Annotated in this window: 48 protein-coding genes (2 of these 48 cut by a window edge); 20 read left to right on the forward strand and 28 right to left on the reverse strand. The window is 66.8% G+C overall.

Going from position 1 to position 57,671, the window contains the following annotated elements:
* Positions 1 to 2,604: the 5' portion of a helix-turn-helix transcriptional regulator gene (locus tag A5760_RS06875; RefSeq protein ID WP_155764232.1), read on the reverse strand. Its footprint begins 693 nt before the window's first position; 2,604 of the gene's 3,297 nt are visible here — the first part of the coding sequence; its start codon is at positions 2,602 to 2,604; its stop codon lies off the left edge, out of view.
* Between the two features lie 171 nt (positions 2,605 to 2,775).
* Here A5760_RS06875 and A5760_RS06880 point away from each other — a divergent pair, with 171 nt between their 5' ends.
* From A5760_RS06880 to pth, 4 genes are all read left to right on the forward strand, one after another.
* Positions 2,776 to 4,020, forward strand: coding sequence for a cytochrome P450 (locus A5760_RS06880; RefSeq protein WP_064879008.1), 1,245 nt, complete (start codon positions 2,776 to 2,778; stop codon positions 4,018 to 4,020).
* Positions 4,017 to 4,886: an oxidoreductase gene (locus A5760_RS06885; protein WP_064879011.1), complete on the forward strand. Its 870-nt coding sequence runs from the start codon at positions 4,017 to 4,019 to the stop codon at positions 4,884 to 4,886. The genes A5760_RS06880 and A5760_RS06885 overlap by 4 nt, the downstream gene beginning before the upstream one ends.
* A gap of 182 nt (positions 4,887 to 5,068) precedes the next feature.
* Complete coding sequence (locus tag A5760_RS06890; RefSeq protein WP_064879014.1) at positions 5,069 to 5,737, forward strand: 50S ribosomal protein L25/general stress protein Ctc; 669 nt, start codon at positions 5,069 to 5,071, stop codon at positions 5,735 to 5,737.
* Positions 5,738 to 5,749: 12 nt separating this feature from the next.
* On the forward strand, positions 5,750 to 6,325 hold the full coding sequence (gene pth / locus A5760_RS06895; RefSeq protein ID WP_064879017.1) for an aminoacyl-tRNA hydrolase: 576 nt from the start codon (positions 5,750 to 5,752) through the stop codon (positions 6,323 to 6,325).
* Positions 6,326 to 6,340: 15 nt separating this feature from the next.
* Here the strand turns inward: pth and A5760_RS06900 are convergent, their stop codons facing one another.
* The 5 genes from A5760_RS06900 to A5760_RS06920 all read right to left on the reverse strand — a co-directional run bounded on the left by A5760_RS06900 (position 6,341) and on the right by A5760_RS06920 (position 12,392).
* The gene (locus A5760_RS06900) at positions 6,341 to 7,975 is read right to left on the reverse strand and encodes a fatty acyl-AMP ligase (protein ID WP_064879020.1); all 1,635 of its coding nucleotides are present in this window, start codon (positions 7,973 to 7,975) and stop codon (positions 6,341 to 6,343) included.
* Positions 7,976 to 8,329: 354 nt separating this feature from the next.
* Positions 8,330 to 9,286: a 4-(cytidine 5'-diphospho)-2-C-methyl-D-erythritol kinase gene (locus tag A5760_RS06905; RefSeq protein ID WP_064879023.1), complete on the reverse strand. Its 957-nt coding sequence runs from the start codon at positions 9,284 to 9,286 to the stop codon at positions 8,330 to 8,332.
* Between the two features lie 60 nt (positions 9,287 to 9,346).
* Complete coding sequence (rsmA, locus tag A5760_RS06910) at positions 9,347 to 10,300, reverse strand: 16S rRNA (adenine(1518)-N(6)/adenine(1519)-N(6))-dimethyltransferase RsmA (protein WP_064879025.1); 954 nt, start codon at positions 10,298 to 10,300, stop codon at positions 9,347 to 9,349.
* Complete coding sequence (locus A5760_RS06915) at positions 10,264 to 11,391, reverse strand: resuscitation-promoting factor (protein ID WP_196772011.1); 1,128 nt, start codon at positions 11,389 to 11,391, stop codon at positions 10,264 to 10,266. Before A5760_RS06915 ends, rsmA begins: the two co-directional genes overlap by 37 nt.
* Positions 11,392 to 11,549: 158 nt before the next feature.
* Entirely contained in the window at positions 11,550 to 12,392 is an 843-nt protein-coding gene (locus A5760_RS06920) for a TatD family hydrolase (protein WP_064879031.1), read from the reverse strand.
* A gap of 33 nt (positions 12,393 to 12,425) precedes the next feature.
* Here A5760_RS06920 and metG point away from each other — a divergent pair, with 33 nt between their 5' ends.
* Positions 12,426 to 13,982: a methionine--tRNA ligase gene (gene metG, locus A5760_RS06925; RefSeq protein ID WP_064879033.1), complete on the forward strand. Its 1,557-nt coding sequence runs from the start codon at positions 12,426 to 12,428 to the stop codon at positions 13,980 to 13,982.
* Between the two features lie 188 nt (positions 13,983 to 14,170).
* The gene (locus A5760_RS06930) at positions 14,171 to 14,533 is read left to right on the forward strand and encodes a PAS domain S-box protein (RefSeq protein ID WP_064879040.1); all 363 of its coding nucleotides are present in this window, start codon (positions 14,171 to 14,173) and stop codon (positions 14,531 to 14,533) included.
* A 10-nt stretch (positions 14,534 to 14,543) separates the two neighbouring features.
* On the opposite strand, the gene A5760_RS06935 is transcribed toward A5760_RS06930, so the two are convergent.
* The 4 genes from A5760_RS06935 to A5760_RS06950 all read right to left on the reverse strand — a co-directional run bounded on the left by A5760_RS06935 (position 14,544) and on the right by A5760_RS06950 (position 19,231).
* The gene (locus A5760_RS06935; RefSeq protein ID WP_082279372.1) at positions 14,544 to 15,596 is read right to left on the reverse strand and encodes a polysaccharide deacetylase family protein; all 1,053 of its coding nucleotides are present in this window, start codon (positions 15,594 to 15,596) and stop codon (positions 14,544 to 14,546) included.
* 13 nt (positions 15,597 to 15,609) lie between these two features.
* Positions 15,610 to 17,616, reverse strand: a complete 2,007-nt coding sequence (locus tag A5760_RS06940) for a hypothetical protein (protein ID WP_064879046.1) — start codon at positions 17,614 to 17,616, stop codon at positions 15,610 to 15,612.
* 103 nt (positions 17,617 to 17,719) lie between these two features.
* Entirely contained in the window at positions 17,720 to 18,430 is a 711-nt protein-coding gene (locus tag A5760_RS06945; RefSeq protein ID WP_064879049.1) for a TetR/AcrR family transcriptional regulator, read from the reverse strand.
* Positions 18,431 to 18,559: 129 nt separating this feature from the next.
* Positions 18,560 to 19,231 (reverse strand): TetR/AcrR family transcriptional regulator, encoded by a 672-nt coding sequence (locus A5760_RS06950; RefSeq protein WP_064879052.1) that lies wholly within the window; start codon positions 19,229 to 19,231, stop codon positions 18,560 to 18,562.
* Positions 19,232 to 19,743: 512 nt separating this feature from the next.
* Here A5760_RS06950 and A5760_RS06955 point away from each other — a divergent pair.
* The 6 genes from A5760_RS06955 to A5760_RS06980 are packed head-to-tail and all read left to right on the forward strand — an operon-like array spanning position 19,744 to position 27,549.
* Positions 19,744 to 20,967, forward strand: a complete 1,224-nt coding sequence (locus A5760_RS06955) for a PPE family protein (protein WP_064879054.1) — start codon at positions 19,744 to 19,746, stop codon at positions 20,965 to 20,967.
* A gap of 55 nt (positions 20,968 to 21,022) precedes the next feature.
* Positions 21,023 to 21,598, forward strand: a complete 576-nt coding sequence (locus tag A5760_RS06960) for a dTDP-4-dehydrorhamnose 3,5-epimerase family protein (protein ID WP_064879055.1) — start codon at positions 21,023 to 21,025, stop codon at positions 21,596 to 21,598.
* Entirely contained in the window at positions 21,583 to 23,163 is a 1,581-nt protein-coding gene (locus tag A5760_RS06965; RefSeq protein ID WP_064879058.1) for a sugar transferase, read from the forward strand. Before A5760_RS06960 ends, A5760_RS06965 begins: the two co-directional genes overlap by 16 nt.
* An 11-nt stretch (positions 23,164 to 23,174) precedes the next feature.
* The gene (locus tag A5760_RS06970) at positions 23,175 to 24,638 is read left to right on the forward strand and encodes an oligosaccharide flippase family protein (protein ID WP_064879060.1); all 1,464 of its coding nucleotides are present in this window, start codon (positions 23,175 to 23,177) and stop codon (positions 24,636 to 24,638) included.
* Entirely contained in the window at positions 24,635 to 26,494 is a 1,860-nt protein-coding gene (locus tag A5760_RS06975) for a glycosyltransferase (RefSeq protein ID WP_064879062.1), read from the forward strand. Before A5760_RS06970 ends, A5760_RS06975 begins: the two co-directional genes overlap by 4 nt.
* The gene (locus A5760_RS06980) at positions 26,491 to 27,549 is read left to right on the forward strand and encodes a glycosyltransferase (RefSeq protein WP_064879064.1); all 1,059 of its coding nucleotides are present in this window, start codon (positions 26,491 to 26,493) and stop codon (positions 27,547 to 27,549) included. The genes A5760_RS06975 and A5760_RS06980 overlap by 4 nt, the downstream gene beginning before the upstream one ends.
* A gap of 11 nt (positions 27,550 to 27,560) precedes the next feature.
* On the opposite strand, the gene A5760_RS06985 is transcribed toward A5760_RS06980, so the two are convergent.
* Together A5760_RS06985 and A5760_RS06990 are read right to left on the reverse strand one after the other, a co-directional pair.
* Complete coding sequence (locus A5760_RS06985) at positions 27,561 to 28,046, reverse strand: glycosyltransferase (RefSeq protein ID WP_064879066.1); 486 nt, start codon at positions 28,044 to 28,046, stop codon at positions 27,561 to 27,563.
* Positions 28,043 to 28,498 carry a polysaccharide biosynthesis protein gene (locus A5760_RS06990; RefSeq protein WP_064879068.1) on the reverse strand — a complete coding sequence of 152 codons (456 nt, stop codon included), beginning with the start codon at positions 28,496 to 28,498 and terminating at the stop codon, positions 28,043 to 28,045. The genes A5760_RS06985 and A5760_RS06990 overlap by 4 nt, the downstream gene beginning before the upstream one ends.
* A 477-nt stretch (positions 28,499 to 28,975) precedes the next feature.
* On the opposite strand from A5760_RS06990, the gene A5760_RS06995 reads away from it, so the two are divergent.
* Entirely contained in the window at positions 28,976 to 30,100 is a 1,125-nt protein-coding gene (locus A5760_RS06995; RefSeq protein WP_064879070.1) for a Gfo/Idh/MocA family protein, read from the forward strand.
* Complete coding sequence (locus A5760_RS07000) at positions 30,097 to 30,972, forward strand: hypothetical protein (RefSeq protein WP_064879071.1); 876 nt, start codon at positions 30,097 to 30,099, stop codon at positions 30,970 to 30,972. Before A5760_RS06995 ends, A5760_RS07000 begins: the two co-directional genes overlap by 4 nt.
* Before the next feature lie 29 nt (positions 30,973 to 31,001).
* On the opposite strand, the gene A5760_RS07005 is transcribed toward A5760_RS07000, so the two are convergent.
* The 6 genes from A5760_RS07005 to A5760_RS07030 all read right to left on the reverse strand — a co-directional run bounded on the left by A5760_RS07005 (position 31,002) and on the right by A5760_RS07030 (position 39,542).
* Positions 31,002 to 32,717 (reverse strand): GMC oxidoreductase, encoded by a 1,716-nt coding sequence (locus A5760_RS07005; protein WP_064879073.1) that lies wholly within the window; start codon positions 32,715 to 32,717, stop codon positions 31,002 to 31,004.
* The gene (locus tag A5760_RS07010) at positions 32,714 to 33,640 is read right to left on the reverse strand and encodes an aldo/keto reductase (protein ID WP_064879294.1); all 927 of its coding nucleotides are present in this window, start codon (positions 33,638 to 33,640) and stop codon (positions 32,714 to 32,716) included. The genes A5760_RS07005 and A5760_RS07010 overlap by 4 nt, the downstream gene beginning before the upstream one ends.
* A gap of 16 nt (positions 33,641 to 33,656) precedes the next feature.
* Entirely contained in the window at positions 33,657 to 34,673 is a 1,017-nt protein-coding gene (locus A5760_RS07015; protein WP_064879075.1) for a glycosyltransferase family 4 protein, read from the reverse strand.
* Between the two features lie 76 nt (positions 34,674 to 34,749).
* The gene (locus A5760_RS07020; protein WP_064879077.1) at positions 34,750 to 36,252 is read right to left on the reverse strand and encodes an O-antigen ligase family protein; all 1,503 of its coding nucleotides are present in this window, start codon (positions 36,250 to 36,252) and stop codon (positions 34,750 to 34,752) included.
* Positions 36,249 to 37,712: a polysaccharide biosynthesis tyrosine autokinase gene (locus A5760_RS07025; protein ID WP_064879079.1), complete on the reverse strand. Its 1,464-nt coding sequence runs from the start codon at positions 37,710 to 37,712 to the stop codon at positions 36,249 to 36,251. The genes A5760_RS07020 and A5760_RS07025 overlap by 4 nt, the downstream gene beginning before the upstream one ends.
* A 195-nt stretch (positions 37,713 to 37,907) precedes the next feature.
* A complete protein-coding gene (locus tag A5760_RS07030; protein ID WP_064879081.1) occupies positions 37,908 to 39,542 on the reverse strand; it encodes a hypothetical protein in 1,635 nt (544 codons plus the stop codon).
* A 387-nt stretch (positions 39,543 to 39,929) separates the two neighbouring features.
* Here A5760_RS07030 and A5760_RS07035 point away from each other — a divergent pair, with 387 nt between their 5' ends.
* On the forward strand, positions 39,930 to 40,724 hold the full coding sequence (locus A5760_RS07035) for an FkbM family methyltransferase (protein ID WP_064879083.1): 795 nt from the start codon (positions 39,930 to 39,932) through the stop codon (positions 40,722 to 40,724).
* Between the two features lie 7 nt (positions 40,725 to 40,731).
* Here A5760_RS07035 and A5760_RS07040 read toward each other — a convergent pair whose 3' ends face one another.
* Together A5760_RS07040 and A5760_RS07045 are read right to left on the reverse strand one after the other, a co-directional pair.
* Complete coding sequence (locus A5760_RS07040; protein ID WP_064879085.1) at positions 40,732 to 42,597, reverse strand: putative bifunctional diguanylate cyclase/phosphodiesterase; 1,866 nt, start codon at positions 42,595 to 42,597, stop codon at positions 40,732 to 40,734.
* A gap of 197 nt (positions 42,598 to 42,794) precedes the next feature.
* Positions 42,795 to 44,468 carry a hypothetical protein gene (locus A5760_RS07045; RefSeq protein WP_064879296.1) on the reverse strand — a complete coding sequence of 558 codons (1,674 nt, stop codon included), beginning with the start codon at positions 44,466 to 44,468 and terminating at the stop codon, positions 42,795 to 42,797.
* 393 nt (positions 44,469 to 44,861) lie between these two features.
* On the opposite strand from A5760_RS07045, the gene A5760_RS07050 reads away from it, so the two are divergent.
* From A5760_RS07050 to A5760_RS07060, 3 genes are all read left to right on the forward strand, one after another.
* Positions 44,862 to 46,043: an NAD(P)/FAD-dependent oxidoreductase gene (locus tag A5760_RS07050; protein WP_064879087.1), complete on the forward strand. Its 1,182-nt coding sequence runs from the start codon at positions 44,862 to 44,864 to the stop codon at positions 46,041 to 46,043.
* The gene (locus A5760_RS07055) at positions 46,040 to 46,951 is read left to right on the forward strand and encodes an RNA polymerase sigma-70 factor (protein ID WP_064879089.1); all 912 of its coding nucleotides are present in this window, start codon (positions 46,040 to 46,042) and stop codon (positions 46,949 to 46,951) included. Before A5760_RS07050 ends, A5760_RS07055 begins: the two co-directional genes overlap by 4 nt.
* Before the next feature lie 74 nt (positions 46,952 to 47,025).
* Positions 47,026 to 48,276 (forward strand): aminodeoxychorismate synthase component I, encoded by a 1,251-nt coding sequence (locus A5760_RS07060; RefSeq protein WP_064879091.1) that lies wholly within the window; start codon positions 47,026 to 47,028, stop codon positions 48,274 to 48,276.
* Between the two features lie 14 nt (positions 48,277 to 48,290).
* Here the strand turns inward: A5760_RS07060 and rsmI are convergent, their stop codons facing one another.
* Positions 48,291 to 49,127, reverse strand: coding sequence for a 16S rRNA (cytidine(1402)-2'-O)-methyltransferase (gene rsmI, locus A5760_RS07065; RefSeq protein WP_064879094.1), 837 nt, complete (start codon positions 49,125 to 49,127; stop codon positions 48,291 to 48,293).
* Positions 49,128 to 49,196: 69 nt separating this feature from the next.
* Here rsmI and A5760_RS07070 point away from each other — a divergent pair, with 69 nt between their 5' ends.
* A complete protein-coding gene (locus A5760_RS07070) occupies positions 49,197 to 50,741 on the forward strand; it encodes a dolichyl-phosphate-mannose--protein mannosyltransferase (protein WP_196772017.1) in 1,545 nt (514 codons plus the stop codon).
* A 4-nt stretch (positions 50,742 to 50,745) separates the two neighbouring features.
* On the opposite strand, the gene arcA is transcribed toward A5760_RS07070, so the two are convergent.
* Positions 50,746 to 51,912: an arginine deiminase gene (gene arcA, locus A5760_RS07075; protein WP_419538227.1), complete on the reverse strand. Its 1,167-nt coding sequence runs from the start codon at positions 51,910 to 51,912 to the stop codon at positions 50,746 to 50,748.
* A gap of 140 nt (positions 51,913 to 52,052) precedes the next feature.
* Here arcA and A5760_RS07080 point away from each other — a divergent pair, with 140 nt between their 5' ends.
* Positions 52,053 to 52,649 carry an alpha-ketoglutarate-dependent dioxygenase AlkB gene (locus A5760_RS07080; RefSeq protein ID WP_196772012.1) on the forward strand — a complete coding sequence of 199 codons (597 nt, stop codon included), beginning with the start codon at positions 52,053 to 52,055 and terminating at the stop codon, positions 52,647 to 52,649.
* A gap of 66 nt (positions 52,650 to 52,715) precedes the next feature.
* On the opposite strand, the gene A5760_RS07085 is transcribed toward A5760_RS07080, so the two are convergent.
* The 6 genes from A5760_RS07085 to A5760_RS07110 form a co-directional block, all read right to left on the reverse strand.
* Positions 52,716 to 53,366 carry a DUF5642 family protein gene (locus A5760_RS07085; protein ID WP_064879098.1) on the reverse strand — a complete coding sequence of 217 codons (651 nt, stop codon included), beginning with the start codon at positions 53,364 to 53,366 and terminating at the stop codon, positions 52,716 to 52,718.
* 27 nt (positions 53,367 to 53,393) lie between these two features.
* A complete protein-coding gene (locus tag A5760_RS07090; protein WP_064879100.1) occupies positions 53,394 to 54,083 on the reverse strand; it encodes a DUF5642 family protein in 690 nt (229 codons plus the stop codon).
* A 189-nt stretch (positions 54,084 to 54,272) separates the two neighbouring features.
* On the reverse strand, positions 54,273 to 55,217 hold the full coding sequence (locus A5760_RS07095; RefSeq protein ID WP_155764244.1) for a GNAT family N-acetyltransferase: 945 nt from the start codon (positions 55,215 to 55,217) through the stop codon (positions 54,273 to 54,275).
* A 345-nt stretch (positions 55,218 to 55,562) separates the two neighbouring features.
* Positions 55,563 to 56,117 (reverse strand): D-glycero-alpha-D-manno-heptose-1,7-bisphosphate 7-phosphatase, encoded by a 555-nt coding sequence (locus A5760_RS07100; RefSeq protein WP_064879104.1) that lies wholly within the window; start codon positions 56,115 to 56,117, stop codon positions 55,563 to 55,565.
* An 8-nt stretch (positions 56,118 to 56,125) separates the two neighbouring features.
* Complete coding sequence (locus tag A5760_RS07105) at positions 56,126 to 56,743, reverse strand: D-sedoheptulose-7-phosphate isomerase (protein ID WP_064879106.1); 618 nt, start codon at positions 56,741 to 56,743, stop codon at positions 56,126 to 56,128.
* Positions 56,731 to 57,671 carry the 3' portion of a GHMP kinase gene (locus A5760_RS07110; RefSeq protein ID WP_064879108.1) on the reverse strand. The gene runs 76 nt beyond the window's last position, so the window shows 941 of its 1,017 coding nt (coding positions 77-1,017); its start codon lies off the right edge, out of view — the gene reads right to left on this strand; it ends in the stop codon at positions 56,731 to 56,733. The genes A5760_RS07105 and A5760_RS07110 overlap by 13 nt, the downstream gene beginning before the upstream one ends.

Consider the following 57,671-nt stretch of genomic DNA (forward strand, 5'->3'; position numbering starts at 1 on the left):
TCGGGTGAACACCTCGCGTAGTGGGTTGGTGTGTTCCCATGCCTTCTCGCAGAACTGCATTGCCGCAGTCCCATCGCCGGAGGCCAAGGCGGCGTCGCCCAGAACCCCGTAGACCGTGTCTTCCGAAATCCCGCCCAGCGCCTCTGCGGCGGCCCGCGCGGACTGCGCCGCGGCGCGCGCGGCGGGCCCATGCCCCTGGCGGGCCAGCACTACGCCATGCACCAGGCATCCATAAACCTGCATCACCGCGTCCCCGGCTTCTTCGGCCTCCACAGCCAGGGAACGTGCCACTTCGGCCGCTTGGGCGAGATGTCCCTGCTGCATGAGAGCGACGACCAGCCAAGTCCGGCAATTTCGTGAGTAGAACCGGTCGCCAAGCGCATCGGCGAGGTCGCGTCCTTCTTCGGCGGCCGCACGTGTTGCGGTCGGCTCACCCCCTATCGCGCCCGCCGTCGCCTGGTGGCTCAAGATTTGGCACAGGGTCCACCGGTCACCGGCCGCACGGACAAGTTCGCTCGCTTCGGCGAAGTAGGACTGAACCACCTCGGCGTGGTAGACGGCGCTCATTCCACATGTAATCAGGGCACGGATAATCAGTGCCGGGTCATCGAGCTGACGAGCTATCGCTAACGCGTCCAGCGCCCTACTCAAATCCGTTGGGAGGCCTAACCAGGCAGCGAGGAACTGGCGCTCGATCGCCGCCGCAACCCGCACGGTGGGTGCTATGGGCGAGTGCCCCTCATCAGTCAAGGCGGCGTCTAAACCCGCCACCGCCTCACCTACACGGCCGCCCCGCAACCACAATGGCTGTAGCGATAGGATTAGCCGCATCGCTGTTTCAATGTCCGAGTTCTCCCGGCTCCAACTGTAGGCGGTTCGTAGATTCTCGATTTCGCTTTGTGCCCAACGTAGTAGCGGATCAACACCCGCCAGCCCTTGAGACTCGAAAGCGATAGCCCGAGTGGTGTAGTAGTCGCGGTGGCGAGTCCGCACCTGGTCGGCCTCACCGGATTCGCCGAGTTTTTCTTGCGCGTACTGGCGTACCGTTTCCAACAGGCGGTACCGCATTTCGTCGCCGGTGTCGTCGGTCACCACGAGAGATTTGTCTACCAGCAAGCTCAATTGGTCTAGCAGCTGGTAACTTTCGACATCACTATCGGCGCCGACGGCCTGGGCGGCGTCCAGATCGAAGCCACCGGCGAACGCCGCGAGCCGTCGAAACAAAACTTGCTCCGGTTCGGTCAGTAGCGCATGCGACCAATCCACCGAGGCGCGCAGCGTCTGTTGGCGACGCACCGCGGTTCGCGCGCCTCCGGTCAAGAGGCGAAAGCGGTCATGCAAGCTTTCCACGATCTGGCCCAGCGACAACGCCCGAACCCGCGCTGCGGCAAGCTCGATCGCCAACGGCATACCATCGAGGCGCGCGCAGATCTGCTCCACCTGCGCGCGGTTATCCCCTCCCACAGAAAACTCGGGGCGGGCACGACGGGCGCGATCGGTGAACAGATCGATGGCCTCGTCCGTGAGGGAAAGCGAAGGCACCCGCCAGCTCAGCTCACCGGGCAGGCCCAACGGCTCGCGACTGGTGGCCAGGATCGTCAATTGCGGGCAGGCCGCCAGTAATTCGATGGTCATCGTGCCGCACGCGTCGAGCAGGTGCTCACAATTGTCGAGCAGCAGCAATATCTTCTTATCGCTGAAGAAGCGTACGAGGAGGTCCATGGTGGAGCGACCCGGTTGATCGGGAAGTCCCAGCGTACGGGCCACGGTGACCGGCGCCACTTCCGGGATGGTGATCGGTGCCAGATCGACGTACCAGATGCCGTCGGAGAACCCGTTACTCAGCGCAGAGGCGACTTCCACGGAGAGCCGGGTCTTTCCGGCGCCGCCGGCTCCGGTCAACGTCACCAAACGATTGGCGGTGATGACCTGTCGCAACTCTTCCATTTGCGCCTGGCGCCCAACAAAACTCGTCAACTGGGCCGGAAGGTTGTGCGAGGCAACCACAGTGCGCACCCGAAGTGGCGGGAAGCCGTTGCGTAGGTCCGGGTGGCACAGCTGCACCACGCGCTCGGGACGTGGGAGATCCCGCAATGGGTAGCTGCCCAGTTCGGCCAACCACACGTCGTCGGGCAGTCGATCAACGATCAACGATTCGGTGGCGCCCGACAACACCGTCTGCCCACCATGCGCCAAGTCACGCAGCCGTGCGGTGCGATTGATGGTCGGGCCCGCGTAATTGGCGTCGTCGCGCAGCTGAATCTCACCCGTGTGTATTCCGACCCGCAACTGGATCGGCGCCAACGGGGCGCGCTGCAACTCCAGCGCACACGCCACCGCGTCCGACGCTCGTGCGAACGCGGCCACAAAACTGTCACCCTCGCCCTGTTCGAGCGGACGCACCCCGTCGTGCGAGGCGATCGCCTCATTCACCGTTTTGTTCAGCTGGACCAGTGCGGCCGTCATCTCTTCGGGCCGCGTTTCCCACAGCCGTGTCGAGCCCTCGACATCGGCCAGCAGCAACGTCACGGTTCCGGTCGGCAGCAACTCGCCCACACGCAAATCGTCCCAGGTTAGCACCGGATTATCCGCATATTGGCTCATGTTATCCAGCATCGTCGCCCCCGCCTACGCAAAACATCAGCCAATGCGCGCAGATCCCCTTCAATCGGCGTGCGGATCTACGACCCCCACCGCGTAGATCTACGTGCCGTGGCGGATGGTCTTGGTCGCGCGGCGCCGGATAGTCGACTCAACCCGACCGAGGAGATCCCGATGACCATCGCTCAAACGGCCACCTGCCCGAACGTTTTCGACGCCGGCCTGCCCATCATTGCCTACGACCACCTCACCGATCCCGACGAAGCGCACCGCATCATCGACGACGCCCGCGAGCTTTCGCCGATCGCGATCGGCCCGCACGGACCCGAAGTCTTGAGCTATGAACTGGTCCGGACCGTGTTGCGCGACAGCAGATTCGTCACCGCGCGCGGCCTTGGACTTGACCTGCAAGGCATCACCTCCGGCCCAGTGTGGGACAGGGCGATCGCCAATATCCTCGGGCTCGACGGCGACGTGCATCATCGGCTGCGCCGGCTGGTGTCGAAGGCTTTCGCACCCCGCGGGGCGGAGCGGCTGCGCACGCTCGTCCTCGAGATCATCAACGGCTTGGTCGACCCGCTCACGGCCGGGGGACATTGCGACGTCGTCTCCGACATCGCCCGCCGCTACCCCACGCCGATCATCTGCGCGCTGCTGGGCGCGCCACCGCAGGATTGGCATCTGTTCAGCGACTGGACCGATGACATCAAGAAGATCTTCGATTGGAACGTCGCCGAAGACGGCCCGGCGATCTTGGCCGCATGGGATCACCTCGACGCCTACCTCGAGGAACTGATCGCATGGCGGCGCGCGTCACTGTCCGACGACCTGATCTCCGACCTCATCCGAAGCGAAGACGGTGGCGACCGCCTTACCCACGACGAACTATTGATGATGTGCGCGACCCTGCTCGGCGCCGGCACCGACACCACCCGCAACCAGTTGGCCGCCGCGGTGCAGGTGCTGGCCGACCACCCCGACCAGTGGGCCATGCTTGCCCAGCACCCCGAGCTGGCGGCCAACGCGGTTCACGAGCTGATGCGTTACTACCCAATCATTTTCGGCGCCGCCCGCCAGACGGCCGAAGACGTCGAACTGGCCGGCGTATGCATTCCCGCCGGCACCCTGGTGCTGGCCAACACCGCCGCGGCCAACCGCGACACCCTCGTCTACGACTCCCCGGACCGCGTCGACATCACCCGCGACGACCCTCCGGCGATGCTCACCTTCGGCGGCGGTGTGCACTACTGCCTCGGCGCTCACCTTGCGCGCCTCGAACTGACTGAAGCACTTCGGGTGATCACCCAACGCATGCCTAACCCGCGCAGAACCGGCCCGGCCCCGTGGAAGGCCATCAGCGGAATCACCGGCCCCATAACCCTGCCACTGGAGTTCGACGTCGGTACTGTTCGGGCATGACGAACTGGACCGCCGCAGACCTGCCCTCATTCGCCGAACGGATCGTCATCATCACCGGTGCCAACAGCGGGTTGGGCGCCGTGACCGCCCGCGAACTGGCGCGACGAGGGGCCACGATCATCATGGCCGTCCGCAACATCCGCAAGGGCGAGACCGCGGCCCGCCAAATGGCCGGTCAGGTCGAGGTGCGAGAGCTCGACCTGCAGGACCTGTCGTCGGTGCGCCGGTTCGCCGACGGGGTGAGCAAGGCCGACGTGCTGATCAACAACGCCGGCATCATGGCCGCCCCCTTCGCGCTGACCGTCGACGGCTTCGAGACCCAGATCGGCACCAACCACCTCGGGCACTTCGCGCTGACAAACCTGTTGCTGCCCAAGCTGACCGATCGGGTGGTGACCGTGTCGTCGATGGCGCACTGGCCCGGAAGCATCAACCTCGACGACCTGAACTGGCAGAACCGGCGGTATTCGCCGTGGCTGGCCTACAGCCAGTCCAAACTCGCCAACCTGCTGTTCACCAGCGAGCTGCAGCGCCGCCTCGTCGCGGCCGGTTCGCCGCTGCGCGCGCTCGCCGCCCACCCCGGCTACTCGCACACCAACCTGCAGGGCGCCTCCGGCCGCAAGCTGGGCGACACGCTGATGTCGGCGGTGACGCGGGTGGTCGCCACCGACGCCGATTTCGGCGCCCGGCAAACGCTGTACGCGGCGTCCCAGAATCTGCCCGGGGACACCTTCGTCGGGCCCCGATTCGGCCAGATGGGCCGCACCCAACCGGTGGGTCGCAGCCGGCGCGCGCGGGATTCGGCCACGGCGGCGGCGCTGTGGTCGCTGTCCGAGCAGCTCACGAAGACCAAGTTTCCGCTTTGAGCCGCTGACCCCATCGGTCGCGTCCGCCCGCCGAATTTCCCCTCTGAGGTGCAGATGCGCTAACCTGGCCGGGCGTCACGGCGAGGGTGGCTGGCTGGCCAGCACCGTTATCGACGGAGACCGACAATCGTCGCGATCCTGGCCGTGCCCCGAAACACGAGCGAGCACACAGGAGCGACACGATGGCCAAGCAAGCAGTCAACCAGTTGAAGGTCGCGGTCCGCGGCGAGACCGGCAAGGGTGCGTCCCGGCGAGCCCGCCGCGACGGCAAGATCCCGGCCGTTCTCTACGGCCACGGCGCCGACCCGCAGCACCTGGAACTGCCCGGCCACGACTTCGCCGCGGTGCTCCGGCACGCGGGCACCAACGCCGTGCTGACCCTCGACATCGAGGGCAAGGAGCAGCTGGCCCTGACCAAGTCGCTGGACATCCACCCGATCCGCCGCACCATCCAGCACGCCGACTTGTTGGTCGTGCGCCGCGGCGAAAAGGTCGTCGTCGAGGTCCGTGTCGTCATCGAGGGCGAGCCCGTGCCCGGCACCCTGGTGACCCAGGACACCAGCACCATCGAGATCGAGGCCGACGCCATGTCGATTCCCGAGCAGCTGACCGTGTCGATCGAGGGTGCCGAGCCCGGCACCCAGTTCGCAGCCGGTCAGATCACCCTGCCCAAGGGCGTCACCCTGATCTCCGACCCGGAGACGCTGGTGGTCAACGTGGTCACCGCGCCGACGGCCGAGGAACTCGCCGAAGAGGGCGCGGGCGAGGTCACCGAGGAGGCCGCGGCGGCCGAAGGCGAAGAAGAAGCCGAGGCCGGCGAAGAAGAGGCCGCCGAAGCCGAGTCCGAGTAGGCGGATCACAACGTGGCCGAGCCGTTGCTGGTCGTCGGCCTGGGCAATCCCGGAGACAACTACGCCCGGACCCGGCACAACGTCGGGTTCATGGTCGCCGACCTGCTTGCGGCGCGGATGGGCTCGAAGTTCAAGGCGCACAAGCGTTCTGGCGCCGAGATCGTCAGCGGCCGGCTCGCCGGGCGCTCGATCGTGGTGGCCAAGCCGCGTTGCTACATGAACGAATCCGGCCGTCAGGTCGGCCCGTTGGCGAAGTTCTACTCGGTGACGCCGGGCGACGTCATCGTCATCCACGACGATCTCGACTTGGACTTCGGGCGTATCCGGCTCAAGATCGGTGGCGGCGAAGGCGGCCACAACGGCCTGCGTTCGGTTGCTAACGCCTTGGGCAGCAAGGACTTTCAGCGGGTTCGCATCGGGATCGGGCGTCCGCCGGGACGCAAGGATCCGGCGGCGTTTGTGCTGGAAGCCTTCAACGCCGCCGAGCGGGTCGAGGTGCCCACCATCTGCGAGCAGGCCGCGGACGCGACCGAGTTGCTGATCGAGTTGGGGCTAGAGCCCGCACAGAACAACGTCCACGCCTGGTAGCCCGGCCGGCCCGGACTAGGTGACCAGGCTGACGGAGGTGGACCGGCGCAGCTTGCCCGACGGCGTCTTCGGGATGGTGCCCGGGCCGAGCACCACCACGTTGCGCGGCCGCACGTCGACCTCGGCCACGACCTCTCGGGCGACCTGGTGCTCGATGCGACGCACCTCGGCCTGGTCCTGGAAGGCGTTGGACTCCACGGCCACCGCGAACGTCTCGCGGGAGTGGCCGGCGTCCAGCCGCACCGCCACGGCGCAGCCGGGCCGCACCCCCTCGACGCGGCAGGCGGCGCGCTCGATGTCGGTGGGATAGATGTTGCGGCCCGCCATGATGATGACGTCCTTGACGCGGCCGCAGACCACGACGTGGCCCTCTTCGGTCAGGTAGCCCAGGTCGCCGGTGTCGTACCAGCCGTTCTCGTCCTGGGCCGAGATGAAGCCACCCATGGTGAGGTAGCCGGGCGTCAGCGACTCGCCGCGCAGCTCGATGACACCGACGCCGCGGGCGGGCATCACGTCGCCGTTCTCGTCGATGATGCGTGCCTCGAGGTCGCGCAGCAGCGGACCGAGCGTGGCCAGCCTGCGCGTGTTGCCCTTGGCGGCGGGCACGGCGCGACGCAGCGCGGCCAGCAGGTCGGCGTCGACCTCGTCGACCACCAGGCCGGCGTTGCACTCCGAGAACGACACGGCCAGCGTGGTCTCGGCCATGCCGTAGGCCGGCAGGATCGCCGACGGGTTCAGGCCGAACGGCTTGCCGGCGTCGAGCAGGTCCTCGACGTCGGCGGGCTCGACGGGCTCGGCGCCGGACAGGGCGAAGCGCAGGGTCGACAGGTCGAAGTCGCCGGCCTTGGCGTTGCGGCGCAGCCGCTTGGCCAGCAGCGCGTAGGCGAAGTTGGGCGCCGCGGTCATGGTGCCTTTGTACTTGTCGATGAGCTTGGCCCACAGCAGCGTGTCGCGCAGGAAGTCCATCGGCGTGACCTTGACCAGCTCCGCACCGAAGTACATCGGGATGGTGAGGAAGCCGACCATGCCCATGTCGTGGAAGCAGGGCAGCCAGCTGACCATGACGTCCTTGCTGACGTCGTACTGGGCGCCGATGAACATCGCCTCGGCGTTGGAATAGATGTTGCGGTGAGTGATCTGCACCGCCTTGGGAGATCCGGTCGAGCCGCTGGTCAGCTGCATCAACGCGAGCGAATCCTCGCCGACCTCGACGGGTTCGATGGGCTCCGCCGCGAGCAGGTCGGCGACGGTGACGACCTTGATGCCCTTCTCCTCGAGCACCGGGATGGCCACCAGGAACGGCTCGGAGACGACGACGGCCTTCGCCTCGATCATGCCGATGACGTTCATGGTGTCCTCGGCCCACACGGCCAGGTCGGTACGCGGCGTGGGCTGGTGCAGCATGGTCAGGCTGGCCCCGCGCATCCACAGGCCCTGCGCCGTCGGCGCGATCTCCACCGGATAGCCGGCGAGCACGCCGATCGCGTCGTCGGGCCCGATGCCCACGGCGGCCAGGCCACCCGCGATGCGGCGCGCGCGCTCGTGGACCTCGCCCCAGGTGTGGCGGACCGGTTCGTGGGGTTCACCGGTGACCATTCCCGTCGTCACGGACCGGGCATTGCGGTACATCTTCTCGGTAAACCTGCTCACAACAGCCTCCTCGGTTCCAGCCCTGGTCCCAATGCCCGGAATCTCATGTTCCGCTCGCCGGGTAACTCTTCGCCGCAAGCACGCAAACACAGTTGGGCGGCGGTTAGGTCTCGGATCGATGATGCGTCCGCACCCGCCGCAATGCGGCGGCGCTCGATCACCCGATAAGCACGAATCGGGCCGGCGAAACCTTGCCGGGCCCGATTCATTAATCGTCCGCCGGAACGCCCGGCGGACGATGGAATTAAGTGATCTTGCTCAACGCTTCCCGTCACCGCGAGTCATCTTAAACTCCTCTTAGGGTAGCGCCAAACCAATGCTCAAATTGGGGTTCTTTTCACACAAAGTGGGGTGTCACACCTCGGTCGGTGAGGGGACCACTCGCGCGCCCACCACCGGCCCACTGGCGACCCGCACCGTGCGGCACACACCTGCCCCCGACACCTCGGTGCCGACGTCGACCGCGGCGGCCGCCGACGAGCACAGGAAGGCACACGTCGGGCCCGACCCGGACACGATCCCCGCCAGCGCCCCGGCCTGCACGCCGGCGCGCAACGTCCGCCGCAGCGCGGGGTGCAGGCTCACCGCGGCCGCCTGCATCTCGTTGCCCAACAGCGGCGCCAGCTGCTCGGCATCGCCGGCTGCCAAGGCGGCCAGCACCGGCCCGGGAGCGGGCAGCCGGGGCGGGTCCCCCGCGTCGCGCAACCGGTCCAGTTCGGCGAAGACGGCCGGCGTCAGCAGCTCACTGTCGGCGAACGCCAAAACCCAGTGGAAGGTGTTGCGGGACAATACCGTCGCCAATTCCTCGCCGCGGCCGGTGCCCAGCGCGGTTCCGCCGTGCAGGGCGAACGGGACGTCGCTACCCAACCGGGCGGCCAGCGCGCGCAGGTCGCGGCGCGGAACGTTGAGTTCCCACAGCGAGTTCATCGCGACCAGCACGGCCGCCGCGTCGGCGCTGCCACCGGCCATTCCGCCGGCCACCGGAATCGATTTGTCGATGATGATCGACACATCCGGCGCCCGGCCGACGTGTTCGGCCATCAGCTCGGCGGCCTGCCAAGCGAGATTGCGTTCGTCGGTGGGCAGCTTCTCGGCGCCCTCGCCCACGATCGCGAGCGAGAGCACATCGGCATTGCGGACGGTCACCTCGTCGAGCAGCGAAATGGCCTGAAAGATCGTGTTCAGCTCGTGATAGCCGTCCTCGCGGCGGTCGCCGACCGCCAGGTAGAGGTTGACTTTTCCGGGGACCCGAACGGTGACCGACCCGGTGGGAACCCACTGCGCGGCGGTGTTGCCGTCAGACGCTGACACCGGAGCAGACTATCGCTGCTGAGAGCCAACCACACGCAACGGCGCCCCGGCGGTCGGCCGTCAGCCGGCCGACGCCCCCTGCTCGGCGCTCCGCGGCGTCGTCTCGGGGAGGCTGGGGGGCCGGTCGGCGGATCGCTGCAACAACCGCACGAAGTCGTCGATCGAGAGGGTCTCACCGCGGCGGGCGGGGTCAATGCTGGCGGCCAGCAACCGATCCGCCGACTCGTTGCCCGAGCCGGCCCAGTCCAGGAACGCGTTGCGGCAGGTCTTGCGGCGCTGCCCGAACGCGATGTCGACCAGTGCGAACACCTCGCGGCGGAACGCCTCGTCGGCGGGCCACGGCGAGGTCGCGTAGCGGTCGATGCGCACCAGCCCGGAGTAGACCCGGGGAATCGGCCAGAACACGGTGGGCGACACCATGCCGCAACGACGAACCCGGCCGAAGAAGCGCACCTTGACGCTGGGCACGCCATACTCCTTGCCGCCCGGCTCGGCGGCCAGACGCTCGGCGACCTCGGCCTGCACCATCACCGTCACGGTGTGAATGGACGGGAACTCGGCAAGCAGGTGCAGCAGCGCCGGGACGGCGACGTTGTACGGCAGGTTGGCGACGACGGCGGTCGGCTGCACGGCCAGGTCGTCGCGGCGCAGGGTCAAGATGTCGCGGTTGATCACCGTCAGGCGGTGGCTTTCGCTGTTGGAGTGCTCGGCGACGGTTTGGGGCAGCCGTTCGGCCAGTAGCGGGTCGATTTCGACGGCGGTGACGGGCGAGCCGCGGTCGAGCAACGCCAGGGTGAGCGACCCGAGACCGGGCCCGACTTCCAGGACGTGATCAGACCGGCTCACCCCGGAGGTCGAGACTATCCGGCGCACCGTATTGGCGTCGTGGACGAAGTTTTGGCCGAGGGATTTCCGTGGCCGAAATTCAAGTTCTTTGGCCAGCCGCCTGATCTCGGTACGCCCGAGTAGCCGGATTGTCAGCGCGCACCAGCTCTTCCGCTGCACACTGGCCACGCACCCCAGCCCTGGCGCTCCCGGGTCACCTCGGCAACGGTGATCTGCTCCTCGCGGGTCGCGAGGTCGGCGCGGGAGGCGAACCGCAGACCGCCGTTGCGCTCCCACGTGCCCTGGTCGAACTGCACACCCCCGTAATACCCGTTGCCGGTGTTGATCGCCCAGTTTCCGCCGGCCTCACAGCCCGCGATGGCGTCCCAGATGGAACCGTCGCTGACCGGAGGCACTTCGGTGCCGGGCTTGGTGCCGATGCGGACCACGGAGTCGCGGGCGGGCGTGATCACCGTGTTGGCGATCGGCAGCCGGCCGGTCTCGACGCCGTTGACGGTGGCCACCGAGAAGGTGACATCCTGCGTGCCCGGGCTGCCCGGATCCTCGACGACCTGACGGCTGATGTTCATGCCCGGATCTTCGATGCGACGGGCGTTGGGGGGCAGCGGGATCCGCTCGGTCACCTGCTGTATCCGGTTGCGGGTCACCTGGACTTCCATCCCGTCGACGATCGGCGCCGTCGCGGCGGGCACCACCTGGTCGCTGTCGAGCAGCGGCGCGCCGGCGGCGCTCAGCAGGCCGGCGACGTTCGGTGCCGCCAGGTGCACATTGCGGATCGCACCGGCGTCGTTGATGCGGACGGTCTTGGCGCTGACGACGGGCAGGGCCATTCCGGCCAGCGGAACGCGGCTGCCGCGGTTGGCCGCGGCCGGGGCGGTGTCGGTCATCGCGAGCTGGGCCAGCGCCTCGTCGACGGTGGATGCGGTGGTCCACACCTGCTTGGTGTCATGGCCGTCGAGCGAGATCTGCAGCGGACGGCTGCGCCGTAACACGATCTTGCCGGCGTCGTGCACCGCGACATCACCGGCGGGATACAGGTCGTCGCGCTCGTCGATGGCGAAACCGTTCTCCTCGACGACGTCAATCACATGGGATTTCATGGTGGTCACTTGCATCGCGACCCCGTCGACGGTCAACGTCACCGTCTTACACACCGAGACCGCATATCCGCCCGCGAATGCCAGGACTACCAGCAGCCCTGCGACTACGAGACGCAACATCGGCGACGGGGACTGATGAAGTTTTGTCAATACACTCAACGCGCGTTACCCAACCCTCAACAACCCACTCATTCAGCAGCAAGTCACAAATTAAGGGCCCATAAGGCCCAACCGTTCGATCACAAGACGGTAACGAACCGGTCACTGTCGGGCAACTCCGACGCGGCGAACTTAAACGAATCGCCTGGTCGTTTACGTCACACTGTGACCAATCCGTACACCCGTTGAGCATTGCCCGTGGTTATCTCGGCCAGCTCTTCCGGGCGACGATCCACCAGTTCGGCAATCGCCCGAACAGTATAAGGAAGGCAATAGGGCTCATTCGCCGTCCCCCTATACGGATGGGGCGTCAAGAATGGTGCGTCAGTCTCCACCAGCAGTTGCTCCGGCGGTATCAAGGGGACGGCTTCGCGCAGGGCGTGCGCGTTGCGGAAGCTCGCGGTGCCGGACAGGCTCAGCAGCCATCCGGCGTCCACGCAGCGGCGGGCCATGGCGGCGTCCGAGGAAAAGCAGTGGAAGATCACGGCGTCCGGGGCGCCCTCCGCCGCCAGCACGTCGAGCACTTCTTCGTCGGCGTCCCGGTTGTGGATCATCAGCGGTTTGCCACATCGCTTCGCCAGGTCGATGTGCCAGGCGAACGCCTCCCGCTGCACGCCCGGCTCGGCGCAGCCGTCCAGGCGGCCGGGCCAATAGAGGTCCAGGCCGGTCTCGCCGACGGCCACCACCCTGGGGTGGGCCACCAGTCGCTCGATTTCGGCGCGGGCGGCGTCGTCGAGCGCGCCGGCGCGGGTCGGGTGCAGGGCCACCGCGGCGTAGACGCGCGGGTCCCACTGGGCGGCGCGGGTGACCCAGCGCGCCGAGTCCAGGTCGTCGGCGATCGTGACGACCGCGCCCACCCCGACCGCCGCGGCGCGGTCCACGATGGCCCGCACCCCCTCGGCGTCGGCGGCACCACACGCATCCAGGTGGGTGTGCGCATCGACGAGCGGGCTCAACGGCTCGGGGGCCGGGGGCGGCCGGCGTTTGGAACTCACGCGCACACAATAGGTCGCCCCCAAATAAGGTTGGGGGCGATGAGGCCCTATTACGTCACCACCGCGATCACCTATCCCAACGGCGATCCGCACATCGGTCACGCGTACGAGTACATCGCGACCGACGCGATCGCCCGGTTCAAGCGGCTCGACGGGTTCGATGTGCGGTTTCTGACCGGCACCGACGAGCACGGCCTCAAGATGGTCGAAACGGCGGCGGCCGAGGGCATCCCGACGGCCGAGCTGGCCCGGCGCAACTCCGATGTGTTCCAGCGGCTGCAGGAGCGGTTGAACATCTCCTTCGACCGGTTCATCCGCACCACCGATGCCGACCACCACGAGGCATCCAAGGAGATATGGCGCCGGATGTCGGCGGCCGGTGACATCTACCTGGACACCTACTCGGGCTGGTACTCGGTGCGCGACGAACGGTTCTTCGTCGAGTCGGAGACCAAACTTCTCGAGGACGGGACCCGGCTGGCCGTGGAGACGGGCGCGCCGGTGACCTGGACTGAGGAGCAGACCTACTTCTTCCGGCTCTCGGCCTACACCGACAAGCTGCTGGCCCACTACGAGGCGAACCCGGACTTCATCGCGCCCGACGTGCGGCGCAACGAGGTGGTCAGCTTCGTCTCGGGCGGGCTGCGCGACCTGTCCATCTCGCGCACCTCGTTCGACTGGGGCGTGCAGGTGCCCGAGCACCCCGACCACGTGATGTACGTCTGGGTCGACGCGTTGACCAACTACCTCACCGGCGTCGACTACCCGGACACCCAATCCGAGCGGTTCCGGCGCTACTGGCCGGCGGATTTGCACATGATCGGCAAGGACATCATCCGATTCCACACCGTGTACTGGCCCGCGTTTTTGATGTCGGCCGGAATCGAGCTGCCGCGTAGGGTTTTCGCGCACGGATTCCTGCTCAACCGCGGCGAGAAGATGAGCAAGTCGGTGGGCAACGTGGTCGACCCGATCAACCTCATCGACACGTTCGGGGTTGATCAGGTGCGCTATTTCCTGCTCCGCGAAGTGCCGTTCGGCCAGGACGGCAGCTTCAGCGAAGACGCCATCGTCACCCGGATCAACTCCGATCTGGCCAACGAGCTGGGCAACCTGGCCCAACGGTCGTTGTCGATGATCGCCAAGAACCTCGATGGGGTCGTCCCCCAACCCGGTGAGCTGATCGCCGCCGACTCCGAGTTGCTCGCCACGGCCGACGGCCTGTTGGAACGCGTGCGGGCCAGCTTCGACGCGCAGGCGATGCATCTGGCGCTGGAAGCGATCTGGCTGATGCTCGGCGAGGCCAACAAATACTTCTCGGCGCAGCAGCCGTGGGTGCTGCGCAAGAGCGAGTCCCAGGCCGATCAGGAACGGTTCCGCACCGTCTTGTACGTCACCTGCGAGGCGGTCCGCATCGCCGCGCTCCTGGTGCAGCCCGTCATGCCCGAATCGGCCGACAAGCTGCTGGACCTGCTCGGCCAGCCGTCAGACCAGCGAGCGTTTGCCGCCGTCGGCACGCGGCTGGCTCCCGGCACGGCGCTACCCGCTCCCGCGGGTGTGTTCCCCCGCTACCAGCCAATTTCCGAAGTCGAGTGAGCAGAACGCTCAAAGCCCGTTGAGCAGCGGCCAACAAGCCGGACAATTCGATTGACAATTAAGCGAGTTCGTCGACACGGCGAATACTTCTGCGCCGCTTTGGACAAAAGTGTCCAACATAACTTCGGGCATAGACCATAATCTTCGGTGTGGAACGACGCCAGAACAGGCAACAGAGCCAATCGCCGATGACGACCTTGAAGGAGCTGCCCGCGCTGGTTGTGCTGGAGCGGATCCCGGTTCCGGTGCTGGCCATCGGGGATGACGGCAGTATCTTGTTCGCCAACACCGCATTTGCCGACATGATGGGCTACGAGCCGGACGAGGCCCTGTCGCTGCGGTTCGAACAGATCTTCCATCAGGCGCCGGCATCGGATTCACTGTTGGCGACCGTCCACGCTCTGGCGAACATGGTCGTCGAGCTGGCGCACAAGGACGGCTCGGTCGTGCGCGCGATGATGAGCAAGTCCGCCGTGCGGCGGGTCGACGATCAATTCGCCCTCGCGGCGTTCCAGGATCTGACCGAACAGCTCTGGGAAGAAGCGCGCTAGCGCCACCAAGTCAGTGGCGCGAGGCAACGGCCATCGGGCGCCGGCGCGGCAGGCCGCCGCAGACCATGAGCCGGAAGTAGTCGAACGAGGAATTGCTGCCCACCGCCAACCGCGGCAACGCCAGCGGGTCGCAGCGGCGATCGGCGAAGCCCGGCGCGGTGGACAACGCCCAGCGCACCCCACGGCGGCGCAACGCGTCCATGGCTCGGGCATCGAAATCCTGCGGCCGGCCGTTCGGGTAGGCGAAAATTGTTGGCGTCAGCCCGGTCTCACGTTCCAGCGCCGCGCAGGAATCGGCGATCTCCTGCTCGACCTTGTCGTCGCCGCACCGCGCGAGGATGGGGTGGGTGACGGTGTGCGGATACAGCGTCACCAGCGGATCGGCGGCAATCTCCCGCGCTTCGTCCCAGCTGAGCATCCGGAACGGGCCGGGGTCGCCGTCATCGCGGTGTCCGAGTAGGCCCAGGACCTCGCCCAGCACCGCGATGCGTTCGGCGTCGGCAAGGTTCTTCAGCCCCTCGACGGCCGCGACGTAGACAGCGCCACGCCTGGCACTGCCGTCGAGCGAATGTGTCCCCAATCCCAATGCGGTCAAATCGATTTCGTCGGCACTGCTGCGGGCGATCGCCAGCCACAACCGGTCGGGCCACAAGGTTTCGCCGGTGCCGACCGGGCCGGTCGCGAGGAACACCGCCGCGGGCAGGTTCAGGTCACGCAACACCGGCAGCGCGTGCGTCGCGAGGTTGCGGGTGCCGTCGTCGAAGGTGATCGCCAGCGCGCGCGGCGGCAACGTGCCGGCGGCAAGGCAAGCGAGCGCCTCCTCGAGCGGCAGGACGTTGAAATGCTCACGCACGTACTCCAATTGGCGGCGATACAACGCTGCGCCGTTGACATGCCAGCACGGCGGCGACAACGGGTGGTCCTCCACGCCATGGAACATGACGATGGCAAGCACGTCGCGGTGCCGTCGCCGCGCCAGCGCCGGTACCCCGGCGGCGCACAGTAATCGCGCCGCGATGTTCTTGACGGCCGGACGCATCAGCGCACCCCTGACTCGTGCCATCAAGTGTCAAACCCTATTGGCGCCGCCATGATTCGCGCCTCATACGCCACAAGATCACCCCGGCACCAACGATGGCCACTGCGACCCAGCCGGCGCCGAACCACCACAGCCAGTCGAGGTCGGAATGCCCTCCGGATCCCGCGGCGGACGCGCCGGCAGCCAGTGGCGGATGGTCGACGGTCACCGGGTCTTGCCCCGGCACCGAGACCACCGCAACACCTTTGAGTCGCTGCCAATGCTTGTCGTTGTCGCTCTTGAGCCACCTGATCAACTCGTCGAGCTGGCCGGGCGCTCCGTTGGACGTCGCGACCAGCAGTGACCGGCCGCGGTTGAAAACCATTTGAAGAGAGGCGAACCGCAGCACGGGGTCCAGCGTCAGCTTGGCCGGCTTGTCACCGGGCCCGACGGCGCTGACCGTGATCGGGCCGCTGGGTCCCGCGGCCACCGGGAGCACCACGTCGGACTGGTTCCACCCGTCGGCGGAAATCAGTAGCGCGGGACCCGAGGAATCGATCGCCTGTTTGACGCTGGTGACGGTGGTGTCGATCGGGATCGAGCTGAGTCGCTGCAGGCCGATCATGATGTCGAGCGCGCGCACGGTGTCGATGAACGAGTGCTCGGCGATGCCCACCTGCACGCGTGGCATCAGGGTTTGCGGCACCGATTGAAAGCCGTCCGGCACCGGCGGCGCGGCGGGGCTGCTCTCAACCGTGCTGTCGCCGTTGACGTTCAGCGTGAGGAGCTGGTTTCCGGGCCCGGCGGTGTAGAAGTCGCCGCAGTGTCCGACATTGCTTGCCACATCGAGCACCAACTCGAGGTTGGTGTAGCGCTGCAGCAGCCGGTCCGGCACGTCGACCCAGTGGTCGATGGTGCCATGACCGTCGGTCGGCCAGTGGTCGACGGTCTCCGGACCGATCATTACCGCGATCTGGCCGACGCCGTTGTTCGACGTCGGGGTGTATGACCCCTGCAGATGTACCCGCACGGAGTGAATGGATCTGCCAAATCTGGTCTGGTCCACTCCGATCGATAGCCGCGGTTGCAGGGAGGTCGAGTTGGCGAAGGGCTGCCCGAGCTCGCGCAGCGAGGCGGTATTGCCGGGTAGCTGCACTTTGGGCTTGGGTGAATCCAGCGCGGCCTTGGACGACAGCGCCAGATCCGACATGTCGCTGAACAACACGGCGGTGTCCGACTCGTCGGCGCGGTTCAGCGGGCCCGAAATCAATAGCCACGGCACGCCGGAGGAACCCTGCAGCGAAAGCCCGTTGTCCGGGCCCTCTTTCACGACGACCTGGCGCTCCAGCGATTGCGGCGGCGCCGGCGGCGAGTTCTGCCCTTCCGGCAACGGGATCACCGTGATGTCGGGGGCCTGCTTGCCGTAGTGCGCGGCGGCGGAGGTGGCGAGCTGAATTGCCGTGTCGGACTCGGCCGTCGACGGCGACTGCGGCAGGTAGATGCTCAGCTTCCGCAGCACCGGCGGCAAGAAATGCGACACCGTGGTGGGCGGCAGTTCGGTGCCGGTATAGGTGACCGTTCCATTCGTCAGACGCAGCGGACTTTCCTGGTACAAGCAGAATCCGTCCACCGGAACGAGGTATGCATGCACGGTCACCGTCAGCCAGTTGTCGTTGACTTCCGCTCCGGCCAACGGGATGGCGATCGGTGTCTGATCGGCGGTGGGTAGGTTCAGCCTGGCAAGTGTGCGATCGCCCTGAGTCACGGTGATCAACCCCGACCGCAGATTGATCGGCAGTTCGACCGTCGTATTCAAAGCGGCGGGTGTCAGCCCATGCAGCACCGGCACGGTCAGCTGCTGGCTGCTCGTCAGCCCCCAGAATTCCAGGGTCGAGGCGGAGCCAACATCAAGCAGCGAGAGGGTCGTCGTCGAGTCCGTCGTCGGGGCCGGGTCGGCCGGCGCACCCCATGATGCCGGAGCACTGATCAGCAGGAATCCGACGACACCGGCCAGTGCAATTACTCGGCCGAGAGATTTCCGGTACATCACCGGAACAGTATGCATTGTTGAAAGCCCTTCAACCCCAATAACGGAATCGCCGCCGTGGCGACCGCGAAAAGGTATCTGGGACCACCTCTTCGACATCGGCCACCCCGACTTGCGGGCGCTATTCGGTTTCCGATTCCGCTGCGGCCTCGTCGCGGGCAGCCCTGGCCGCCGCGTGGCGCATTCCTTCGCGGCGCAGGAATTGCTCGAAGTAGGGCAGCGACGCTTCCGAGACAATGCCGGGCAGCAGCAGCTCCCATATCTGATGCAGGCGCGCGGTGGGGTCGCCGATGATGTCCCCGATTCTGCCGTGGCTGGATATGGCATTGGCCACCAACCGGGCCCCGAAAATGGTGCCGATGATCGACGCACTGAGCACGTCAGGGTCGATTTCGCTGCGGAGGTCGCCCTCCTTGATTGCGCGGCGTGCCTCTTGCGCCGTCTCCAACATCAAGTTCGCGTAGAAGCGCGACGCCGCTCCGTTGAATCCGCTTAACGCCGTGGCCAATTGCGCGGCCGCGCGGGCCATTCTGTCCGAGCTCAACACCTCGACAATCGTGAATGTGCCGTGCAGCAGGTTCTCCAGCCCGGGAGACGACGCGCCGCACACATTGCGCAAAGCGCTGAGAAGTGTGTCCGAGCCTTCCTCGATGATGTTCGACGCCAACGATTCTTTCGAATCGAAGTGGTGGTAGAGAGCGCCCTTGGTCATTCCCGTGCGCTCGATGATGGTGCTCCAGCCAGCGGCGGCATACCCGACGTCACCGAATACTTCGATCGCGGAATCGAGGATTTTTCGGCGAGTGGCTTCAGAGCGAACTTGGCGCGCCATTGTGCACGCACCTCCGGAGTCTCATCGGATGCGCAGACCGCTCATCTGGTTTCACCTTGCTCGCAAGACGGCCCACAGTATCAGCCGCCGTCACGGCGATCCCCCTGTGCAACCCCGGTGTTGCTGCCGTTAGTCGACATCCGCGGAACTGGTGTTGATGGCGAGCGCTGCACGCCGCCTGAGGAATTGGCGGAAGTATTCGGTGCGGTCCGGCTGCAGTACCCCGGTCAGGAGCAGGGACCAGCACTGCTCCAGGTCGCGCAGGAATCGTTCCGGTTCGTCCAGATTGCTGGTCTTCCGCAGGCCCATGTGCAGCGAGACCATCAAGCGGCCGATGTCCTGCGGGTCGCACTCGTCATTGATGTCGCCCTCGGTCTTGGCCTGCTCGGCGACCCTGGCCAGCGCCTTGATCCATTGATCGAACAACTTCTCCTGCAACCCGTCCGCCAGGCCGACCGATTCCATCAGGTTCAGCCCTGACCTGACGACATCGGTCTTGATGTCCTTGATGGCGATCAGATAAGAGAAGTCGATCAATGTCTCGAGGCCCGAGAGACCGCGCGACAGCAGTTCTTGCACGGCCTGGGCGCCGGCCTCGGTCTGGCCCTCGATGATCGCGACCGCCAACGCGTGCTTCGACTTGAAATGGAAGTACATCGCGCCCTTGGTCAGTTCGGCCTCGGCGAGGATGTCGTCGAGGCCGACGTCGTGGTACGGGCGTCGGGCGAACTGATGAGACGCGGCCCGCAGTATCTGCTGCCGGGTCGCGTCGGCTCGTCCATCAGTCGAGTGGGTCGTCATCGCAATCGAGAACTCGGATTCCCCGCGGCGCGAGTTTTGACGCAAAAGTCCAGGCCAAAGCTGACGTCGCGGGCAGCGTCACCCGCCACCACGTCGACAAACGCCTTGCTCAAGCAGGGCACCAACTACCTCGGTTCTTCAGGGGTTTGGAGCGAACACGCACCCGCGTCGCTCAAGATATCCAGTCCACTCCTGAGGTTAGCAGTCATACGGCTGTACTGGTTGACGCGCGCGTAAATACCCAAGGTCTAGATCACAGGCTCTTGTCAAACCAATAGTATGTTTTGTACGCTATTGTCAGATCGTCAGTTTGGAAACCGGCTAAACATCGTCTCGACCGTCTGCACCGCATAAGGGGAAGCACATGTCGCTCGTCACGGCGAACCGCTGGTCACAGGTCGCACCCGGCTGCCAGACTACGGCTGACCTGCGGTTTATCGACGCACCGACGGTCGCCTGCACCCCCTCCACCGCCACCGCCGCCTCGGCCCGCCTGACGGCCACGGTCTGAAATGATCGATTTCGGGGCGCTTCCGCCAGAGATCAACTCCATACGGATGTACACGGGCCCCGGCCCGCTGTCGCTGATCGCCGCCGCGGTGGCGTGGGACGGCTTGGCCGCCGAACTGCATGCCGCGTCGAGTTGCTACCGCACGGTCATCGCGGGGCTGACCACCCAGCGCTGGATGGGTCCGTCGTCGCTGACGATGGCCTCCGCGTTCGCGCCCTACATGGCGTGGACCGCCGGAGCCGCCGCGCGGGCAGCGGAATCGGCCGGTCAGGCCAGGCTCGCCGTCGAGGTCTACGAAGCCGCGTTCGCGATGACCGTCCCCCCACCAGCGGTCGCCGCCAACCGGGCGCAGCTCGCAATGCTGGTCGCGACCAACTTCTTCGGCCAGAACACGGCGGCGATCGCAGCCACCGAGGCCGAGTACGGCGAGATGTGGGCGCAGGACGCGGGGGCGATGTACGAATACGCCGCGGGCTCGGCGACCGCGTGCTCGGTGACCCCGTTCAACCCGGCCCCACACGTGACCAACGAGAGCGGGATGGCCGAGCAGGCCGCGACGGTTGGGCGGGTCACCGCGCAAAGCGAGCAAGCGAACCTCGCGCAGGTGGTGTCCAAGGTCCCCACCACGCTGCACCAGCTTTCGTCGCCGATGAAATCCAGCGTCTCCCTCCTCAGCGAGACGGTCGGCGGCGTTGACGGGACCGCCGGGGGCGCGGGGGCCAGTGCAACCGACGCCAGCACTTCGTCGATCATGACCGGCCTCGCATCGGGCATACCTGGCGCCATTCCCAGCGCTTTCTCGGCGGCAGCGACCCCGTTGTACGGGATGTCCTCGATCCTCGGCATGGCCCAAACCGCGCAGGGCCTGGCGAATACCGCCAGCAGCGGGGCCATGGCCGCGGCGTCGGGGGCAGCCAGTGCGGCGAGCTCCGGCGCGGGCGCGCTCGGATCGGTCGGATCGCTCGGATCCGGCGTCTTCGGCAGCCTCGGCAGCGCGGCTTCGTTGGGCCCGTTGGCGGTGCCGGCGAGCTGGACCAGCGTGATACCCGCCGCCAACAGCGCCGTGTCGGCGCTGCCCGCCATCAACCTTGCCGGCGCAAATGTGCCGCCGAGCGTCATGGGCTCGCTGCCCCGCCTCGCGGCCGCCACGGGCAAAAGTCTCGGGCCCCGCTACGGCGTTATCCCCACTGTAATGACGCGCCCGCCGGCCGCCGGATACGCGTGAGCCATCGCATGAGCGACAAGGTTTTCTGCAGGCCCGGTTACAGAAGGAGCGGTAAGTGAAGTACACGCCCACCAAGGTCGCCGGGGTGACAATCATCGACCTCGAACTCAGTCGCGACCATCGCGGGTTTTCCTCACGCTCGTTCTGCGCCCGGGACTTCGCCAACCACGGACTGAATTTCGATGTCACGCAGACCCATATCGTCTTCAATTACACCCGCGGCACGGTGCGCGGGCTGTACCGCCAGGTGCCGCCGCACGCCGAGGCGATGCTGGTCCGGTGCACGCGCGGCGCCATCGCCGCCGTCGCGGTCGACGTCCGCCCAGACTCCCTGACCTATGGCGACCACCTGATGGTCGAGCTGAACGCCGACGACCACCGCACGCTGTACCTGCCGCCCTACGTCGCCCACGGCTTCCAGACGCAGGTCGACGACACCGAAGTCAGCTACCAGGTCAGCGGGCAGTACGGGGTGGTGGCCGACGAGCAGGGGATCCGGTGGGACGACCCCGAATTCGGCATCTCGTGGCCGATTCCGGTCACGGTCATCTCCGAGCGGGACGCGAGCTGGCCCTCACGCAAACCCAGATTGGTTCCAGTGGAGCAGGTGGCAACATGCATCAGTCGGTAATGATTCGCAACACCGTGGACATCATGCCCAGCCGGCGACCGCTGAAGCCCTGGCCTGCCGGCATGATCGCGTTGCACCGCGGCGAAACCAAAGCCTCACCGGCAATCGCCGCTCCGCTGCCTTCGGCCGGCAATGTCTCACGGCGTTGGCAGGAACACTATTCGCAGAACCTGCGCATCAGCGACTCGGTGATCGTCTGCGCCTCGGTGTTGCTTGCCCAGTACGTTCGCTTCGGCGAGATCGCCAACACCTCGGGCTACTCGGACCCGATGATGACGCTGTTCTCCTGCCTCTTCGCGGGGCTGTGGCTGTCGGCCCTCGCAGTATTCCAAACGCGCTCAACGCGAGTCATCGGCACGGGGATCGAGGAGTACCGCCGGATCGGCACCGCGTCGTTCTGGACATTCGGAATCATCGCGATGGTCACGCTGCTCGCGAAGGTCGATTTGGCCCGCGGTTATCTGGCCATCGCGCTTCCCGTCGGCACGCTGGCGCTGCTGGGAAGCCGCAGCGGGTGGCGCAAGCACGTCAACCGCAAGCGCGCCGAAGGCCATTGCCAGACCCGGGTTTTGGCGATCGGAGACCGCCAGGCGGTGACCCACCTCGCGCACGAACTGGCCCGCAATCCGCTGGCCGGCTGCGTCGTGGTCGGTGTCTGCATCCCCGGCTACGGGCCGGCCCGCGGCAACACGCTGACGATCGGCGGCCGGGAGATCCCGATCTTGGGCGACCAGACCCATGCGGCCACCGCGATCGCCGGCTGCGGCGCGGACACGGTGGCGCTGACACAGACGGATCACTTTGGGATGCACGGAATCAGGGAGCTGATGTGGCAGCTCGAGACGATGGACGTCGACCTGGTGGTGTCTCCCGGCGTGATGGACGTGACCGCGGCGCGCTTGACGCTGCGCCTCACCGCGGGGCTGCCCCTGCTTCATGTCGACAAGCCGCAATACGAAGGGGCGCACCGCTTCCAGAAGCAGGCCTTCGACTGCTTGTTCTCCCTGGCGGCGCTGGTCGCCACCGCACCGCTTCTCATTGCGGCTGCCATCGCCATCAAGCTGACCAGCAAGGGACCCGTCTTCTACCCGTCCGAACGCATCGGCGTCGACGGAAAGCCCTTCACGATGCTGAAGTTCCGCACCATGACCGACGGGGCGGACACCCAGCTCGAGCAACTGATGTCGCTCAATGAGGGTGCCGGCGGCATGCTGTTCAAGATGCGCGACGACCCCCGGGTCACCCCCATCGGCAAGATTCTTCGCCGGTACAGCATTGACGAACTGCCCCAATTCATCAACGTCCTCAAGGGTGACATGAGCGTCGTCGGGCCGCGGCCTCCGTTGCGACGCGAAGTCGACAACTACGAAAACGACGTGAAGCGCCGGCTGCTGGTCAAGCCCGGAGTCAGCGGTCTGTGGCAAGTGAGCGGCCGTTCGGACCTGTCCTGGGAAGAGTCGGTGCGGCTGGATCAGTCGTACGTCGACAACTGGTCGATGTCAGGTGATCTGGTGATTATCGCCAAGACGGTGAAAGCGGTTATCACAAGCCACGGAGCCTACTAGGCTCGCGAGCCATGACCGAGCCGACGGCACCCGATGCGGTGGTGCCGTCGGTGCCGCTCACGCGGATGGCTCACGCGTTCTCGATCCAGTTGATCTGCCGGGCTCTGGGCATGCTGGCCTCGGTGGTCTCGGTGGCCATGACCGCTCGCTATCTGGGACCCGGGCGCTATGGCCAACTCTCCATAGCGGTCCTTTTCATCGCCATGTGGACCAGCCTGGCCGATCTCGGCATCGCCACGGTGATCGTGCGCCGGGTGACCTCCGGCCGCGGCGATCTCGAGCGCCTGGTGCGCATCAACAGCGGCCTGGCCCTGATCTATTGCGTCCCGCTGGCGGTGCTGGCCGCCGTCTCCGGGTTGCTCATCTATCGCGACCCCGAGGTGCGGGTGATGCTCGTCGTGCTCTCGGGAGCGCTGCTGATGCAGACCATGGTGACGCGCTTCGAGCCGGTATTTCTGGCCACCGTCCGATTCTCGGCGGTGGCCATCTCCGACGTCGCCGCCCGAACGGGCACCCTGGCCATGGTCGCCTGCCTGGTTGCGATGCGGTCGGACGTCATTTGGTTCGCCGTCGCGCAGCTGATCCCACCTGCCGTGCAGCTGGTGATCCAGGGCGCCGCGGCGACGCGGCATATCTCGGTGCGCCCGATCTTCGCACCGCGGGAGGCGGCCGACCTGTTACGGGAAAGCCTGCCGCTGATCGGTTTCCTGGTGGTTGGCCTGCTGTACTGCCGCGCCGACGGCGTGATCCTGTCCTTGTTGAGCACGCATTCCGAAGTCGGGGTGTACGGGCTGGCGTTCACGATCGCGTTCAACACCATTGTGGTCTCGCTGATCTTTCACAAGTCGACGCTATCGACGGCCACCGGGTTGTTTTCGCGTGACGTCGCCGCGTTCGCGGCCTTTCTGCGTCGCAGCGTCGAGCTGATGTGCTTCGTGGCGGTGCCGGTCGCGGTGGTGGGCGCGCTGCTGTCAGGACCACTGATCGCGTTCTTCGGCGACAGCGCGTTCGTCGCTCGCGGCACGCCGACGCTGGCATTGCTGTTCGTCGCGGCGGCCCTGCGATTCGTCGGCGGCACCCTCGGCCAAGGATTGGTCGCCAGTCATCATCAGCGGATCTTGTTCTGGTTGACCATGGCCACCCTGGTCCTCAACGTCGCACTCAATCTCAGCCTCGCCGGGCGGTACGGCGCGGTCGGTCCAGGCGTCGCGCTGGTGTGCACGGAGTTCTTCAACATGGTGGTCAGCACCTGGTGGTTGCGCCGTCACTGCGGCTACCGTACGCCGGTGATGTTCTTGCTGCGATTGCTGATCCCCACGGCAGCGAGTGTGGCTGTGACGCTGCTGCTTTCGGGGCACCACGTCATTGTGGTTCTGATCGCCGCCGCCGCTGCCTACCTGGCCACCAGCGCGATCGTCGGCCCGATCGGCTGGTCGAGCTTGACCTCCCTGCGCGCGAATCAGCTGGCGGCATGAAGCGCACATCGGATCGGGCGTATCTGAAGCGCCCGATCGGCGACCCGACCAACCTGCCCACTACGCGCACTTCGGCGGTGCTGATCGTGAACCGTCGCAGCAACGAGTCGCTGGAGCGCTGCCTGCGCAGTGTCGCCGAGCAATTGCCCGGGCTGCCGGTCTACGTCTACGACAACACCGGCGATCCCGAGCACGCCGAACTGGTCACAAAACACCCTGCGGTGCAATGGGTATCGGGGCCGGGCACCGTCGGCTTCGCCGCGGCGTGCAACGCGCTGGTGGACCACGCTCCCGTCGACGCAGACCTGCTGGTGCTGGATCCCGATGCCCGGCTGCTCGGCCCGCTCACCCGCACCCTGGAGTTGCTCCGCCAGCCCCAGGTAGCGGCGGTTTCGCCAAAGGTGCGTGACGGCACTGAACCCGGACGGGCACCATCGGGCGTCGCAACCCGGCGCCCGACACAGATCTTTTTGCGCGCAACCGCTCTGGCGATCAACCGCGCGGCCTGGAACGCCATCGGCGGCTTCGACGAAGAATTCTTCGGCTACGGCGAGGCCGCGGACTGGCAGGCCCGGGCCAGCGCGGCGGGCTGGAGCGTCCAGCTGGCCGACGAACTCGGCGCCGAACGCGCCACGGCGCCGCCCGATGAGCGCCACGCGCGGCGCGATCAGGACTTGCGGCGGGCCGACACCGCGCTGCTGCTCGAGCATCAAAAGAGTGTGCACCTGGCCGACACGTATCTGGCCGCCACCGCCCTGCTCGACCGGTTGCGGCGGCCACAGCGCGACGCACGCAGAGCCGCACGAAGCCGGCGCTCGGACCTGCCGACAATCGTGATCACCACCAATCGCCTGGTCTATGGTGGCGCTGAGCGGCAAAAGGCCTTGCTGGCAACGGAATTAGTCCGCCGCGGCTTCCCGGTCACGATCGTCTGCGTTCAGCGGCTCGGCCCGCTGATTTCGGAGATCCCGGATGCCGTGCGCGTCGTGCGCCAGCCCTGGTGGGCGCCGATCGTTGACATCCCCAAGGGCCCGGCGGTGCTCGTCACCGGCGACACCAACACTGAGGTGGGATTCGGTAGTTTGTGGCGCGCGGCCGGTCCAAACCGGCGCTGGCTGGTTGCGCCGCATGTCCCGCCAGAGGAGGGCCGGCCCATCTACTCGCGGCCATTGACCGCGGCGATGCGGCGTGCCGACGGTTTTATCGTTTTGGCACAACGACATTGGGATATGTTGATCGCACAGCATCGGCTCCGGGGAAGGCGATTCATCGCACCCAACGGCGTAGTCGACATCGGCGAACCGAGCCCTCGGCATCGGAATGCCGGCGAGCCGCTACACCTGGTGATGCTGTCACGCATCGTCGAGCACAAGAATCCCCATCTGCTGATCGAGGCGCTGAGCGAGCTCGACGGGATACCTTGGAGATTATCCATTTTCGGCGACGGACCCGATCGGGAGAGACTGCAGACGGCTACGCCCCCCGGCCTGGCCGAGCGGGTCCAGTGGCGCGGATGGTCGGCGGGGCCCGGGCCGGCACTGGCCGACGCGGATCTGCTGTGCGTGCCGAGCCGCTCCGAGGCCTTCCCGGTGGTGATTCTCGAGGCGATGTCGCGAGCCATACCGGTTGCGGCGTCAGCGGTTTGCGCTGTCCCGGAGATGCTGGATTTCGGCAGGGCCGGATTCCTCGTCGAGCCCGTGTCGGTCTCGGGCTGGCGAGAACAGCTGTCCCGAATCCTGGCGGACCCGGGTGCACTGCCATCGATCGGACGACGTGGCTACGAGCGGATGCGCAAGCACTACACGGTCGAGGCAATGGCCGATGCCTACCTCGATGCGATCGGGGCAGTGCTGTGAATTCGCCCCGGGTACTTTGGCTTTCGCCGTGGACACGACCGGCGGTACGCGTGCAGGCCGAAGCGCTGCTGCGCCACGGCGCCGACGTGCTGTTGGTGACCTCCGACCAGCACCCGGAGTCCGATGCCGCGCGCGATTACGAATTGGTGCTCGACCCGCGATTCCGAACGGCCGCAAGCTGGCTCCCGACCTTGAAGGCCTGGCGTCGCGCCCGCGAGTACCGGCCTGACGTCGTGATAGCCGAACTGGTCCGGGATCCCCGCTGGATCGCGCTGGCCGGACGAGTCCCACGCATCCAGGTGGTGCACGACGATCGGCCACACGATCCCGACGAACTGACCCCGGCCTACGAACGTGCGGTCTTCGACCGCTGGGGCGCCCGTTCGGCGGCCACCGTCACCTACAGCGACTACGTCGCGGCCGCCGTCGCCGCGCGCCGCGACATAGCCCGAACGCCAGTGCATGTCGTTCCTCTGGCCAGCGACCTCGACCTGGACCGGCTCCCACCGTTCGTGGGTTCTGAAGGACGCCGTGATTTCGTGATGTTCGGCCGCCTCAACCCGTACAAGAACGTCGAGGTGGTGCTGGAGGCCTGGCAGCGACATGTGCTCGGGGGCCGCTGGCGCGGAGACAACCTGGTGCTCATCGGCGACGGCCCACTGGATGCGGCCGCCCTGCCCAAACACACGCGCTGGCGCAACGGCAGCTTCCGCTACGCCGACGTCATCCCGGCGCTGGCCGCCGCGAAAGGTTCGATCGCCCACTATCGGCGTGCTTCGCAAAGCGGCGTGCAAGTGCTCTCCATGCAATTGGGCGTGATGCCGATCGTGTCCACCGCCGGTGCCCTGCCCGAGTACCAGCCGTCGGGTTGTCCCCCCGTCGGTATCGACGACGTTGCCGGGCTCGCCGCCGCGTTCGACGCCCTGGCCGACCCGAACGTCGCGGCGGCGCAAGGAGCAGAGGCCGCGCGCCACTACGCGCAGCGATGCTCCGTCGACCTGGTCGCGGACCGCTTGCTGGACGTCATCGCACAAGTGACGGCCGGTCGGCGCTGACCAGAAACGCTCTAGGCCAGTCCACGCCAGAACGTCTCCAGCCACCCGGTCAGCTCGCGGGCCCGTCCCAGCGCATCGGCGGGTGCCACCCGAGACCGCGTCGCCGCGATCGCCGCCGGAAGCTCCTCCATCTCCCGGACCACGGTGGCCAGGCCGCCCGCCTCCAGCTTCTCGGCGAACGGCAGCTGGTGCTCGTCGACGTGCTCGCCGAGCCGCGAGCGACGGGGCACCATCACCGGATGCTTGCCCTGCTCGATACACAGCAAGGCCGATCCGGCGCCGGCGTGGGTGATGGCCACCGACGCGGACCGAATCTGTTCACAAACGTCCCCGAAGGACAGGAAGCGCTCGAACCGGGCGTGCCGCGGCTCGTAGCCGCAAGTGCCGAGCTGCACGAAAAAGTCCTCCCCGGACGTGCCGACCCGGGCCAGCTCGTCGACCGCGCGCGCCAGCCGGTCGAACGGATGCACCTCCATCCCCATGATCACGAAGATCACACGATCCTCCCGTGATATTCCGTGCGGGGAATGCGGTCGACCAATTCGGGCCATTGCACCAGAAACCGGGAAGCGAAAGGCTTTACCATCCGGGCGGTGAGGGACAGCTCGGTGATGCGGGTGATCGACTCCACGAAGACGGTGGGAATCCGCAAGAGCCAGGCCAGCCAGAGGAAGGGGGCGGCCACACCCGATCCGGTGGTCAGGATCATCGCGGGCCGGTGGCGGATCAGCAGCCGCAACGCCAGCACCAGATTGCGCAGTAGGTTGGGGACACTACGGACGGTGGGGTGCGCCGCCCAGTAAATCTCCTTCTCGTCGCGCAGCAGGTATCGGGCGTCGGCGGTTGGAAAACTCACCCAAAACCGATCCTTGTCCTGCCAGAACTCCCGCAGGCAAAACATTTCGTAGATATGCCCGCCGGAGGACGCGATGAGGAGCAGACGGCCCATGTCTTCCCTCATCTCAGGCGCTCGCGACCAAACTCGGCCGCACGACAACAGCTTTCGCTCCCGCCCCTCGGCACACGAGGCGCGGCGGCAGCTCAATGGTAATGAACACGGCCTCGCCTCAATCGCGTTCTGGCATATACCAACGAAACTCGGCCGACACCGGGCGGATGTCGCCGCCCCTCAGGGCGACGGCAACAAGATCGACGAGATCGCCGAAATCAACCACCCACCGATGCTAACGTCATCATCGTTGCGTTGAGCGCCCCTAAGCAGGCGATCTCACTGCGTACGAGGACAGGGATGCCAGCATGTCTTGATAGGCGTCGGCGCAGCAATCGACTGCGCGGCGGCCGTGATGCATCCATGCACAAGGCGCCAATACGTGAGCAAAGCGGAACCTCTCCTGCCCATCCGGCTCGACACCCTTCGCTGCACACTTTGCCGCGGGATTCGAACGAAGAGTGAAAGGCGCACACAATGATTCGAACGGCCCTGGTCGGCCTCGGAAAAATGGGGCTGTCACATCTCGCGATCCTGCGTATGCACCCGGGCCTGGACGTGGTGGGGATCTGTGATTCGGCCGGCTATGTGCGCGATGTCCTCTCCAAATACACCGGCCTGAACTGCTACGACGACTTCGATCGGATGCTGGCGGCCACCAACGCCGAGGCGGTTGTGGTCGCCGTCCCGTCGAGGCTGCATGCACCGATTGTCGAGAAGGCACTGACGGCTGGGGCACACGTCTTCTGCGAGAAGCCGTTCGTGCTCGATGTGAAGGACGGCGAGCGCCTGGCGACCCTGGCGGAGACGCGTCGGCTCGTGACCCAGGTCGGCTATCACTGCCGCTTCATCGGTTCTTTCCAAGAGGCTGCGCGCATCGTTGCTTGCGGCGCACTGGGGCGCATCCACCATGTCCGCGCCGAAGCGTACGGCCCGGTCGTGCTTCGGGAAAAGGGAAGCACATGGCGCGGCGTGAAGGCCGAGGGTGGCGGCGCCCTCTACGACTACGCTTGCCACGCCATCGATCTGATGAACTTCGTGGCCGGCGTGCCGCATTCGGTCGACGGGGTCGTCCGTCACCGCGTCTTCTCGCGCGACGTCGACGACGAGGTCTACTGCACCATGCGTTACCCCGACGGTGCGACCGGCCAGCTGTGCGTGAACTGGAGCGACGAAAGCTTCCGCAAGATGTCGACGAAGGTGTCGGTGTGGGGAACCAACGGCCGTATCACCGCTGACCGCCAGGAGTGCCAGATCTACCTGCGTGAGCCACACCCCCAGCTCCCCGGGTTGGACAAGGGTTGGACCATCCGATACACGACCGACCTCACCGAGGAGGTTTGGTATTACCTTCGCGGCGAGGAGTATTCGGCGCAGATCGACTACTTCGCCGACAGTGTGAAACAGAACCGGATGGACGGCGAGAACACGTTTCGCTCGGCGCTCGACGTCGATCGAGTGGTCGACATGATCACCCGCGGCACGGGGACGACGACCTCCGCGGCGCCGCCGCAGGGGGCCGTGAACGGATCCCCGCGCGGCGCATTCCGGCGTGAGATCGTCGCGCGCATCAAGAAACTCGCAACCTCGAAGGCATCGTGAGCATGGACCGCGTGCTTTTCGGTGACAACCAGTTCTTCGGCGTCAATCACATGTCCGAGGAAAAGGCACGGGCCCAGGCGATCCGCTTCCAGCATCTTCCCGCTGTGCTCGCGACGCTGGACGACGCCTATCGGGAAGGCATCCGCACGTTCGTTTGCACCACCCATGACCGCGTTGGTGAAATCTGTGATCACTTCCGCGCGAACCGTACCGAATACCCCGACTATGTCTTCTACCCGTGCATGCCGTACGCGCACAAATATGCCAATGCCGTTACCGAATTCGGAATCGTCGAGGCGCTCCGAAAGTTCTTGCCCGACAACGGGGCCGTCAAATCGATGTTCAAGGGCGGCGTCGCGATCGCCAGCAAGGACGTCGAGCCCTTGATGCAGCTCTTGGTCGATGCCGAGATGAAGATGTTCGCCGGAATGTCAACGCCCATCATCTTCATCCAGAACGTGGTCACCGATCTGCTGCTCGGGCTCGGCATGGACGAGGTCTTCCGGCTGTTCTCCGACCACGTCAGGCTCAAGTACAGCGCCGAGCCGGGTTTCATCACGATGAACCTGCCCAGGCTCCTCGATACGCTCGATGGGCAAGGCATCGAAAACCCGATCGTCTGCGCCAATTTCAACAAGATCGGCTTCCGGATGTGCGGGGGTGTAGAGCTTTACGAGAAAACCGTCCGCGAACGCCAGTGCCGGCTGATCGCGATGTCCGTCCTTGCCTCGGGCGCGATCCCGCCGCGCGAGGCGATCGAGTACGTCTGCGGCCAACCGCAGATCCAGTCGATCGTGTTCGGCGCGTCCAGCCGCGCCAACATCCGGCAGACGAAGTCGCTCATCGACGACATGTGGCAAACGGCGACGTGACTCCTGCGCCGGGTGCGCGCCACGTTCGGTCAGTGTCTGCTCGAGGGTGTCCCGAATTCGGGCGGGCCACTTGCCTTTCGAGCGTTCGCAAGGCGCTGGGCAAGCCGTACCCCCAACGCGATCCCGACGAGTGTCGGGTTGGCTTGACTAGACGTCGGCAGCACCGACGTGCTCGCAACGTGCAGCCCGCGGACCCCGTGTACCTGCAGCTGCGGGTCCACGACGCCGTCCTGCGGCGAGTGCGACATCCTGGTGGTTCCCGCCTGATGGAAGCCGGTTCGCTTCGCCATGAACGCACGCACCGAGGCCTCGACGTCGTCGGTGAGCCACTCCACGTAGCCCACACCGTGGCGACGAAGGTGCTCGTCGATCGCGACGATGGCCTTGCGCACGCTCTGGTAATCGGCCTCGGAGAAGTGCATGTGGGTGCGAATCCGTCTCATGCCCAGAGCATCCCGCTCGTCAGTCAGCTCGACGCGACTTTCCCAGTGCGGAAGATGCTCACCGTGGTACTGGAGTAGGTAGCGGTTGTCGGCGCTCTTGACGAAAAATCCCGGCGCCTTCCTACCCTTGCGGAGAAACCGGGCGTAGCAGAACGCGATCGCGAACCCGATCGAGGGGATCAGGTCTCGCACAATGTTGCGCAGGTGCGCGACGATTCGCGGCGGTCCCTCGGTCTTGGTGTGCGCCTCACGAATGGCCCCGGCGAGCAGGAATCGTCCCACCGGGGAGATGAGGGTCAGATAGACACCCGACAGAATCCCGCTTCCGTGGCCCGGGTCGCTGATCGGCGGATTCACCAACCAGACTGCGGCGTTCGGCATTCCGGATTCGCGTAGCAGCTGCGGATCGAAGGTGAAGCGCCGGCGAACGTACACACCGTCGTTGTCCCGTTCGTACGCGTAGCGGACTTGCTCGGTGGTGAATTGCACGCGCGCCACCCGACTCTCGACGTGAGCCATGTACCACCGACCCAGGTGCCCGCCCGAATTTCCCAGCCCGCCAGGATGATGGCGGTCCGACGCCAGCAGCAGACGGGTGGCCTCCAAACCACCGGTTGCGATGATGTAGTCCGCCGCGACCACTCTCCCCCGCCGGCCGTCAAGCGTCTTGACCACGAGGTGATCGACGCAGTCACCGGCCGGCGACGTCACGATTTCGGTGCAGGTGAGACCGGCCCACAGCGTGAGACCGGAAGTGTCGCGCAATGCCGTGCGGTATTCGCGACCGAAACGTGTTGGCAGGGCCCAACGCTCCAGGTCTGTGGTGCGCACCTTGTCGTCGGGCAGCCCACCGATCATGTCGCGGTGCGCGATTTCAGGGATATTGCGCGCGTTGAATGCCGCCCGGCCGCACGCCGCCCAATCGCAGGCGCGTTGGAGATACGGCTCGACGTCGTCATGCCCGATGGGCCACGGCGCCTGCGCGGTGATGGGCCGAGCCTCGAAATCGATGGGATCGAACTTGACACAGCGGCCGCCCCAGAGTGCCGAGGTTCCTCCGACCTGCCGGCGGACGGTGAGCTCACTGCGCGAGTGGAAATAGTCATCCTGGCGCGAATCGAACGTCGACAACTCCTGCGCCGCCCGGTCCAAGCGCTCAAGACCACTTTCGATCAGCGTCACCTGCACGCCCGCCGCCGCCAGCTCGAGCGCTGTCGCGATGCCGATCGGGCCGGCCCCGACTATCGCCACGTCGGTCTCGATCGTCATGTCGGGCGCGAAGTCCGCCACGCCGCGGATCACGCGGCAGCTCCCTCTCGAAACTCCTTGACAAGAGCGAGGAACCGCGACACGGTTTCCGCGTCCGGCGGCGACGAGACGGCCGACGCGGCCTCGATGACCCGTTGAGGCCTGGTACTGCTGTAAAGAATCGCTGGGCAACCCGTTGCGGCGGCGGATGATCCGAGGATCAGCGTGGAAAGCGCGCCGGGAGCAAGCGGATCGGTCTGCAGCCTCTCGCGCCAGCGTCCCGCCAAAGCCTGGTCGGTCTGCAACGCTGCCATGAGTTTTCGGTACGGCCCGCTCAGTACGCCGAAGGCCAGGTCGGCGGACCGCGGTGCCGGATTGAGGAGATCGCTGCGAAGCTGACTTACTCCTTCGGGCGTGAACGTCCCAGCGAAATCCACGTCGAGCCCCTCATCCTGCGAGACGCCCCAGGCGCGAATCTTTCCCTGCCGGCGGGCGCGTTCGAAGAATTCGCGGAGTTCATCGCCGGCCACCGTGTCGCCGGGCCGCGGGGCGTGAACGAACAGGATGTCGACATAGTCGACGCCGAGCGCCGCGAGGCTCTGGTCGAGGCTGCGCGCCGCGATGGCCGCGTCGTACAAGCGGGCGGTCTCAGACCGCGCGTGGCGCCGCTTCACGGTGCGGCGGAGCGTGGGCGTTTTCCGGAGCAAAGCTCTTGCCGGGCTTTGGAACCGGGCGAGGCGGCGCGCCGCGCCGCCCACATCGATGCCGAACTTGGTAGCGATAGTCACGGTCTCACGCTCGACCGTGCGCAGAAACAACCCCAGCTCTGCCTCTGCCCTACCCAGGCCGTACATCCGCGCGGTGTCGAAATGGGTGATACCACCGGCCAGTGCGCTGGCCAGTACTGCCATCCGCTCTTTCCGGGAGGGCGACTGCATCAGGGAGCCGCATCCGAAACCGATTGCGCTGACCGTCAATTGCGGTCCCTGGAGTTCAACTCGCCGCAATGCCACAGCCCTCGTAGATCTGGCGCAGTTGCGCATCGATGACCCTGGGGCTCCGGGTGGCGGCGACGTGCTCCTGCCCGCGCCGCCCGTCACGCTCGGCCAGGTCTGGATCGCGCAGGTACCGCCCGATCGCCGCCGCCAACGCCGGCACGTCGCCGACCGGAACGAGCATGCTCGGGTCTGGTGCAATCTGGGCGGTGCCGCCGACAGGAGTTGCCACAAACGGTCGCGCGCCGGCCAGTGCCTCGGTCAGGATCATCGGCATGCCCTCGGCAAAGGACGGGAGCACAACCACGCGTACCGACCGGAGCAGCTCACGCACGCCATCGGGATGTAGCGGGTCTTCGACGGTCAGCCGTTCTATGCGGGGCGGAACATAGTCGTCGATGGGACCGACTATGCGACAACGCCCTTCGATGCCCTCGGCGAGAAGTAATTGCCAGGCCGCAACGAGCTTGTCGACACCTTTGCGCTGTCCGATGGTGCCTGCGAAAAGCACCACGGGCGGCGTCGTGCCGGCGCCGGGAGCATCTCGATCGATCGCGATCGGGTTGGCCACGACGGTGACCGCCACAGTGGGCGCTACTTCGGCAACGACGACGCGTGCTTCCTGTGACAGGACGATCACGTGGTCCGCGTGCTTCAACGTGGAAACCACAAAGCGGGGATGCGCTCGGGCGAACTCGGGAAAGTCCGAGCCGTGCAGGGTGACGATCACTCGGAGGCCGCGCGCTCTGGCCAGCCGGATCAACGAACCTTCCCGCAACCACGCTCCGCCATTGGACATATGGAAGTGAACGATGCCCGTGCGGGCGCGCCCCGCCAGAACAAGGCCGGCGCGCGCCGTGAGAATAAGGCTCCTCAGGTGCTGGTGCGGACCCGACCATGTCGAAAGGACGCGGATATCGTCCGCGCCAATCCCGTTGTCGCGGATGGTCCGGATCACGGACTGCGTCCCGCCGACGCTGTACATGTCGGGCCCCACGTGCGTTACCGCGATCATGTTCGGTCCGCTGCGAAGCCACGCACCCGCAAGTTACGGGTGGGCATGGGAGAAAAGACGGTCAGCACGAGCTCGATCAGGTGGACGTAGCGGTGCCGGCATCGGCATGAGCGGTCGGCCCGGGCGTAGGAGTCGACACGGGGTCGACGACGGCCGGGCTCTGGTCACCACTCCTGCGCCGCAGGCCGGCGAAACCCATCGCGGCACCCAACGCCAGGCCCAATCCCAGTGCGTCCATCGGCATCTCCGGCAATGGCCACACGGCAGATATCGCCAGGAGACCGGCGGCGACCGCCGCGCTGATTTTCGCCGGTCCCGGCGCACATCGCAGCGCCAATATGACCGGCGTGAGCGCGAATAGCGCGAACACCGCCATGCCCAAAGCCCCGGCCTTGGCTAACCACCAGAGGTAGAAGTTGTGGGAATAGGCGGGATACAGGTAGAGATGGAACTCGTCGTCCCCGGTAGGGGGTTGATACACGTAGCCCAGCCCGTGGCCGAACACCGGGGCGCGAGCGATGCTCTCCTTGAGCAGGTTGATTTCGCGCAGTCGTTCCAGCGCCGAATCGTCCACCGCCAGTGCGCTTGACGACACCCCGCCCAGCACGCGCTGATTGAAGGCGGCGTACTGATCGCTGAGCCATGCCCCGGTCTTCGAGCGTTGCAACAAAAACAGCGATCCGGGCACCGTCACGGCGATCACGGCCAGGCCAACCGCAGCGGCCGCCACCGTGCGCCGCATCGCTACCCAGCTCAAGCTCCCGAGTAGAGCTACGCCGGCCGCCACCCCCATCGAGATCAGCGTGTTGCGGGAGAAAGACAACAGCGAAATGCTCAGCGCCGGTGGGCCCAACGCGAGATACATTGCGGGCCTGACGCGCCCGACGATCGGGGCGGCGACCAGCGCGGACAAAATGGCGGTGGCCGGCGTTTGCGTGGACAGGATGATCCGAACGGCCTGGCCGGCGCCCGTGGTCCCTTCCAGACTTTCCGACCGGCCGGCCAGCCGGATGGCAAACAGCGAGCTCACAATCGCCATACCCGCCGAAAACCACAGGATCGCAATCATCACCCGGATCGAGAATTTGACGTGGCCGCCGTAGACAACGAGTAGCGCCAACACGAAACCGATGGCCATTTCGATCATGGTGGTCGATTCACGCATCACCACGAGGTCAGCGTTTCCAGTTTCGAATCCGGTGATGGTGGACCACGCCACCGTGAGCACCAAAAGCCCCGGCAACACGAAATCGTACGATCGCGGTCTCACGGATGGGATCAGATAGCAGATGGCAAGCAACGCGGCCACGTGATACGCATAAATCGTCACTGGGCCAAAGACTTTTCCGACGTGCAACCCTTCTGGCAGCGCCGCGAAGGCCCCGAACAGCGTGACCGCCACCATCCCTTCGGGCTTCACCCAGTACACGACCACGCAGAACAACGCGGCAGTCAGCAGCACTCCCTCGGTGGTTCGGCGCACCGAGAGCACGCCGAACACGAAGCACCCGAACACGAAGATCGCGAGCAGAGTTCCGTCCACTGCCAGGCGATGACGAGCCCGCAGGTAGAGGTTCACGCCGACCCGCTGGCCTTTGACCGATAGGCGCGGTCGGCGGCCCTGATGTGCAACGACTGACGCGCGTCGACGAGTACGGTGCCGACAACTTGCGCCCCCGCCGAGCGCAGGGCGGTCAGTGCGTCCTGGAGTTCGTCGGCGGTGGTGCGCCGCGCCCGCACCACTACCACCGTCGCGTTGACGGCGCCGGCCAACAGGCCGGCGTCGGCCGTGGCGAGGACCGGCGGGCCGTCGACGACGATCCGATCAAAGCGTGACGACAGCTCTTGCAGGACTCGGTCGATCACTTCCGGCAAATAGGCGCTGGCAGGCAAACTTTCGCGGCGCGCGGACCTGGACGCCAGAATGAACAGCCTGGAGATCGGTGTCGGCTTCACGGCTTCGCTGGCGATGTCGGGGTTGGCCAACGCGTTGCCCAGCCCCTCGCCCGATTCGACCCTCAGCAATCCGGCGAGCACGTGTCGGCGGCTGTCGCCCTCGACAAGCAGTGTGTCTTCACCCATTTCGGCGAGGGCGAGCGCAAGGTTCATCGCTGTCGTCGTCGCGCCTTCGCCGCCGAACGGCCCGGTCACCAGCACCCGGCGAGCGTCGGGCCCTATCGCCCTGAGCAACCGGGTGCGCATGCCGCGCACGGCATCGTCGGATGCGGCGTCGGTGCCGAACCGCGGAACCGTGCCCCGCTTTCCGGGCAGCTCCGCTAAAGTCGGCAGCCCCGAGACTCCTTCGAGCTTCTCGCGGGTGCGGATGGTGCGATCGCCGGCCTCGCGGGTTAGCGCGACCGCGATAGCAAGCAGCACTCCGGCGATAAACCCGATCGCCATGTTTCGCATCGGCACCGGCGAAACGGGAATTCTCGGTACGCGGGGCGGCTCGACCACTGTCGCCCGGGCCACCGGTATCGGCTTGCCCGTGGGCTGCGCAGAGACCGGCATGTCCGAGGGCTGTCCCGACGGCGCGGTTGTCTCAACGCCCTCGGGCCGCGTTCCAGCGGTCACCGGTTGGCCGGCACCGGTCGGACCCAGAGCCGGACTGAGCGTGGGAACGATCGCGCTGAACTGATTCGCCATGGCACCCGCCAGCGCGGCGGCGCGCGCCGGATCGGTGTCTTTGACGCTGATCGTGAAGAGCACGGATTTCGGCGTGTATTTCACTTGGGTTTGACTCAGCAAATCGTCGGCGCTGGTCGGGAGTTGGAGCTGGCGTATTGCGCGCTCGGCCACGATGTGTCCGCCCGCGATTTGGGCGTACGACGACAACCGTTCTTGTGCAGCCTCCGTGCCGCTGTACAGCTCATTCAGATCAGTCGCACCCGAGAAGGAGATGAGGACCGTGGCCGAAGACTGGTAATGCTTCGTCTGCAACGCCGTAACGAACGCGGCGCCGATCGTGCAGGCCAGCAGCGCGGTGATTGCGAGCTTCCAGTGCGCGCCGAGTATCCGGACGAAGGTACGGAAATCCATCGGCTAATAACCTTTCCAGAAGCTTGTGACGCGAAATAGCGTCATACAGATTTCCCAGCACCGGCCACGCATATCCACTGCAGATTATGCAGCATCATCACCCGGGCATTGCCGAAATCGCAGTGCTGCCGTGCGGGCAGGTTCTCAGCGGCAAGCCAGGACCGGCAAGCGAAGTGGCATGCCCGCCGTGCAGTATCAGGGGGCAGCCGGCGCATCGCGCGGCAGGTCGAGCGTCGCTAATGGATAGCATCCAGAGCCGTCGCGACCGCCGCGGGCAAGCCGCATGGGCGGATAGTTCACCACATGCGACGCGCCCGGCTTGTGCTGTTGCCATTCCACCGAGGCGCACAGCGTGTAGTGCCCCGGCGCCAAGCCCGCCAAGTCGACGTGAACGGACTCAGTAGATCTGGTCGGGACGGGGTCCTTGCGGGAGCCGTCTCCGAGTTGTCCTTGGATTAACGACTTCAGCGCCACCGTCGCCGGAAGCGAACGGACCACCGCCCCCGAGAAATCGACCAACCGGTAGCCCGGGATCCAGTTCTCCGTTGCCGCGGCGGCGCCGAAATTCGTCCAGGTAACCGTCAGCGTCGCCTTTCCCTCGCTCACCGATTGCGACCCCTGCCCCGCCTCTACCGAATACCGGTATCCGGCGACGACGTTCGCGTGTGCCCACAGCAGGTATAACGCGTGGTCCATCGGTGTGGTGGAATCCACGGCCGGGAAGTTGTAACTCGATGTCATCGACACGTGGTACTTGACCACGTCGTCCAGGCCCCTTTCGTAATAGGTCCGTGGATCGGTGCCGTCGGGCAGCTGGCACCATTCGGTGATCACCAGGGCCGAGGCCATTCGGCTTTTCAACGCGCTGACCAGTGGATCCTTCGACTGCACATAGTGCGAGCCATCCTTCTCCGCCCATGCGGGAAGCGGCGCCTGGACCCCGAGGCAATCCGCGCGGATGCCCACCGGTGCGGACAGTTTCTTCGTGACATCGTCGGCGATCAGTTGACGGACAATCTCCGGGTTCAGCGCCGTCGTCACCAATTGTGTATGCGGGAAGGCATTTACGGTCGCCGCAACCAGCTGCCGGATCGATTCGGCGGTGATGCTCTGGTCGCGAAACTGGCTGTAATACCCGAGTTTGGCGACGCTCTCGTCAGGTGCAGGTCCCGGCGCACCCAGCGTGTCGCGCAGATACGAGATGTGATTCTCGCTGAAATCGCCGTAACCGGAGAACTCAAAGACGCTCAGCCGCTCGTCGCCGTCGTAACGGCGGCCCAGCGCGCCCAAGAGCTGACCGAAAGCATTCAGGTAGTTGGGATCATTCCAGTTGGGAACGACCTGTGTCACTCCGGATGTCCACCAATAGCGTTGCGGACCGGTGTAATTGGTGGCCGCGGAGCGCATCCAGTCGGGCATGGCGATGTTGGTGTTGTTCGCATAGGTGTTGTCGCAACAGGAGTTGTAGGCGACCACACGCAGGGTCAGCCGCATGTTGCGACTGGCCAGCTTCGCCAGCGCGTCATCGATCACGCTGAAGTCGAACTTGCGATCATCAGGAGCGTCCGGTGGCAGCGTGCTCGGGTCGGTGGGCTGCAACTGTCGCCACGGGACACGCAGGCTGGCGTCAAACGACGCCGGCCACGCCGGATAGCGATGCTGCACGCGATTGCCTTGCGGGAACAGCGGTTGTAAGAGATCTTCATACTGACCACGCAGCGGATTCGATACGTCCTGTACCGACAACGGTATGGCCGGACTGCCAATCGTGGTCAGCGGCGACGGGTCACTGCCACGACCGCATCCGCTCAGCACCAGCGCCAGGCACACGCCAACGATAAAGATGTCCCGTTGTCGGTTTGTCCGGACCATGATTTCTTTCGCTAGACCACGTTGGGCGACAACGGCTCGCGGTAGGCGAGTAACGACATCGGCATGCACCGGCCGGCATGCACCGTCTGGATCAAACGCATCGACTGCTACCTCTCTGGTGGTTCGCGTTTCCTACCGCCGTTGCCCCGTTGACTGACGTCTCGTGGTGGTGCGGGATGTCAAGGGTTACAACAGGCTATAGCCCACACCCGGGCCGCACCGGCAAATCCGGGTGCCTTTCCTGAGGCACGCCGTTTTGCAGGAGTCGCTTCTTACATCGCACACGTCCCCGCCGGCGCGTCGACTAAGCTGATGGCTCGCAAATCGGGCAGGAGATCACCGAAGATGGCTGTCGCAGGCTCGGTCAAACGTCGGCTCGCACCCGCGGTTAAGAAACTCGCACCGCGCAGGTTCTGGCGGCGAAAATTCCGCATCCTGCAACGCCTGGGGCAATCCCGCCCGGATATACAGCTGGTGGCCTCGCTGTGCGATCCACACCGGATCTCCTTGGATATCGGAGCCGATCTCGGCGAGTTCACGATCGCGATGCTGGCGTCGTCACGATCAGTGATCGCATTCGAACCGCGGCCGACCCAGGCCCGCGATCTCGCGTCGATGTTTGACGCGGTCGGCGCCGCGGTGCAGGTGGAGGCGGTGGCTTTGTCGAATGAGCCCGGCGTGATGACCATGCGGGTGGTCGGATCCGAGCCGGGCCGCAGCACAATCGAGGCCGGCAACACACTGGGCGACGTGAATGGCGGCAAAATTCAGAGCATCGGCGTGCCGGTCAGACGCCTCGACGATCTGCGGTTAGGGGACATCGGCCTGATCAAGATCGACGTTGAGGGCCATGAACTCGCCGTGTTGCACGGCGCCACAGAGACACTCACACACCACCGCCCCGCGATTGTGGTGGAGGCCGAGGAACGCCATCACCCCAATTCCGTCGCCGAGATCACCGGGCTCCTGCATGGCCTCGGCTACGTGGGTTACTTCGACCTCGGTGGCGTTCGCCGGCCGATTGCAGACTTCGACCCCGTCCGGCATCAGGATCCGGCCAACGTCGGCAGCCAGGAAGACGGTTGGGCGGGCCGCGGCATCTACGTCAACAATTTCGTCTTCTTGCCCGAGAATGTCTGAGCGGCTGCTAGATCGACCCCATCGACGACGACTCGCGATCGGCCAGAAACGGCATCGGCATCCAGCGCGCGGACAGTAACGCTTCCATCGCATCACTGGGGATCGGGCGCGACAACAGGAAGCCCTGCGCCCGGTGGCAGCCGTGTTGCATCAAAGTCAGTGCGGCAGCGGGCGTCTCGACGCCTTCGGCGACCACTTCCAGGTCAAACGCCTCGGCCAGCCCGATGATCGCGCGGACGATGGCCAGGTCACCGGCGTTGGTGCCCACGTCACGCACGAACCCGGCATCGATCTTGAGCATGTCCACCGGAAGGGATTTCAGGTGGGACAAAACGGCATAACCGGTGCCGAAGTCGTCGATGGCGATCTGCACGCCCACTTCCTTGAGCTCCGCCAAGGTCTTTCGCGTGGTGTCGATGTCATGCACCACCGCCCGCTCGGTGATCTCCAGGCACACCGACTCGGCATCGATGCCGAACTCGCCGATGGTGTCGGCGACGCTTTCCACGAAACCGCGGCTGATCAGCTGAATGGGTGACACGTTGATGCGCAGCATGGCGCCCTGCCCGACACCGTTGGTCCGCCATCCGCTGAACTCGGCGCAGGCGCTGCGCATCACCCACCGGCCCAATTCCGCGGCCAGGTTGGTCGATTCGGCGACACCGATGAACGCGTCGGGCAACAGCAGTCCCCGCACCGGATGACGCCACCGCACCAGCGCCTCGGCGCCGACGATGGCGCCGGTCCACAGGTCGACCTCGGGCAGGTAGTGCAGCAGCAGGCCTTCGCTTTCGATGTCGCCCTGCAGGTGCAGCTCGATGTCGTTGCGGAAGGCCCGTTTCAGCGACATGTCGTCGGTGGAAACCGCGGTCTGGTTGCCGCCGGCGCGCTTGGCCGTGAGCACGGCCTCGTCGGCTCGCCGGAGCAGGTCGGCGCAGTCGTCGGTCCCGGGCGTGCCCACCGCCAGCCCGATGCTGACCGTCCGGCTGATCACGTGACCGCCGATGGTGAGGCGACCGCACAACATCGCCGACAGGCGACGCGCGAACGCCTCGGCGTCCTCCGAGGACATCGGCTGGTGCGGGATGACCACGAACTCGTCGCCGCCGAGCCGGGCGATCATGCTCTGGCTTCCCGCGCACTCCTCGATGCGTTGCGCGAACATCCTGATGAACCAGTCACCGGCGGAGTGGCCAAGGTAATCGTTGATCGGCTTGAGCCGGTCGAGGTCGAGGTAGAAGACCGCGACGGGCCCCGGGCTGCCGGCCGCGAGCCGTTCGGTCAGATGCGCGACCAGCGCGCGACGGTTGTAGACGCCGGTCAGGTCGTCGTGTTCGGCGAGATGGCGGAGCCGTTCCTCGGCGGCGATGCGGGCCTGCAGCTGAGCGAACAGTGCGGCGACCGCCTCGAGCGTGTTGATCTCCTCTTGTTTCCATTTGCGGGCGCCGAACCTGACGAAGCCGAGCACACCGGTGGTCGCGTCGCCGGACACCAGCGGCGCGACGGCCAGCGACGGCGAGACCGGTGACTTGCCCTGGTTCAGTGAGCGGCGAATCCAGCCGTTGGGCTGATCCGGCCGGGTCACCACCGGCTTGCGATCGCGCTCGCATTGGGCGAGCACCGAGTCGGCGCCGTCCAGCTCGAGATCGGCCACGGGATCCGGATCGGCGGCGTCGGTGCGCCGTGGCCACTCGGCCACCCGCACCGAGGCCGGGGCGTCCTGGGCGTGGTGGCGCAGAAAGCTGGCGTCCACATCGAACTGGTCGACGAGCTGCGCGAGAACCTTTTCGCTGACCTGGGTCGCGGTGGACGCCGTGGCCTCCATCAACTGGGTGGCGACGGAGGTGACCACCAAGTCCAGGCTGCGCGGCACGGGTCCTCCGATACGGGCACTTACGGCGACCCTTCCGAATACCCATCGAAGGGGTCCGATAGTTCGCTCGGCTGTTTGCTGGACGAACCTCGAACCGCGCGGCGGCGCGGCCGAAATCCGTCTGGAAACGGTATCACGCACGGCCCCGTCGATCGGGACTTCCGACACGGTGCCGGAAGGCGCCGCGGCGCGACGGGTCACTGACCGTTTGCTGAGGCCGCGTCGCTCGGAACGTCAAGTGTGGCAATCGGGTACAGCCCGGAGCCGTCGCGGCCGTCCCGTGCCAGGGCCATCGGGGCGTAGTTCACCACGTGCGATGCGCCCGGAATGTGCTGTTGCCATTCGACCGAGGCGCGCAGCGTGTAATGGCCGGGCGCCAGGCCTGCGACGTCCACGTGCACCGTCTCGCTGGCCGACTCCGCAACCGGCTCCTCACGCGACTGGCTGGTTTCGTCGTGGACCAACTTCTTGAGATTGACGGTCGCCGGCAGGCTGCGAACCACCGCGCCCGAGAAGTCCACCAGCTTGTAGCCGGGCACCCAGCGCTCGGTGGCCGCCGCCGAGCCGTAGTTGGTCCAGTCGACCGAGATCGTCGCCACCTTGCCCTGGATCGATTGCGATCCCGGCTTCGCCTCGACCGAATACCGGTAGCCGGCGGAGGTATTGGCCTGGCTCCACAACTGAAACAGCTTGGGGTCCATCGCCGATGTCGCATCGCGATCCGGGAAATCAGCGCTCGACGTCATCGACACGTGATACCGGATGACGTCGTGCAGGCCCTTCTCGTAATACGACCGGGCATCGGCTCCGCTCGGCAATCGGCACCACTGGCTGATCACCAGCGCGGTCATCAACCGCTGCTTGATCGCGTTGACCACCGCATCGTTGGACCGCACGTAGTGCGAGTCGTTGGCCTCGGCCCATTCCGGCAGGGGGGCCTGCACCCCAAGGCAGTCGGCGCGGATGCCGACCGGTGCCGCCAACTTCTTGGTGACGTCGTCGGCGAACAGCTGGCGGACGATCTCCGGATTCTGTGGAGCCACCACCAGCTGGGTGTGCGGAAACGCGTTGGTGTTGGCCGCGACCAGCTGAGCGATGGAGGCCTTGGTGATGCTCTGGTCGCGGAACTGGCTGTAATAACCCAGCTTTATCGCGCTGTCGTCCGGGGTGGGGCCCGGCGCGCTCAGCGAATCACGCAGGTACGCGAGCTGGTTCTGGCCGAAGTCCCCGTACCCGGAGAACTCGAACACGCTGAGCCGCTCGTCGCCGTCGTAGCGGCGGCCGAGCGCGGCCAGCAACTGGCTGACGCCGTTGAGGTAGTCGGGGTCGTTGAAGTTCGGCACCACCTGGGTCACGCCGGGGGCGGAACCGTTCGGCGGCGCGGGGTAGCTGGCCGCCGACGGGCGCAGCCAGTCCGGAATCGCGACGTTGGTGTTGTCGGCGTAGGAGTCGTTGCAGCAGGACTTGTAGACGTACACGCCCAGGGTCAGGCGCATGTTGCGGCTGCCGAGCTTGGCCAGCGCGTCGTCGATGGCGCTGAAATCGAACTTGCGGTCATCAGGTGCGTCCTGGGGCAGCGTGCGCGGGTCGACCGGCTGCAACTGCCGCCACGAGACACGCAGGCTGGCGTCGTATGACGCCGGCCAGGCGGAGTATCGCTGCTGCGCTGAATTGCCTTGCGGGAAAAGCGGATTCAGCATCTCCTCGTACTGGCCCCGCAGCGGGTTGGGTATCTCCTGCGCGGTGGGCGGGATGGCCGGGCTGACCATCGCGGACAACGGCCCGGGGTCGCTCGTACCGCCGCAGCCGCTGAGCACCACCGCCGCGCACACGACAGCGACCAGCGCGCGTTTCCTCAATGAGCACACCATGGTCACCGGCGTCAGATCGCGCCCGACGACAACGGCCCGCGCGGGCTCCGCGACCGCGCCGGCGCCGGCGCGGCGCCCGGCCCGGTCAGAGTTGTCATCGTCGTCAAGGTTGCTTCTCCCGATACACACCGATGCGCTTTTAAGTGGCCCCGTATCTCGCGCGTTCCAGTGGTGCGTGCAGGCGGCCCGGGGCAGGCCGCGAATTGGCGTAGCGCAGCGTATCATGCGCGTTTCGGCATGGCTTCGCCGCAGCTCAGCGGGGGTGCAGGCGGTAAATCCGCCCACGGCGCCCGTACCGCGCAGTGAGACAGGTCACAATTGCGGGCGAGTTTGTCACGCTCGGCGGGTCTGCGGTGTCTCAAGGGCACAGGTCCTCACGAAAAGGAGACAGCCATGAAGGCCCCCCAAAGAACCCAGGTCGTCGTCGTCGGCGCCGGATACGCCGGAACACTGGCGGCCAACCGTCTGCGCCAGCGCCCGGACATCGACATCACGGTGGTGAACCCGCGGCCGGTCTTCGTCGAGCGGATCCGCTTGCACCAGTTGGTTGCCGACACCGGCACGGCGACCGCCGACTACGCGACCCTGCTCGGCGAGGGGATCCAGCTGATCGTCGACTCGGTCGACCACATCGACACCGCCGGCCGCCGGGTCGCGCTGGCCTCCGGCGCCGAGCTGACCTACGACTACCTGATCTACGCCGTGGGCAGCACCGGGGCCGCCGCGTCCACGGTGCCCGGCTACGCCGAATTCGCGCATTCGGTCGCCGACCTGGAAAGCGCGCAGCGGCTGCACTACGCGCTCACCGATCTGCCGCTGCCCGCGCCCATCACCGTGGTCGGTGGCGGGTTGACCGGCATCGAGACCGCCGCCGAGCTCGCCGAGGGCCGGCGCCCGGTGACCCTGGTGTGCGGCCCGGTGCTCGGTCCGTCGCTGAGCAAGCGGGGCCGGCGCTCGGTGGCCAAGCGGCTGCGGCGCCTGGGTGTCAACGTGCTGGAGTCGGTGGCGGTGACCGAGGTGCGTTGGGATGAGGTGGTGCTGACCGATGGCGTGGTGCTGCCCAGCGCGGCGACCATCTGGACGGCCGGATTCGCCGTGCCGGACGTGGCCGTGCGCAGCGGGCTGCACACCGACCCGATCGGCCGGCTACTCACCGACGAGACCCTCACCAGCATCGACGACGAGCGCGTCGTCGCCGCGGGTGACGCCGCCGCGCCGTCCGGCCAGCCGTTGCGGATGAGTTGCCAGGCCGCCGGGCCGATGGGCGCCCAGGCCGCCAACACCGTGCTCGCGCGCATCGCCGGCGACACCCCCGCGGCGCTGAGCCAGGCGTTCGTCGGGCAGTGCATCAGCCTGGGCCGCACGCACGCCACGTTCCAGATGGCGCGCACGGATGACACCCCGGTGAACCTGTTCCTCGGTGGCCGGGCGGCGGCTTCGCTCAAGGAAACGGTCTGCAAGGGCACGGTGTGGTCGATCCGGCGGGAGGCGGCCAAGCCCGGTTCGTATCGCTGGATCAAGGGCGGCAAGCGGCCCGCGCAGTCCCCGGTCGACGAGGAGGTCGTCGCGCGATGACGCAAGCACCGGCCGGCAGCGAGCACGCCGAACGGTTCACCCTGCTGCGGCCACTGCTGTTCACCATCGCCTACGAGATGCTGGGCTCGGCGACCGAGGCCGACGACGTCTTGCAGGACAGCTATCTGCGGTGGGCGGCGGTCGACTTGGCGACGGTGCGCGACACCAAGTCGTATCTGGCCCAGCTGGTCACCCGCCAGGCGCTCAACTCGCTGCGGGCCGGCGCTCGCCGGCGCGAGGATTACGTGGGGCCGTGGCTGCCGGAGCCGCTGCTGCTCGACGAGCAGGACCCCTCGGCCGACGTCGTTTTGGCGGAGTCGATTTCGATGGCGATGCTGGTGTTGCTGGAGACATTGAGTCCCGACGAGCGGGCCGTGTTCGTGCTGCGCGAGGTGTTCGGCTTCGACTACGGCGACATCGCCGAGGCGGTGGGCAAACCGGCCGCCACCGTGCGGCAGGTCGCGCACCGGGCCCGCGAACACGTGCGGGCCCGGCGGAAGCGCTTTGAAACGGTGGACCCGGAACGCAACGCCGAAATCACCGCGCAGTTTCTGGCCACCGCGGCAGGCGGCGACGTGGAAGCGCTGATGACGATGCTCGCCCCGGACGCCACCTGGACGGCCGACAGCGGTGGCGTGGTGAGCGCCGCCCGCCGGCCGGTGGTCGGCGCCGAGAAGGTGGCCCGCGCGATCGCCGGGCTGATGCGCAGAGCCGCGGCCATGGCCACGCTGCGGGTGGACATGGTGACCTGCAACAGCGCCCCGGCGGTGCTGCTCTACCTCGACGACCAGCTGGAAGGCGTGATCACCGTGGAGATCGCCGAGGGAAAGATCACCAATTTCTATGTGATGCGCAACCCGCGGAAACTGGCCGCACTGGCCACCGCCCGCGACATCAGCCGCGGCTGACCAGTGGTGATCGCAAACGCGGCGTCGCCGGGCACCGCGGGCGCGAAACGCCGCCGCTCTGTCAAGCTAGGGCTGTGCGAATCGACCGGCTCGGCGATCTTGGTGCCGCACCCCAGGTGCTGCGCGCCGTGGGTGACGCCACCCGCCGGCTCGCTCTGCCGCCGCCGGCCGCGCTGACCGGCGAGTGGTTCGGCGCCCTGGCGGTGATCGCGCCGAGCCTGTCGGTGCGCCCGGTGCACGCCGACGACGTGTTCGCCGTCCAGGCGCCGCGGACGCCGAAGCCGCACGCGGTCGGCGGCGGCTGGATCGGTTACCTGTCCTACCCCGACCCCGGCGCCGACGCGCAGCCCAACCGCATTCCCGCGGCCGCCGGCGGCTGGACCGACTGCGTGCTGCGCCGCGCCCGCGACGGGCGCTGGTGGTACGAGAGCCTCTCCGGCGCGCCGATGCCTGAGTGGCTCACCACCGCGCTGGCCGCACCGGCGCCCGCGCCGCGCAACTGCCACATCGAGTGGGGCATCGCCGACCGGGCGGCGCATCGCGACGGGGTGCTGGCGTGTCTGGAGGCCATCCGCGCCGGCGAGGTCTACCAGGCCTGCGTGTGCACGCAGTTCACCGGAACGGTCGCCGGTGCCCCGCTGGACTTCTTCATCGACGGCGTCGCGCGCACGGCCCCGGCCCGGGCGGCCTATCTCGCCGGCACGTGGGGTGCGGTGGCGTCGCTGTCCCCGGAGCTCTTCCTGCGACGGCGCGGCACGGTTGTCACGTCCAGCCCGATCAAGGGCACCTTGCCGCTGGATGCCTGGCCGTCGACGCTGCGCGCGTCGGCCAAAGAGGTCGCCGAGAACATCATGATCGTCGACCTGGTGCGCAACGACCTTGGCCGGGTGGCGATCACCGGCACGGTGACCGTGCCCGAACTGTTGGTGGTGCGACGGGCCCCGGGCGTGTGGCACCTGGTGTCGACGGTGTCCGCACAGATCCCCACCGAGCTGCCGACGTCGGCGCTGCTGGACGCCACCTTCCCGCCGGCCTCGGTCACCGGGACACCCAAACACCGTGCCCGCCAACTACTCTCGCAATGGGAGCGCAATCGTCGTGGAATATATTGCGGCACAATCGGATTGGCCTCACCCGTGGCGGGTTGCGAGTTGAATGTCGCGATCCGCACCGTCGAATTCGATGCCGCGGACGGCGCGGTTCTGGGCGTCGGCGGCGGCATCACCGCCGACTCCGACCCGGACGCCGAGTGGGCCGAATGCCTGCACAAGGCGTCCCCCATCGTCGGACTGCCGTCGATCGCGACCGCGAGCCCGGCCGGCTGACCGAGCGGCAGGCCTCACTCGCGTCGGGACTGCAGCACCGCGTCGTAGAGCTGGCGCGAACGCGCCCCCGGATGGGCGGCGGCCACCTCACCGCAGGCGTCCTTGATGCGGGTGCCGGCCGCGACCAGCTTTTCGACCTCGACGACCAGCGACGGCAGATCGGCGCTCGGTGTGGCGCCGGCCAGCACCACGGTGATCTCACCGAGCACACCGTCGGCCGACCACGCCGCCAGCTCGTCGAGCGACCCGCGCACCACTTCCTCGTGCACCTTGGTCAGCTCCCGGCAGATCGCCGCCCGGCGTGCGCCGCCGAGCCGCTCGACGGCGTCCTGCAGGCAGGCGGACAACCGGCGCGGCGATTCGAAGAACACGCAGGTGCGCCGCTCACCGGCCAGTGAATCCAGCCAGGCGCGCCGCGCCGCCTTCTTGCGTGGCGCGAATCCCTCGAAGCAGAACTTCTCGGCCGGCAGACCGGACAGGGCCAGCGCGGTCGTCACCGCCGACGGCCCCGGCAGGCATCCCACCGGCAGACCGGCCTCGACACAGGCGGTCACCAGCCGGTAGCCGGGGTCGCTGATCAGCGGCATCCCGGCGTCGCTGACCACCAGCACCGTCGCGCCCGCGCGGATCGCCTCGATCACGGAGTCCACCCGGGCGTTCTCGACCTGGTCGAACATGCTGATCACCCGGCCGGTGATCCGCACATCGAGCGCCTTGGCCAGGGTGCGCACCCGCCGGGTGTCCTCGGCGGCCACCACGTCGGCTCGGGCCAGGGCGTCCAGCAGGCGGGGGGAGGCATCCGACGGTTGGCCCAAGGGGGTCGCGCCCAGCAACAGGCGGCCGGTGGTCATGACCGACAGCCTACGATCGACGTGATGACCGCCCCGCCCCGCGAAGCCCCGATCGCCGACGAGGAGCGCGTGGTGCCCGTCGTCAGCCCGGGGCCGCTGGTGCCGGTGGCCGATTTCGGGCCGACCGATCAGATCCGTGGCTGGGTGGTGACCGGCGTGATCACGCTGGCGGCGGCGTTGACCCGGTTCCTGAATCTGGGCTCGCCCACCGACGGCGGCACCCCGGTGTTCGACGAGAAGCACTACGCGCCGCAGGCCTGGCAGGTGCTGCACAACCACGGCGTGGAGGACAATCCCGGGTTCGGCCTGGTCGTTCACCCGCCGGTCGGCAAGCAGCTGATCGCCCTCGGCGAGGCGATCTTCGGTTACAGCGGCATCGGCTGGCGCTTCACCGGCGCGTTGCTCGGCGTGATCATGGTGGCGCTGGTGATGCGGATCGTGCGGCGGATCAGCCGCTCGACGCTGGTCGGTGCGGTCGCCGGGGTGCTGGTGATCTGCGACGGTGTCAGCTTTGTCGCCTCGCGGACCGCATTGCTCGACGGCATCCTCACGTTTTTCGTGGTCGCGGCGTTCGGCGCGCTGATCGTCGACCGCGACCAGGTTCGGCAACGGATGCACGTCGCGCTGCAGGAGGGCCGCAACGCCGACACGGTGTGGGGTCCACGGCTGGGTGTGCGGTGGTGGCGCTTCGGTGCCGGGATCCTGCTCGGATTGGCTTGCGGCACAAAGTGGTCCGGCCTGTACTTCGTGCTGTTCTTCGGGGCCATGTCGCTGGCGTTCGACGTGGCCGCGCGGCGCCAGTACCAGGTCACCCGGCCCTGGCTGGGGACGCTGCGGCGCGATCTCGCCCCGACCGTGTATGCGCTGGGCGTCATGCCGGTGCTGGTGTATCTGGCCAGCTACGCACCGTGGTTCGCCTCCGAGACCGCCATCGACCGGCACGAGGTGGGCCAGACGATCGGCCTGCATTCGCTGGTGCCGCTGCCCGCCGCCATCCGATCGCTGTGGCATTACACCGCCAAGGCGTTCCAATTCCATGCGGGCTTGACGAATTCCGCCGGCAACTATCACCCGTGGGAGTCGAAACCGTGGAGCTGGCCGATGTCGTTGCGGCCGGTGCTCTATGCCATCGATGAGCAGAACGTGTCCGGGTGCGGCGCGCAATCCTGCGTCAAGGCCGAGATGCTGGTGGGCACCCCGGCGATGTGGTGGCTGGCGGTGCCGGTCCTGGTTTTCGCGTTGTGGCGCATGCTGGTCCGCCGGGACTGGCGTTACGCCGCGGTGCTGGTCGGCTACTGCGCCGGCTGGCTACCCTGGTTCGCCGACATCGATCGGCAGATGTACTTCTTCTACGCGGCGACCATGGCGCCGTTCCTGGTGATGGCCATCGCACTGATTTGCGGCGACATCCTCTACACCCCGGGCGCCCCGCCTCGGCGCCTGCGGCTGCGGCTGCGCGCGAACTCGGAGCGGCGCACGCTGGGTCTGATCGCCGTGTCCTGTTACGCGGCCGTGGTGGTGACCAACTTCGCGTGGCTGTTTCCGGTGCTGACCGGTCTGCCGATTTCGCAGCAGACGTGGAACATGGAGATCTGGCTGCCCAGCTGGCGCTAGCTTTCTACGCCAGCAGGTCGCGGGCGACGGGGCAGGACATGCACCGGGGCCCGCCGCGGCCGGTGCCCAGTTCGGATCCGGCGATGGTCAGCACCTCGATGCCGGCGTCCTGCAGGCGAATGTTGGTCTGTACGTTGCGCTCATAGGCGACCACCACGCCGGGGGCGAGCGCCAGCGTGTTGTTGCCGTCGTCCCACTGCTCGCGCTCGGCGACGACGGGATCGAGCCCCGTGTCGATGACGCGCAGCTTGTCGATCTCCATCGCCTTGGCCGCGGCCTCCAGGAACGGGGCCTCGTCGCTGATGGCGACTCCGTCCGGTGTGCGCGCAATGGTGAACGCCGACAGCGAGTCGACGATGTTGGCGTACATCACCACCGTGTCGGTGTCGACCATCGTGCACACCGTGTCCAGGTGCATCTGGGCGCGCCGCTGAGCGATCGGCACCGCGAGCACCGTATTCGCCAGATCGTCGTCAAACAGGCTGCGGGCCAACGCTTCCGCGCCGGCCGGAGTGGTTCGCTCGCCGACCCCGACGGCGACCACGCCGGGCGCCAGCAGCAGCACGTCACCGCCCTCGACGGGGGCGGTGCGCGACTCGTAGGCACGCCGCACACCGGTGAACCGCGGGTGATGGGCGTAGATGAGGTCGGTCAGCGACGCCTCGCGGATGCGGGCGCGCAACGCCAACGTCGGGATCACCACCCGCTGGCCGATCCAGATGGACGAGTCGCGGGTGAAGACCAGGTTTGGCAGCGGGTCGATGACGAAATCACCGCCGTGGTGCATGCGCAGCACCAGCGACACGTCGGTGCGGGTGTCGGAGGGCAATTCGTTGAACGTCATCCCGGCCATCAGCACCTGGGCCAGCCGGGCCGGCTCGAGCCCCCGCAGGTAGCCCGAAACTTCTTGCGCCAACGGCACTCCGAGTCGTCGTGCGTCGACGGCGGCGGCGACACCCTGCATCCGGGCGGCTCCGCTGTGCGTCAGCGCCTCGGTGAGCAGGTCCGACAACAGCAGCACCTCGATGCCGCGGGACCGCAGCAGCGCGGAGAACTGGTCATGCTCGTCCTGCGCGCGGGCGACCCACGGCAGGCCGTCGAACAGCAGTTGGTCGACGTTGCGCGGGTTGAGGCGGAGCAGCTCGGCCCCGGGGCGGTGCAGGATGACCATACGCAGCGCGCCGACCTCGGAATTGGTGCCCAGCTCAACAACACCCACAGCTCAACCGTAGCGGCGCCGGGCCGCGGGTCCCGCCACACGCCCGTCGCGCGCCCCACGCGATCGAACGGATGTGCGATAAGCTCGGTTGCGTGGAGATCGCGGTCCAAGGCTCCCTGTTCCAGCACACCGAGCGCAGGCAACTCGGTGACGGCGCGTTCATCGAGATCCGTGCCGGCTGGCTCACCGACGCCGATGACCTGCTGGACGCCCTGCTGTCGACGGTGTCGTGGCGCGAGGAGCGCCGGCAGATGTACGACCGGGTCGTCGACGTGCCGCGGCTGGTGAGCTTTCACGACCTCACGGTGGACGAGCCGCCGCACCCGGAGCTGGCGCGGCTGCGGCGCCGGCTCAACGACATCTACGCCGGCGAGCTCGGTGAGCCGTTCACCACGGTCGGGTTGTGTTGCTATCGCGACGGCTCGGACAGCGTGGCATGGCACGGCGACACCATCGGCCGCAGCAGTTCCGAGGACACCATGGTGGCGATCGTCAGCCTGGGCGCTACCCGCTCGTTCGCGATGCGCCGCCGCGGCGGCGGCCCCTCGCTGCGGTTGCCGCAGGCGCACGGCGACCTGCTGGTGATGGGCGGATCGTGCCAACGCACCTGGGAGCACGCGGTGCCCAAGACGACGGCGTCCGTCGGCCCCCGGGTGAGCATCCAGTTCCGGCCGCGCGGCGTGCGGTAAACCGAAGCGGCGGTCGCAAGCGCGGCGAAAGCCGGGCGCAGCGGGCCGCCGCCATCGAGCCGAGCGTCAGGTGCGCACCGCGGACACGGCTTTGACGAGCAGGTCGCGCGCCCGCTGGGTGTCAACCGGGGCGACGGGCTGATTGGGAACCACCAAGGGATTGGCGATGACGATCACCTGGTAGTCGCCGAATACGGCCGAATAGTCGTACAGCTCACCGGTGCGTGGACCGCCGGATGTCAGCGCCTGCATGACGCGATGCACGCCCAATGTGCGGGTGCTCTCGATCTGCGGTACCTCGACCACCTGGACACCGCCGCGCATCTGCGGCCCGGTGAAGGTCACTTTGTTGCACTCCTTCCCGGGGTCGTTGAACGGCAACGCTTTTGAGGTCTCCAGCGCGATCACCACGAACCGGTTGCCGCGGCCCTCGGCGGTGACCGCGGACATGTTGCCCTGCAGGTCCGCCGGCATGTCCGGCCCGGCCGCCACTTTCGCACAGTTCGCCGGGTCGAACGTCAACCCGTCGGGGAGTTTGCGGCCCGCCAGCAGCTTGGGATCGATTCCCCGTTCGCTGATGTCGCTGACCTTGAACTCGGGCCCGAAGCTGGACTTCACGTCGACGACTTTGCTGATGTCGACCTTCGCCGAGTGAGTGGCCGAAGAGCAGCCGGCCAGGACGCAGACAGCCGCGACCGCGAGCAACATCTTGGACATCGTGGCCAATCTACCCAAGCGGGTAGTTCAACTGCGCAACGTGGACACCGTTTTGGCGAGCAGATCCGCGGCGAATTGCGGCGGCAGCACCGGAAGCGCCGAACCCGGATCGGTGGTCAGCGTGGTGAACGCGTAGTAGTTGCCCAGGTACGCCGTGAATGTGTAGGTGCGCGAATCTATTTCGGTGCCCGATTCGACGGAGGACTTCACGTCGGCCACCATGCCGACGGTGTCGACACCATCGACGTGCGGCGCGTCGGTGAGGTGGACGTGCACCACGGTGCGACCGGCGGACTCCGACCACTGCGAACACGAGGTGAGCAGGTCGTCCGGGAAATCCACCGGCTCCGGCAAAGCCACCACCACCGCGTCGACGATGCCGCCGGTCCCCGATCCCGACACACCCTGCGCCGACTGATCGCGCCCGTTGCCGGGATCGGCCAGCGTCCCGCACTTGGCCGGCTTGGCCTGCAGGTCGTCCCCCAGGCTCCAGATCACCCTGGGTGAGGCCGCACTCGGGATTCCGGTGGTCACCTCGTAACCGGGCGGCAGGTCGCGAACGACCCGTTTGATGTTGGCGGGGTTGACGGCAACGGCGCTGGGCGGAGCGGATTTCGTGGGTTTGGCCGACGGCGCGTGTGCGGGTGAGTGACCGCACGCGGCGATGACCACCGTGAGCACGGCAGCCAGCGACGGGCCAATCCGGAACGGCCGCATGAGGAGTTGATAACACAAGATGTGGCCATACGTTCGGAACCGCATCCGTCACACGAGTACCGGCCGGAAAGGACCAGGCAATTCCCGAACGTGCTAGCGCATGCGCCAGCGGATTCCGACGTCACCTAATGGTGCGCAGACTGACCGCCGTCGGCGCACCAGCATCCGGTGAAGGAGGCCAACGCGGCCTCAGCCGACCGCCGCGATCACCTGCCGGGCCACGCGCTTGATCTGCTCGGCCTCCTCACGCCGCAGCTGGCGCGGGTGGGGCACGTCGATCACTGTGGTGATGACGCCGATGTCTTCGCGCTGCCAGACGGCGCCGTAGCGGTCCATGATCGCGCGCATCGGCCCGTTGTCGGAAAGCATTCGCGCGGAGAACCTTTCGACGCCGTCGACCTCGGCGGCGATGGATAGCGCGCTGATCAGGAACGTGCCGATGCCGCGGCCCTGATAGGCGTCGGCGACGGTGAAGGCGATCTCTGCGACAGTCGGGTCGTTCGCGTCACGCACGAAGCGCGCGTCGGCCACCGGGTCGCTGCCGTCGGTGACCACCCACACGAAGTGGTCGACGTAGTCGACCTCCGACAGGTAGTGCATCAGCGCCGGGGTGGGTAGTCGCGGGGTCATGAAGCGCCGATACAACGTGTCGCTGGAGAAGTAGACGTGTCCATGCACGGTGCGCTCGCTGTCGCCGGGCAGCACCGGGCGCAACAACAGCAGTGTGCCGTCACGCACGCGGATCGGGATCGGCGTGATGAATGCGGCGAGACGCTGGCGCACGGTGCGCAGCAGCCGCGGCGTGATGCCGGGAATGTGCACCAAGCTGGCGAAGGCCCTGGTGTCACCGATCCAACCGGTGAGCGGTTGGGCGGTGGTCACGGTCGCGGTCCGGGGAATGTCACGCAGCAGGGCGATCTCGCCGACGATCATGCCCGGGTACGCATGCTCGACGATCACCACACCGTCGTCACCCACGTGGGTGATCTCGGCGGTACCCGAGGAGATCAGCAGAAACGAGACGGCCTCCTCCCCCTGCCGCATCAGCACCTGGCCGGCCGCGGCGCGCAGTGGCTCCAGGCGGGCCGCCAGCGGGGCGAGGTCTTCGGCGGGAGAGCCCTTGAAGATGTCCATCGTCGCCAGCTCGTCCACCCGGGCGCCGGTCAGTCCGGCCACCGCTATGGACCGCCGCCCGCAGCATCGCGACACCGCTCTGCGCGTCGCGGTGATGTCATGACCTGCCCGCCTGGTTGCCGTCGTCTACCGCGCCGGGCCGAACACCCCGGACGCGGTCGGATGTTGCCAGGTTATGAGCACCGTCGCGGCTGCGGCAAGGATGCGCCGGTCAATTACCGGATCAACGGGGGCGCCGTCGGGCATGATGATCGCGTCAAGCACCGCCTGATGTACGTGCGATCGCGCCCGCACGCGGCGACTTTGTTCGATGCCGAGCCTGGTGCATCGGGACCGTCCGCGGCGTCAGCGTGCCCCTTGGGCATTCACGATGAGTTCGACGGCCGCGGCAAGGTCGTCGACCACGATGTCAGCGTCGTCGGGGGCCTCGCCGCCCGGGCGGAGCAGGATGGTCGCCGTTCCGGCCGCCCGGCCCGCCATCATGTCGATGTCGCTGTCGCCGACCATGACCGACTCGGCCAGGTCGAAACCGTGCTGTCGCGCCGCGCGCACCAACATGCCGGCCAGCGGCTTGCGGCAGTCGCAGCTGTTCGCCGCGTGCGGACAGTGATACTCGGCATCGAGCCGCGCGCCTTCGCGGGCCAGCATTTCGCCCAGGCGCCGCTGCGTGGCGGCGAAATCCGCAGGGTCGGCGGTCTTTTCCGATAGCCAGCGCTGGTTGGTCACCAGCACGGTCCGCAGGCCCGCGGCGTTCAGGGCGGTCAGCGCCTTGGCGGCGCCGGGCAACAGCTCCAGCTCGGCGGGTGATCGGATGTATTCACCCTCGGCGGCCTTGACGTTGATCGTGCCGTCCCGGTCCAGGAACACGGTGCGCACGGTGCGCAGGTCGGGTGCGGCCATCGTCGACGTCAAGAAGGCCTGGGAAACAGTGCCGCTTCGACCATTTCGCAGATGGAGTGGCCCAGGTGCAGGCATGCCTCCTGGATCCGCCCGGTGTCGTGGCTGGGCACCCGTATGCAGATTTCGGCGACGTCCGCCACCTTGCCACCGCGTGCGCCGGTCAGCGTCACGGTCGTCATCCCCACCTGGCCGGCCGCCTCGAGCGCGCGAACGACGTTGGGAGAGTTGCCCGATGTGGTCAGCCCTATAACCACATCGCCGGGGCGCCCCGCGGCGAGGACCTGACGGGCGAACACCTCGTCGTAGGAATAGTCGTTGCCGATCGCCGTGATCGCCGCGGTGGCGTCGGGGAGACTGATCGCCGCCAGGCCGGGCCGGTCAAAAGCGAAGCGGCCCATCAGTTCGGCGGCCAGGTGCCCGGCGTCTTGCGCGGACCCGCCATTGCCGAAGAAGATCACCTTGGCGCCGGCGCGCAACGCGCCGATGATCGCCCGCGCCACCTCGACGGTCTGCGCGGCGAAATCGCCCTGCTGCATTTGTTGCTTGACCGCGATGGTCTCGGCAAGCCGTTGCTGCACCAGCTCCACGCTCGGCGGGACGACATCCGACTCGGTCAGGCCTGCCATGTGGTCAATCCCTTGCTCTCGAACGCGAATTCGGTGATCGTGGCGCCGGCGCCCTCGAGGGCTTCGATGAGTCGGTGTTTTTTGGCGAAGTCGCAGAACAGCAGGATGTATCCCCCACCACCCGCGCCTGTGAGCTTGCCGCCCAGCGCGCCATTCTTCCGGGCGAGGTCGTACAGGTCGTCGATGCGCTCGTTGGTGATGTAGGGCGACATGCGTTTCTTCTGATTCCAGGCCTCGCCCAGCAGCGCGCCGAAGTCGTTCAGCTTGCCGGTCAGCAGCGCGGCCTTCATCGCGACCGCCAGATCCTTCTGGGCCCGCAGCCCCGCCAGGGTGTCATCGGAACCCGTTGTGGCGCGCCGTGTTTGGTCCTCGATCACACGCGCGGAGTCACGGGTGATGCCCGTGTAGCACAGCAGCAGGCTGAGCTCGAGTTCGAAGGCCGTCTCGTCGCGGATCCGCAAGGGATTGACGATCACCCGGTCGGTGAACTCGATGAAGTTGAATCCGCCGAACGTCGCGGCGTACATGTCCTGCAGGCCGCCCGCGATACCCAGATCGTCGCGTTCGATGGCGCACGCCAGTTGGGCGGTCTCGTACTCGCCCATCGGCACCCGGTAGTGCTCGGCGAGCAGGCCGGTGAGGGCGACCATCATCGTCGACGACGAGCCCAGCCCCGAGCCGGGTGGAGCGCTGGAACGCAGCACCAGGTCGTAGCCGTCTGTGCCGTCGCGGCCGAACCTGCGCACCGCGGCCTTGATCAGGTCGAGGCTGCCGTCGTAGAGGATCTCGCTGTCCAGCGTCATCTCGTGCGTGGTCTTGAAGTCCACCGACTCGATGCTGACCCGGCGATCGGTACGCGGCGTGAGCGATCCCTGGGCGTAGCGATCGATGGTCGCCGACAGGACGCAGCCGCCCTCGGTCGTCGGGA

The organism is Mycobacterium colombiense, assembly GCF_001665835.1.
Taxonomy (GTDB): domain Bacteria; phylum Actinomycetota; class Actinomycetes; order Mycobacteriales; family Mycobacteriaceae; genus Mycobacterium; species Mycobacterium colombiense_A.

Excerpts from the sequence above, each read along its gene's own strand:
- A5760_RS06935 (WP_082279372.1), bottom strand. The coding sequence starts at position 15,596 with ATGGCACGAGTCAGGGGTGCGCTGATGCGTCCGGCCGTCAAGAACATC.
- arcA (WP_419538227.1), bottom strand. The coding sequence starts at position 51,912 with ATGGTCATCCTGCACCGCCCCGGGGCCGAGCTGCTCCGCCTCAACCCG.
- A5760_RS07055 (WP_064879089.1), top strand. The coding sequence starts at position 46,040 with ATGACGCAAGCACCGGCCGGCAGCGAGCACGCCGAACGGTTCACCCTG.
- metG (WP_064879033.1), top strand. The coding sequence starts at position 12,426 with ATGAGGCCCTATTACGTCACCACCGCGATCACCTATCCCAACGGCGAT.
- A5760_RS06880 (WP_064879008.1), top strand. The coding sequence starts at position 2,776 with ATGACCATCGCTCAAACGGCCACCTGCCCGAACGTTTTCGACGCCGGC.
- A5760_RS06990 (WP_064879068.1), bottom strand. The coding sequence starts at position 28,498 with ATGGGCCGTCTGCTCCTCATCGCGTCCTCCGGCGGGCATATCTACGAA.
- A5760_RS06940 (WP_064879046.1), bottom strand. The coding sequence starts at position 17,616 with ATGCATACTGTTCCGGTGATGTACCGGAAATCTCTCGGCCGAGTAATT.
- A5760_RS07090 (WP_064879100.1), bottom strand. The coding sequence starts at position 54,083 with ATGCGGCCGTTCCGGATTGGCCCGTCGCTGGCTGCCGTGCTCACGGTG.
- A5760_RS07100 (WP_064879104.1), bottom strand. The coding sequence starts at position 56,117 with ATGGCCGCACCCGACCTGCGCACCGTGCGCACCGTGTTCCTGGACCGG.
- A5760_RS07095 (WP_155764244.1), bottom strand. The coding sequence starts at position 55,217 with ATGGACATCTTCAAGGGCTCTCCCGCCGAAGACCTCGCCCCGCTGGCG.
- A5760_RS06970 (WP_064879060.1), top strand. The coding sequence starts at position 23,175 with ATGACCGAGCCGACGGCACCCGATGCGGTGGTGCCGTCGGTGCCGCTC.
- A5760_RS07015 (WP_064879075.1), bottom strand. The coding sequence starts at position 34,673 with ATGATCGCGGTAACGCACGTGGGGCCCGACATGTACAGCGTCGGCGGG.
- A5760_RS07105 (WP_064879106.1), bottom strand. The coding sequence starts at position 56,743 with ATGGCAGGCCTGACCGAGTCGGATGTCGTCCCGCCGAGCGTGGAGCTG.
- A5760_RS07035 (WP_064879083.1), top strand. The coding sequence starts at position 39,930 with ATGGCTGTCGCAGGCTCGGTCAAACGTCGGCTCGCACCCGCGGTTAAG.
- A5760_RS06930 (WP_064879040.1), top strand. The coding sequence starts at position 14,171 with ATGACGACCTTGAAGGAGCTGCCCGCGCTGGTTGTGCTGGAGCGGATC.
- A5760_RS07025 (WP_064879079.1), bottom strand. The coding sequence starts at position 37,712 with ATGGATTTCCGTACCTTCGTCCGGATACTCGGCGCGCACTGGAAGCTC.
- A5760_RS07045 (WP_064879296.1), bottom strand. The coding sequence starts at position 44,468 with ATGGTGTGCTCATTGAGGAAACGCGCGCTGGTCGCTGTCGTGTGCGCG.
- A5760_RS06965 (WP_064879058.1), top strand. The coding sequence starts at position 21,583 with ATGCATCAGTCGGTAATGATTCGCAACACCGTGGACATCATGCCCAGC.
- A5760_RS07085 (WP_064879098.1), bottom strand. The coding sequence starts at position 53,366 with ATGTCCAAGATGTTGCTCGCGGTCGCGGCTGTCTGCGTCCTGGCCGGC.
- A5760_RS06955 (WP_064879054.1), top strand. The coding sequence starts at position 19,744 with ATGATCGATTTCGGGGCGCTTCCGCCAGAGATCAACTCCATACGGATG.
- A5760_RS07050 (WP_064879087.1), top strand. The coding sequence starts at position 44,862 with ATGAAGGCCCCCCAAAGAACCCAGGTCGTCGTCGTCGGCGCCGGATAC.
- A5760_RS06995 (WP_064879070.1), top strand. The coding sequence starts at position 28,976 with ATGATTCGAACGGCCCTGGTCGGCCTCGGAAAAATGGGGCTGTCACAT.
- A5760_RS06890 (WP_064879014.1), top strand. The coding sequence starts at position 5,069 with ATGGCCAAGCAAGCAGTCAACCAGTTGAAGGTCGCGGTCCGCGGCGAG.
- A5760_RS06950 (WP_064879052.1), bottom strand. The coding sequence starts at position 19,231 with ATGACGACCCACTCGACTGATGGACGAGCCGACGCGACCCGGCAGCAG.
- A5760_RS06975 (WP_064879062.1), top strand. The coding sequence starts at position 24,635 with ATGAAGCGCACATCGGATCGGGCGTATCTGAAGCGCCCGATCGGCGAC.
- rsmI (WP_064879094.1), bottom strand. The coding sequence starts at position 49,127 with ATGACCACCGGCCGCCTGTTGCTGGGCGCGACCCCCTTGGGCCAACCG.
- A5760_RS06945 (WP_064879049.1), bottom strand. The coding sequence starts at position 18,430 with ATGGCGCGCCAAGTTCGCTCTGAAGCCACTCGCCGAAAAATCCTCGAT.
- A5760_RS06885 (WP_064879011.1), top strand. The coding sequence starts at position 4,017 with ATGACGAACTGGACCGCCGCAGACCTGCCCTCATTCGCCGAACGGATC.